At 71.9% G+C, this 56308-nt stretch carries 54 protein-coding genes and 1 tRNA gene (2 of these 55 only partly in view); 24 read left to right on the top strand and 31 right to left on the bottom strand.

Annotated elements, in window-relative coordinates:
* Positions 1 to 292 carry the 3' portion of a threonine aldolase family protein gene (locus PV364_RS29990; protein ID WP_319663561.1) on the top strand. It extends 839 nt beyond the left edge of the window, so the window shows 292 of its 1131 coding nt (coding positions 840–1131); its start codon lies beyond the left edge, outside the window; it ends in the stop codon at positions 290 to 292.
* A gap of 480 nt (positions 293 to 772) precedes the next feature.
* Here the strand turns inward: PV364_RS29990 and PV364_RS29985 are convergent, their stop codons facing one another.
* The 3 genes from PV364_RS29985 to cdgB form a co-directional block, all read right to left on the bottom strand.
* Positions 773 to 1477, bottom strand: coding sequence for a response regulator transcription factor (locus PV364_RS29985; RefSeq protein ID WP_319663560.1), 705 nt, complete (start codon positions 1475 to 1477; stop codon positions 773 to 775).
* Positions 1478 to 1569: 92 nt separating this feature from the next.
* On the bottom strand, positions 1570 to 2763 hold the full coding sequence (locus PV364_RS29980; RefSeq protein ID WP_319663619.1) for a sensor histidine kinase: 1194 nt from the start codon (positions 2761 to 2763) through the stop codon (positions 1570 to 1572).
* 123 nt (positions 2764 to 2886) lie between these two features.
* Entirely contained in the window at positions 2887 to 4533 is a 1647-nt protein-coding gene (gene cdgB / locus PV364_RS29975) for a diguanylate cyclase CdgB (RefSeq protein WP_319663559.1), read from the bottom strand.
* 374 nt (positions 4534 to 4907) lie between these two features.
* Between cdgB and PV364_RS29970 the strand changes: the two genes are divergently transcribed.
* Entirely contained in the window at positions 4908 to 5441 is a 534-nt protein-coding gene (locus PV364_RS29970; protein WP_401977875.1) for a flavin reductase family protein, read from the top strand.
* Positions 5442 to 5485: 44 nt separating this feature from the next.
* On the opposite strand, the gene arfB is transcribed toward PV364_RS29970, so the two are convergent.
* Entirely contained in the window at positions 5486 to 5929 is a 444-nt protein-coding gene (gene arfB / locus PV364_RS29965) for an alternative ribosome rescue aminoacyl-tRNA hydrolase ArfB (protein WP_319663558.1), read from the bottom strand.
* 134 nt (positions 5930 to 6063) lie between these two features.
* Here arfB and PV364_RS29960 point away from each other — a divergent pair, with 134 nt between their 5' ends.
* The 9 genes from PV364_RS29960 to PV364_RS29920 all read left to right on the top strand — a co-directional run bounded on the left by PV364_RS29960 (position 6064) and on the right by PV364_RS29920 (position 16536).
* Complete coding sequence (locus PV364_RS29960) at positions 6064 to 6639, top strand: TerD family protein (RefSeq protein WP_319663557.1); 576 nt, start codon at positions 6064 to 6066, stop codon at positions 6637 to 6639.
* An 83-nt stretch (positions 6640 to 6722) separates the two neighbouring features.
* Positions 6723 to 7037: a hypothetical protein gene (locus tag PV364_RS29955; RefSeq protein WP_319663556.1), complete on the top strand. Its 315-nt coding sequence runs from the start codon at positions 6723 to 6725 to the stop codon at positions 7035 to 7037.
* On the top strand, positions 7037 to 7288 hold the full coding sequence (locus PV364_RS29950) for a GNAT family N-acetyltransferase (protein ID WP_319663554.1): 252 nt from the start codon (positions 7037 to 7039) through the stop codon (positions 7286 to 7288). The genes PV364_RS29955 and PV364_RS29950 overlap by 1 nt, the downstream gene beginning before the upstream one ends.
* Positions 7285 to 7779, top strand: coding sequence for a hypothetical protein (locus tag PV364_RS29945; RefSeq protein ID WP_319663553.1), 495 nt, complete (start codon positions 7285 to 7287; stop codon positions 7777 to 7779). Before PV364_RS29950 ends, PV364_RS29945 begins: the two co-directional genes overlap by 4 nt.
* A gap of 73 nt (positions 7780 to 7852) precedes the next feature.
* Positions 7853 to 8278, top strand: a complete 426-nt coding sequence (locus PV364_RS29940; RefSeq protein ID WP_319663552.1) for an SHOCT domain-containing protein — start codon at positions 7853 to 7855, stop codon at positions 8276 to 8278.
* Positions 8279 to 8378: 100 nt separating this feature from the next.
* Entirely contained in the window at positions 8379 to 9365 is a 987-nt protein-coding gene (locus tag PV364_RS29935; RefSeq protein WP_319663551.1) for a zinc-binding dehydrogenase, read from the top strand.
* A gap of 96 nt (positions 9366 to 9461) precedes the next feature.
* Positions 9462 to 10634 (top strand): GDSL-type esterase/lipase family protein, encoded by a 1173-nt coding sequence (locus PV364_RS29930; RefSeq protein WP_319663617.1) that lies wholly within the window; start codon positions 9462 to 9464, stop codon positions 10632 to 10634.
* Between the two features lie 204 nt (positions 10635 to 10838).
* On the top strand, positions 10839 to 12878 hold the full coding sequence (locus PV364_RS29925; RefSeq protein WP_319663550.1) for a glycosyl hydrolase family 28-related protein: 2040 nt from the start codon (positions 10839 to 10841) through the stop codon (positions 12876 to 12878).
* 220 nt (positions 12879 to 13098) lie between these two features.
* Positions 13099 to 16536, top strand: a complete 3438-nt coding sequence (locus tag PV364_RS29920) for a phosphodiester glycosidase family protein (RefSeq protein WP_319663549.1) — start codon at positions 13099 to 13101, stop codon at positions 16534 to 16536.
* A 183-nt stretch (positions 16537 to 16719) separates the two neighbouring features.
* Here PV364_RS29920 and PV364_RS29915 read toward each other — a convergent pair whose 3' ends face one another.
* The 3 genes from PV364_RS29915 to PV364_RS29905 all read right to left on the bottom strand — a co-directional run bounded on the left by PV364_RS29915 (position 16720) and on the right by PV364_RS29905 (position 21422).
* A complete protein-coding gene (locus tag PV364_RS29915; protein ID WP_319663547.1) occupies positions 16720 to 18384 on the bottom strand; it encodes a hypothetical protein in 1665 nt (554 codons plus the stop codon).
* A gap of 332 nt (positions 18385 to 18716) precedes the next feature.
* Positions 18717 to 20537: a hypothetical protein gene (locus PV364_RS29910; RefSeq protein WP_319663546.1), complete on the bottom strand. Its 1821-nt coding sequence runs from the start codon at positions 20535 to 20537 to the stop codon at positions 18717 to 18719.
* A gap of 809 nt (positions 20538 to 21346) precedes the next feature.
* A tRNA-Thr gene (locus tag PV364_RS29905) sits at positions 21347 to 21422 on the bottom strand.
* A gap of 220 nt (positions 21423 to 21642) precedes the next feature.
* Between PV364_RS29905 and PV364_RS29900 the strand changes: the two genes are divergently transcribed.
* The 3 genes from PV364_RS29900 to PV364_RS29890 all read left to right on the top strand — a co-directional run bounded on the left by PV364_RS29900 (position 21643) and on the right by PV364_RS29890 (position 24191).
* Complete coding sequence (locus PV364_RS29900) at positions 21643 to 22761, top strand: sn-glycerol-3-phosphate ABC transporter ATP-binding protein UgpC (protein WP_319663545.1); 1119 nt, start codon at positions 21643 to 21645, stop codon at positions 22759 to 22761.
* A gap of 245 nt (positions 22762 to 23006) precedes the next feature.
* Positions 23007 to 23423: a hypothetical protein gene (locus tag PV364_RS29895; RefSeq protein ID WP_319663544.1), complete on the top strand. Its 417-nt coding sequence runs from the start codon at positions 23007 to 23009 to the stop codon at positions 23421 to 23423.
* A 30-nt stretch (positions 23424 to 23453) separates the two neighbouring features.
* Positions 23454 to 24191 (top strand): nucleotidyltransferase family protein, encoded by a 738-nt coding sequence (locus PV364_RS29890; protein ID WP_319663543.1) that lies wholly within the window; start codon positions 23454 to 23456, stop codon positions 24189 to 24191.
* A 75-nt stretch (positions 24192 to 24266) separates the two neighbouring features.
* Here PV364_RS29890 and PV364_RS29885 read toward each other — a convergent pair whose 3' ends face one another.
* The 6 genes from PV364_RS29885 to PV364_RS29860 form a co-directional block, all read right to left on the bottom strand.
* Positions 24267 to 25940 carry a DoxX family protein gene (locus PV364_RS29885; protein WP_319663542.1) on the bottom strand — a complete coding sequence of 558 codons (1674 nt, stop codon included), beginning with the start codon at positions 25938 to 25940 and terminating at the stop codon, positions 24267 to 24269.
* 91 nt (positions 25941 to 26031) lie between these two features.
* Positions 26032 to 26988, bottom strand: coding sequence for a 23S rRNA (guanosine(2251)-2'-O)-methyltransferase RlmB (gene rlmB / locus PV364_RS29880; RefSeq protein WP_319663541.1), 957 nt, complete (start codon positions 26986 to 26988; stop codon positions 26032 to 26034).
* Positions 26989 to 27077: 89 nt separating this feature from the next.
* The gene (cysS, locus tag PV364_RS29875) at positions 27078 to 28472 is read right to left on the bottom strand and encodes a cysteine--tRNA ligase (protein ID WP_319663540.1); all 1395 of its coding nucleotides are present in this window, start codon (positions 28470 to 28472) and stop codon (positions 27078 to 27080) included.
* Between the two features lie 100 nt (positions 28473 to 28572).
* Positions 28573 to 29070 carry a 2-C-methyl-D-erythritol 2,4-cyclodiphosphate synthase gene (gene ispF / locus PV364_RS29870; RefSeq protein ID WP_319663539.1) on the bottom strand — a complete coding sequence of 166 codons (498 nt, stop codon included), beginning with the start codon at positions 29068 to 29070 and terminating at the stop codon, positions 28573 to 28575.
* Positions 29060 to 29791 carry a 2-C-methyl-D-erythritol 4-phosphate cytidylyltransferase gene (gene ispD / locus PV364_RS29865; protein ID WP_319663615.1) on the bottom strand — a complete coding sequence of 244 codons (732 nt, stop codon included), beginning with the start codon at positions 29789 to 29791 and terminating at the stop codon, positions 29060 to 29062. Before ispD ends, ispF begins: the two co-directional genes overlap by 11 nt.
* 343 nt (positions 29792 to 30134) lie before the next feature.
* On the bottom strand, positions 30135 to 30617 hold the full coding sequence (locus tag PV364_RS29860; RefSeq protein ID WP_018559600.1) for a CarD family transcriptional regulator: 483 nt from the start codon (positions 30615 to 30617) through the stop codon (positions 30135 to 30137).
* Between the two features lie 612 nt (positions 30618 to 31229).
* On the opposite strand from PV364_RS29860, the gene PV364_RS29855 reads away from it, so the two are divergent.
* On the top strand, positions 31230 to 31850 hold the full coding sequence (locus PV364_RS29855) for a DUF461 domain-containing protein (protein ID WP_319663537.1): 621 nt from the start codon (positions 31230 to 31232) through the stop codon (positions 31848 to 31850).
* 122 nt (positions 31851 to 31972) lie between these two features.
* On the opposite strand, the gene PV364_RS29850 is transcribed toward PV364_RS29855, so the two are convergent.
* Together PV364_RS29850 and PV364_RS29845 are read right to left on the bottom strand one after the other, a co-directional pair.
* A complete protein-coding gene (locus PV364_RS29850; protein WP_319663536.1) occupies positions 31973 to 32653 on the bottom strand; it encodes a response regulator transcription factor in 681 nt (226 codons plus the stop codon).
* A complete protein-coding gene (locus PV364_RS29845) occupies positions 32650 to 33921 on the bottom strand; it encodes a sensor histidine kinase (protein WP_319663535.1) in 1272 nt (423 codons plus the stop codon). Before PV364_RS29845 ends, PV364_RS29850 begins: the two co-directional genes overlap by 4 nt.
* A gap of 198 nt (positions 33922 to 34119) precedes the next feature.
* Here PV364_RS29845 and phoU point away from each other — a divergent pair, with 198 nt between their 5' ends.
* On the top strand, positions 34120 to 34800 hold the full coding sequence (gene phoU, locus PV364_RS29840; protein ID WP_319663534.1) for a phosphate signaling complex protein PhoU: 681 nt from the start codon (positions 34120 to 34122) through the stop codon (positions 34798 to 34800).
* A 411-nt stretch (positions 34801 to 35211) separates the two neighbouring features.
* Here phoU and PV364_RS29835 read toward each other — a convergent pair whose 3' ends face one another.
* The 3 genes from PV364_RS29835 to PV364_RS29825 all read right to left on the bottom strand — a co-directional run bounded on the left by PV364_RS29835 (position 35212) and on the right by PV364_RS29825 (position 36604).
* A complete protein-coding gene (locus PV364_RS29835; RefSeq protein WP_319663533.1) occupies positions 35212 to 35691 on the bottom strand; it encodes a VOC family protein in 480 nt (159 codons plus the stop codon).
* A gap of 95 nt (positions 35692 to 35786) precedes the next feature.
* A complete protein-coding gene (locus tag PV364_RS29830) occupies positions 35787 to 36227 on the bottom strand; it encodes a GNAT family N-acetyltransferase (protein ID WP_319663532.1) in 441 nt (146 codons plus the stop codon).
* Positions 36228 to 36259: 32 nt separating this feature from the next.
* Positions 36260 to 36604, bottom strand: a complete 345-nt coding sequence (locus PV364_RS29825; RefSeq protein ID WP_319663531.1) for a hypothetical protein — start codon at positions 36602 to 36604, stop codon at positions 36260 to 36262.
* Between the two features lie 364 nt (positions 36605 to 36968).
* Between PV364_RS29825 and PV364_RS29820 the strand changes: the two genes are divergently transcribed.
* Positions 36969 to 38261, top strand: coding sequence for a hypothetical protein (locus tag PV364_RS29820; RefSeq protein ID WP_319663530.1), 1293 nt, complete (start codon positions 36969 to 36971; stop codon positions 38259 to 38261).
* Positions 38262 to 38453: 192 nt separating this feature from the next.
* On the opposite strand, the gene PV364_RS29815 is transcribed toward PV364_RS29820, so the two are convergent.
* Positions 38454 to 38963, bottom strand: coding sequence for a GNAT family N-acetyltransferase (locus tag PV364_RS29815; protein ID WP_319663614.1), 510 nt, complete (start codon positions 38961 to 38963; stop codon positions 38454 to 38456).
* A gap of 192 nt (positions 38964 to 39155) precedes the next feature.
* Positions 39156 to 39917, bottom strand: a complete 762-nt coding sequence (locus PV364_RS29810) for a phosphoglyceromutase (RefSeq protein WP_319663529.1) — start codon at positions 39915 to 39917, stop codon at positions 39156 to 39158.
* 105 nt (positions 39918 to 40022) lie between these two features.
* On the opposite strand from PV364_RS29810, the gene PV364_RS29805 reads away from it, so the two are divergent.
* The 3 genes from PV364_RS29805 to PV364_RS29795 all read left to right on the top strand — a co-directional run bounded on the left by PV364_RS29805 (position 40023) and on the right by PV364_RS29795 (position 42674).
* Complete coding sequence (locus PV364_RS29805; RefSeq protein ID WP_319663528.1) at positions 40023 to 41291, top strand: MFS transporter; 1269 nt, start codon at positions 40023 to 40025, stop codon at positions 41289 to 41291.
* A 103-nt stretch (positions 41292 to 41394) separates the two neighbouring features.
* A complete protein-coding gene (locus PV364_RS29800; RefSeq protein ID WP_319663527.1) occupies positions 41395 to 41742 on the top strand; it encodes a PadR family transcriptional regulator in 348 nt (115 codons plus the stop codon).
* The gene (locus PV364_RS29795) at positions 41739 to 42674 is read left to right on the top strand and encodes a hypothetical protein (protein WP_319663525.1); all 936 of its coding nucleotides are present in this window, start codon (positions 41739 to 41741) and stop codon (positions 42672 to 42674) included. The genes PV364_RS29800 and PV364_RS29795 overlap by 4 nt, the downstream gene beginning before the upstream one ends.
* A gap of 82 nt (positions 42675 to 42756) precedes the next feature.
* Here PV364_RS29795 and PV364_RS29790 read toward each other — a convergent pair whose 3' ends face one another.
* A complete protein-coding gene (locus PV364_RS29790; RefSeq protein ID WP_319663524.1) occupies positions 42757 to 43263 on the bottom strand; it encodes a YbjN domain-containing protein in 507 nt (168 codons plus the stop codon).
* Positions 43256 to 44617, bottom strand: a complete 1362-nt coding sequence (gene mshA / locus PV364_RS29785) for a D-inositol-3-phosphate glycosyltransferase (protein ID WP_319663523.1) — start codon at positions 44615 to 44617, stop codon at positions 43256 to 43258. Before mshA ends, PV364_RS29790 begins: the two co-directional genes overlap by 8 nt.
* Positions 44618 to 44872: 255 nt before the next feature.
* On the opposite strand from mshA, the gene PV364_RS29780 reads away from it, so the two are divergent.
* The gene (locus PV364_RS29780) at positions 44873 to 45673 is read left to right on the top strand and encodes a class I SAM-dependent methyltransferase (RefSeq protein WP_319663522.1); all 801 of its coding nucleotides are present in this window, start codon (positions 44873 to 44875) and stop codon (positions 45671 to 45673) included.
* Positions 45674 to 46169: 496 nt separating this feature from the next.
* Positions 46170 to 47420, top strand: coding sequence for a PP2C family protein-serine/threonine phosphatase (locus PV364_RS29775; RefSeq protein ID WP_415924622.1), 1251 nt, complete (start codon positions 46170 to 46172; stop codon positions 47418 to 47420).
* A 42-nt stretch (positions 47421 to 47462) separates the two neighbouring features.
* Here the strand turns inward: PV364_RS29775 and PV364_RS29770 are convergent, their stop codons facing one another.
* From PV364_RS29770 to PV364_RS29760, 3 genes are all read right to left on the bottom strand, one after another.
* A complete protein-coding gene (locus PV364_RS29770) occupies positions 47463 to 47801 on the bottom strand; it encodes a DUF2516 family protein (protein WP_319663520.1) in 339 nt (112 codons plus the stop codon).
* A 174-nt stretch (positions 47802 to 47975) separates the two neighbouring features.
* On the bottom strand, positions 47976 to 48608 hold the full coding sequence (locus PV364_RS29765) for a hypothetical protein (RefSeq protein WP_319663519.1): 633 nt from the start codon (positions 48606 to 48608) through the stop codon (positions 47976 to 47978).
* Positions 48609 to 48661: 53 nt separating this feature from the next.
* Entirely contained in the window at positions 48662 to 49156 is a 495-nt protein-coding gene (locus PV364_RS29760) for a helix-turn-helix domain-containing protein (RefSeq protein WP_319663518.1), read from the bottom strand.
* Positions 49157 to 49350: 194 nt separating this feature from the next.
* Here PV364_RS29760 and PV364_RS29755 point away from each other — a divergent pair, with 194 nt between their 5' ends.
* Together PV364_RS29755 and PV364_RS29750 are read left to right on the top strand one after the other, a co-directional pair.
* Complete coding sequence (locus tag PV364_RS29755; RefSeq protein ID WP_319663517.1) at positions 49351 to 49800, top strand: nuclear transport factor 2 family protein; 450 nt, start codon at positions 49351 to 49353, stop codon at positions 49798 to 49800.
* Between the two features lie 343 nt (positions 49801 to 50143).
* The gene (locus tag PV364_RS29750) at positions 50144 to 50692 is read left to right on the top strand and encodes a DinB family protein (protein WP_319663516.1); all 549 of its coding nucleotides are present in this window, start codon (positions 50144 to 50146) and stop codon (positions 50690 to 50692) included.
* Between the two features lie 12 nt (positions 50693 to 50704).
* Here PV364_RS29750 and PV364_RS29745 read toward each other — a convergent pair whose 3' ends face one another.
* From PV364_RS29745 to PV364_RS29720, 6 genes are all read right to left on the bottom strand, one after another.
* A complete protein-coding gene (locus tag PV364_RS29745) occupies positions 50705 to 51532 on the bottom strand; it encodes a MerR family transcriptional regulator (protein ID WP_319663515.1) in 828 nt (275 codons plus the stop codon).
* Between the two features lie 116 nt (positions 51533 to 51648).
* On the bottom strand, positions 51649 to 52677 hold the full coding sequence (locus tag PV364_RS29740) for an aspartate-semialdehyde dehydrogenase (protein WP_319663514.1): 1029 nt from the start codon (positions 52675 to 52677) through the stop codon (positions 51649 to 51651).
* The gene (locus PV364_RS29735) at positions 52674 to 53546 is read right to left on the bottom strand and encodes a dihydrodipicolinate synthase family protein (RefSeq protein ID WP_319663512.1); all 873 of its coding nucleotides are present in this window, start codon (positions 53544 to 53546) and stop codon (positions 52674 to 52676) included. The genes PV364_RS29740 and PV364_RS29735 overlap by 4 nt, the downstream gene beginning before the upstream one ends.
* 86 nt (positions 53547 to 53632) lie before the next feature.
* Positions 53633 to 54316 carry an HAD family hydrolase gene (locus PV364_RS29730; protein ID WP_319663511.1) on the bottom strand — a complete coding sequence of 228 codons (684 nt, stop codon included), beginning with the start codon at positions 54314 to 54316 and terminating at the stop codon, positions 53633 to 53635.
* A 49-nt stretch (positions 54317 to 54365) separates the two neighbouring features.
* The gene (locus tag PV364_RS29725; protein ID WP_319663510.1) at positions 54366 to 55535 is read right to left on the bottom strand and encodes an aminoglycoside phosphotransferase family protein; all 1170 of its coding nucleotides are present in this window, start codon (positions 55533 to 55535) and stop codon (positions 54366 to 54368) included.
* Positions 55536 to 55848: 313 nt separating this feature from the next.
* Positions 55849 to 56308: the 3' portion of an HAD-IA family hydrolase gene (locus PV364_RS29720; RefSeq protein WP_319663509.1), read on the bottom strand. The gene runs 290 nt beyond the window's last position; 460 of the gene's 750 nt are visible here — the last part of the coding sequence; its start codon lies off the right edge, out of view; the stop codon is at positions 55849 to 55851.

Raw genomic sequence — 56308 nt, 5'->3', positions numbered from 1 at the left:
CCGGAGCCTGACGCAGGCCGGGTGGGCCCGGGTGCACCCGGACGTGCCGCACACCCACCAGTTCCAGGTGTGGCTGCTCGAGGCGCCCGAGGTGCTCAACGAGGCGGGCGTGCGGCAGGCGGAGGAGACCCGCAACGCGCTCTTCGGACGCTGGTCCGCGGGCGAGGCGCCGGGGACGTCGATGACCGAGGTGACGGTCGCCGCCTCCGCCCTGGAGTGGGACGCGGACGACGTCGCCGGGGCCGTGGACGACTTCCTCGGCTACGTGCGCGAGGTCCGCAAGGAGTCGTAGCCCGCTCCTGGACGCCCCGGCAGCCCAGGGTGCGGGCGCTCTGCGGGAGAGGCCGAGGGCACGGTCGGTGGCCGCCGGGCGGCAGATTGGCGGGGATGTGCGGAGCGACCGGGCGGGCCACCCGCCCGCCCGGGAACCCGGCGACGGCCGCCGCGGCGTGCTCGCCGTCGAGCCCGGCGACCCGCGACTCCGCGTCGCCGGGACGACGCTCGACGTCCGCCAAGGCCCCCGGAACGGTCTGGGGTGTCCCCCGGTGACCGCGCGGTCGGCCGGCAGTGCCACGAGCCCGCCCACGGACTCCCGCGCGGCCGCGGGGCCCCAGCCGTTCGTACGCGCGAGGGCGCGGTCGGTGCGCGCCGGTGCCGCGTCTCATCACCCCGCGTCTTTGCCCAACGATGTGGCCGCTCGTCGAACCGCCGTGCCGCCCGGCACGGTCCTCTGGAACCGGCCACCGTCCTCGACGGCGACGTACAGGCCCGGCTAGGCCGCGCCGCCGCCGGCCCGGACGAGGCCGGTCTCGTAGGCCAGCACCACGGCCTGGACGCGGTCGCGCAGGCCGAGCTTGGTGAGGATGCGGCCGACGTGGGTCTTCACGGTCGCCTCGCTCAGCACCAGTTTCGCGGCGATCTCCCCGTTGGACAGGCCCTGGGCGACCAGCAGCAGCACCTCCCGCTCGCGGTCGGTCAGCCGGTCCAGCTCCTTGTGGCTGGGCTGGGACACGCTCGGCAGCAGGGGCGTGAAGCGGTCCAGCAGCCGGCGGGTGGTGCTGGGCGCCACGACCGCGTCGCCGCTGTGGACGGCGCGGATGGCGGCCAGCAGCTCGTCCGGCGGGACGTCCTTGAGCATGAAGCCGCTGGCGCCCGCCTTGAGCGCGGAGAAGGCGTACTCGTCGAGGTCGAAGGTGGTCAGGATCAGCACCCGGGGGCCGTCGCCGGGCTCCCGGCCGCGGGCCCCGGTGCCGTCCGGGGCCGCGCAGATCAGCCGGGTCGCCTCCACCCCGTCGAGCTTCGGCATGCGGACGTCCATCAGCACGACGTCCACCGCGGCGGTGCGCAGCGTCTCCACCGCCTCCGCGCCGTCGCCCGCCTCGGCGACGACCTCCATGTCCGGCTGCGCCTGCAGCACCATGCGGAAGCCGGTGCGCAGCAGCACCTGGTCGTCGACGAGCATCACGCGGATCGCCATGGGTACCGGTGCCTCTTTCCCTGTGTCTGGTCGTGCGCTGTCCGGTCCGTGCCGGCCGTTCCCGGCACGGCGTCACGTCGGTCACATCGCCGCTACCGCGCGGCCTTCACGGGCAGCACGGCGCTGATCCGGAAGCCGCCGCCGGGCCGCGGGCCGGCGTCGAGGGTGCCGGCGACCATGCCGACCCGCTCACGCATGCCGATCAGGCCCTGGCCCTGCCCGTCCTCGCCGCCCGACTCGTACAGGTCCTGCTGGGCGCCGCGCCCGTCGTCCTCGATCAGCAGGGCCAGTTCGCTGTCGCGGAAGGTGAGCCGCACATTGGCCCGCACGTCGGGGCCGCCGTGCTTGCGGGTGTTGGTCAGGGCCTCCTGGACGATCCGGTACGCGGTGAGCTCCACGCCGCTGGCCAGCGGGCGGGAGTCGCCCTCCACCTCGAAGACCACCGGCAGCCCCGCGCCGCGCACCTGCTCGATGAGGTCGCCGAGCTGGTCGACGCCGGGCTGCGGCACGTACTCCCCGCCGACGGCGTCCCCGGCGCGCAGCAGGCCCAGCAGCCGGCGCATCTCGGTGAGCGCCTGGCGGCCGGTGCTGGAGATGGTCTCCAGGGCCTGCTTGGCCTGCTCGGGCGAGGCGTCCAGCACATAGGCGGCGCCGTCGGCCTGGACCACCATGACCGACACGTTGTGCGCGACGACATCGTGCAGCTCGCGGGCGATCCGGGCGCGCTCGGCCGCCACCGCGGCCTTCGACTGGGCCTCGCGTTCGCGCTGGAGGCGGGCCGCCCGCTCCTCCAGCTCCGCGTAGTAGGCGCGGCGGGTGCGCAGGCTGTCGCCGATGACCCAGGCCAGGGCGAAGGGGATGGCCAGGAAGAACGCCCCGACGACCTGGCTCCAGCCGCTCTGCTGCGCGCTGGGCCAGCGCACCGACGCTATGGGGGAGGCCAGCAGGCCGCCGACGAGCGCCAGCCGGGAGGCCCACAGGGCGCCGTTCGCGGCGACGGTGTAGATGATCACGAGCAGGGCGAAGTCGCCGGGATTGATCCGGACGTCGGCGACCAGCTGCAGGACGCCGACCGCGATCGCCACCAGCAGCATCCGCTCCGGCGCCCTGCGGCGCAGCGCCACCACCAGGGACAGCGCCACGCACAGCGCGGCGGCCGTCGCCCGCGAGTCCGTGCCGAGGTCCCCCGTCGCCATCCACAGGCACGACAGCCCGAGCAGGGCGACGGCCCAGAAGGTGTCGACCCAGGTCGGGTGCCGGCGGAGGAAGTCGTAGAGGCGCTGCACGTAACCCAGCGTAGGCACGGTGGATGCGTGCGGGAGTCAACCGGCAGAGCGATCCCGGGTACTCCGCAGGTTGGACGTGGGCCCTGTTCCGGAGGACGAGCCGGGGGCGGTGGACGCGGCCGTTCAGCCCGCGCGGCGGTGGCTGCGCGTGCCGTTGCGGGAGCGCTTCTCGATGTACATGCGCTGGTCGGCGGAGTGCAGCACCTCGTCGGCGGTCATGCCGCAGCCCGCCCAGCCGATGCCGAAGCTCGCCCCGACCCGGACCGCGCGCCCCTCGAAGCGGATCGGGGGGATGATCGCGTTCCGCAGCCGCACGGCGAGGTCCTCGGCGTCCTCGCGGCCCAGGCCGTCGGCGAGGACGACGAACTCGTCGCCGCCGAGTCTGGCAACGGTGTCACCGTCCCGCACGGCGCTGGTGAGCCGGCGGGCGACCTCGATGAGGACCGCGTCGCCGGTGTGGTGGCCGAACCGGTCGTTGATCGACTTGAAGCCGTCCAGGTCGCAGAAGAGCACCGCGAGGCCCTTGCCGCCCTCGGGGTCGTCGGCGGGCGGGAGGGTGTGCGTGTGGTGGTCGTAGCCGGCCAGCGGGGGCACGCCGCCCTCGATCGGGTCGAAGCCGTAGCTGTACGCGAACTCGTCGCCGCCCGCGTCCGCCGCGGTGTGGCCGTCGGCGTCCGGGGCCTGCGGCCGGGAGCAGATGCGTCCGGACAGCCGGGCGCGCAGTTCGGCGCTGTTGGGCAGGCCGGTGAGCGAGTCGTGGCTGGCGCGGTGGGCGAGGGCCAGTTCGCGGCCCTTGCGCTCCTCGATGTCCTCGACGTGGGTGAGCAGGAAGCGGGGTCCGTCGGCGGTGTCGGCGACGACGGAGTTGCGCAGGCTCACCCACAGGTAGGAGCCGTCGCGGCGCTGCAGCCGCAGTTCGGCGCGGCCGCCCTCGGCGCTGGTGCGCAGCAGGACGCCGACGTCCTCGGGGTGGACCAGGTCGGAGAAGGAGTGGCGGCGCAGCAGGGCCGCGGGACGCCCGAGCAGCCGGCACAGCGCGTCGTTGGTCCGCACCAGCTTGCCGTGCTGGTCCCCGCCCATCTCGGCGATGGCCATGCCGCTGGGGGCGTACTCGAAGGCCTGCCGGAAGCTCTCCTCGCTGGCCCGCAGCGCCTGCTGCTCGCGTTCCAGACGGACCAGCGCGCGCTGCATATTTGCCCGTAGACGCGCGTTGCTGATCGCGATGGCGGCCTGGAAGGCGTACATCTGCAGCGCCTCGCGGCCCCAGGGGCCGGGACGGCGGCCGCCGACCGGGCGGTCCACGGAGATCACGCCGATCAGTTCGCCGGCCCCGGAGGGGTTGGCGTACATCGGGGCGATCAGCCGGTCCTCGGGATGCCACTCGTCGGGGAAGCGGGGCAGCGGTCCGTCGCCCGGCCAGCCGGGGACGTCGTCACCGTCCAGCACCCAGCCCTCGTGGTGGGGTATGAAGCGCAGGTTGCCCCAGCGCTCGCCCATGGTCAGCCGGCGCTCCCAGGAGGCGCGCGAGCCCACGCGTCCGGCCATCAGGGCCTCGGCGGCGGCGCTTCCCGCGACGGCGGCGACCACCAGGTCGCCGTCCGGGCGGACCAGGTTGACCACGGCCAGCTCGAAGCCCAGGCCCTTGACCACCCCGTCGGCGACCGCCTGCAGGGTGTCGGCGAGGCTGCGCCCGGTGTTGAGGTCCGCCACCACCTGGTGCACCTGGCGCAGGGTCGCGAGACGGACATACGGCTCCGACTCGGTGTCCATGCGCTCTCCCGGGCCCTCGACGACAACTCCTGAGACTGCTTGTGGTCCGTTGTGGTCCGATTCCCACCGCAACTGAATCACAGCGAGCACCACGACCGGTACACAGGGTCAACAATTCATGCCACCTGTGACTCAAGTCACAGGTGATTGTCGTGTTCCGATCACGCAGCGTAGGGCTCGCCAGGGGATTGCCTTCACCCATTGAACACAAGCGGCCAGGTGAGCGGGGGTAGGACAGCGGAACCGGGGTGCGGGGGGAGGTCCTAGGACCAGGCTCGATCCGAAGTCCGATGCGGGTGCGGCGCCGGTACGGCTAGCGTCGTGGCGTGCCACAGTCAACCACCTCCCCGCCCCGCATCCCGCATCCTGGGACCGTGCCCGACGGTCCTGAGCCAGAGCTCCCGGTCGTGGACGGCGAAGCCTTCCGCGCCGCCCTGAGCCGACTCGCCGCGGGTGTCGTCCTCGTGACCGCCCACGACCCCGAGGACGGCCCGAACGGCGAGGACGTCGGCATGACCGCGACCGCCTTCATCTCGGTCTCCCTGGACCCGCCCATGGTGCTGGTGAGCCTGCGCGAGGACTCCCGGATGGACGACGTGCTGGAGCGCTGCCCGCGGTGGGCCGTCTCCCTGCTCAGCGAGAGCCAGCGGCACATCGCCGGGCGCTTCGCGATGCGCGGCCGCATCAGCGACCGCCTGCTGTTCGAGGACGTGGCCTACTACCGCGGCGAGGCGTCCGGCGCCCCCGTCCTCGGCGGCGGCCTGGCGGTCCTGGAGTGCGAGACCGAGCAGCGCGTGACGGCGGGCGACCACACCCTGGTCGTCGGACGGGTGCTGACCGCCCGCACGCCCAGCGCCGACGGGGCGCCCCTGGTGTACTTCCGCGGCCGCTACCGGCACCTGAGCTGACGCCGGCGCCCCGCACGGGCCCGGTGCCACCCGGCCCGCACGGCTCAGTTCCAGCCCCGCGGGTCGCGCCCGCGCTTGGTCTCGCCGCGCTGCTTCTTCTCCCGCAGTCGCCGCTCGTTGATCCCGCGCGGGATCTTCGTCGGCCGGCGCACCCTCGGCGGCGGCGCGGTGGCCTCCGCGAGCAGCGCCGCGAGACGCGTCAGCGCCGTCTCCCGGTTCCGCCACTGCGAGCGGTGCTCCGAGGCCCGTACCACCACCACACCGCCCACCAGGCGGGACGCGAGGCGCTCCAGGGCTCGTTCCTTCCACACCGGCGGCAGGCACTCCGTGGCGGCCAGGTCGAAGCGCAGCTCCACCTGGCTGTCGGAGGTGTTCACATGCTGGCCGCCCGGCCCGGACGACCTGGAGAAACGCCACTGGAGCTCGGCCTCCGGGACGGAGACCGAGCCGCGGACGACGAGCGGCAGCGATCCGGACATGCCCCCCATGATCCCGGCCGGGGGCGCCCACGTCACAGGGTTTTCGCGCCGTCAAGGAACCGTGCGCGCCCCTGACCGCGTTCACCCCTGTGAAGGTAGCGTCATCGTCGGCACGTACGACCGACATCACGGAGGGGACTCCCATGGCTGTAAGCCTGTCCAAGGGCGGCAACGTCTCGCTCACCAAGGAAGCTCCGGGCCTGACGGCCGTCACGGTCGGCCTGGGCTGGGACGTCCGCACGACCACCGGAACCGACTTCGACCTCGACGCGAGCGCGATCGCCCTCAACCCGAGCGGCAAGGTCTACTCCGAGGGCCACTTCGTCTTCTTCAACAACAAGCAGACGCCCGACCAGACCATCGTCCACACCGGCGACAACCGCACCGGCGAGGGCGTGGGCGACGACGAGGCGATCAACGTCAACCTGGCCGGGCTGCCGGCCGACGTCGACCGCATCGTCTTCCCCGTCTCCATCTACGACGCCGAGACGCGCACCCAGAACTTCGGCCAGGTCCGCAACGCCTACATCCGCATCGTCAACCAGGCGGGCGGCACCGAGATCGCCCGCTACGACCTGAGCGAGGACGCGGCCACCGAGACCGCCATGGTCTTCGGCGAGCTCTACCGCAGCGGTGCCGAGTGGAAGTTCCGCGCCGTCGGCCAGGGCTACGCCTCGGGCCTGGCCGGTATCGCCACCGACTTCGGCGTCGGTCTCTGAGCGGCAGGCTCCCGAGCCGCGGGCTCCCGAGCCGCCCGTCAATTCGGGCGCCCCGTGCCCCGCACGCGACGAGCGTGCGGGGCATGCCCCTGTTCGAGTCCCTCGGCCCCCTCGAAGTCCTGGTCCCGCGGGACGGCGCCCTGCCGCCCGGTCTGCTGGGCGAGCTGACGGCGCTGTACGCCTCCAACGCCGCCTTCCACCGGGTGACCGGGGACTTCCCTGACCCCGACCGCGTCACCCCGGAGCAGGTCGCCTCGGCCCTCAACGCCGAACTGACGCACCCCGCCGTGGAGGTGCTGCTCACCCGCGACAGCGCCGACGGCAGCCTGGCCGGCATCGCCGTCACCCTGGCCGAGCACCCGGACCCCTCGATCCGTACCCCTGGATCGGCCTGCTGATGGTGCACGGCGGGCGGCAGCGGGCGGGGCTGGGCCGGGAGCTCGCCGGACGCGTCGAGGCGCGGCTGCGGGCCGCCGGGCGGGACGGCGTGCGCCTGGCGGTGCTCGACGGCAACCCCGGAGCGCTCGCGTTCTGGACCGCGCTCGGCTACCGGGTCGTGGACCACCGCGAGGACCGCCAGATGGGCCGCCCCTGCGCCGTCCTGCACAAGGATCTGCCGCCGGGGACGCCACGTACCATCGGCGGGTGATCGACCTCGGCTACTCGCTCTCCCGCCGCTTCCCCGACCCCCCGCAGACCGACTACCGCACCGCGGACGTGCGGGCGCTGCGCCACGACCTGTTCTGCGGGGACGTCTACCTGGCGGACGTCAAGGCCGACCGCGAACTGTCCACAGCCTGGGGATGGGTACCGGTCCTGGACTTCGCGTGGGCGCTGTGCGCCATCGTCGAGCACCTGGACCGCGACCCGCTCGGCGGCCGCGCGGCCCGCCCCCAGCGCGCGGAGCTGGACTTCACCGAGTCCACCGACCGCCTGCGCTTCGAGCGCCGTTTCGGCTGGGTGGACGTCACCGCCGACTGGGCGCCGGACGAGCCGCCGCTGGCCTTCGCCCACACGGAGCTGCGCCGCGAGGCCCGCGACTTCCTGCACGACCTGATCGCCGACCTCACCGACCTGCACGACGGCCTGGACGCCAACCCGGCGATCTGGGACCTGCAGGCCCGCTTCCCCCGCGTGTGACCCGGACGGCGGTATCGCCCGGACGGCCCCGTCCGGCGTGCGGGGCCCATTTGGCCGCCGTCCACTTGGGGGCATGGACGACTACCCGTTGCTGAACCTGTTCTGGACCATGCTCCTGATCTTCTGCTGGGTGCTGTGGTTCTTCCTGCTCTTCCGGATCATCGGCGACCTCTTCCGTGACCACTCGCTGAACGGGTGGGCCAAGGCCGGCTGGATCATCGTCCTCATCTTCCTGCCCTTCCTCGGCGTGCTGGTCTACGTGATCGCCCGCGGCAAGAGCATGGCCGAAAGGGACCAGAAGCAGGTCAAGGAGGCGGACGCCGCCTTCAAGCAGTACGTCCGCGACGCCGCCGGGAGCGGTTCCGGGGCGGCGGCCGCGGGTGCGCACGGCGCGGCCGGGAGCCCGGTCGACCAGCTCGCCAAGCTCGCCGACCTCAAGAGCAACGGCCACATCAGCGAGGAGGAGTACCAGAAGGCCAAGGCGAAGATCCTGGCGTGACGCGGTTGACCTCAACCCCGGTTGAGGACGAACAGTGGGCGGTGCGGACCCGGTCCGGCCGCCCGCTCACGTTTCCGCGCATCTCCGTAGGGGGCACCTCGTGCACGCCATCGTTCTCCACGCGTTCGGCCCGGCCGCCAACCTGAGGTACGAGACGACCGAGGACCCCGAGCCCGGCCCCGGTCAGGTGCGGATCGCGGTCGCCGCCGCCGGGGTTCACATGATCGACACCGCGCTGCGCTCGGGCGACTTCGACGGCCCGTACCCGCTGCCCGCCCTGCCGACGGTCCCCGGCCGCGAGGTCGCCGGCACCGTCGACGGCGTCGGGGAGGGCGTCGGCCGCGAGTGGCTCGGCCGGCGTGTCGTCGCCCACCTGGGCATGGTGCCCGGCGGCTACGCCGAACGCGCCGTGACCTCCGTCGGCACGCCCCACGTGCTGCCGGACGGGCTGGGCTTCGCCGAGGCCGTCGCCATGGTCGGCACCGGCCGTACGGCGATGGGCATCCTGCGCCAGGCCCCGGTCGGCCCCGCCGACGTCGCCGTGGTGACCGCGGCGGCCGGCGGCATCGGCACCCTGCTCGTCCAGGCCGCCCGGAACGCCGGGGCCACCGTGCTCGGCCTCGCCGGCGGTCCGGCGAAGGCCGCACGGGTACGGGAGCTCGGCGCCGACGCGGCCGTCGACTACACGGCCGACGGCTGGACGGCCGCCGCCCGGGCCGCCCTGGACGGGCGGGCCGCCACCGTCGTCTTCGACGCGGTCTCCGGGGACCTCGGGCGCGGGGCGGTGGACCTGCTCGGCCGGGGCGGGCGGCACGTGGTCTACGGGTGGGCCTCCGGCGGGGCACTGGACCTGTCAGACGAGGAACGGGCCGTACGCGGCATCACCTCCGCGGTCGTCCTCGGCCCGGCCATGGCACGGGCCGGCGGCCCCGGCGGCCTGCGCGCCCTGGAGGAGGCGGCCCTGGCCGAGGCGGCGGCCGGACGCCTGCGGCCGGCGGTCCACCGCTTCCCGCTCGCGGACGCGGCGGCGGCCCACACCGCGCTGGAGAGCCGGGGCACCGCGGGCAAGGTCGTCCTGATCCCCTGACCAACCAACCCGGTACACGGGTGCCCGGCGACCCGCCGTCCGCCGGGCCCCCGTGTACCGGGTACAGGTCGCGGGCAGGGAGAAAACGTGACAACCGTGCTGCGCGCCCTCCGGGAGATCCCGCTCGACGGCGGGCCCGTGGAGTTCCGGGGCGCCCTCGACCTGGAGCGCACGGAGGCCGGCCTGCTGCCGCGCCGCCTGCCCGCCTGGACTCGCCCGCAGTACCCGGACGCCTTCATGGACGAGGTCACCGCGCTGCCGTCCGGGGTGCGGCTGGCGTTCCGCACCGCGGCCCGTGCCGTCGAACTGGAGCTACTGACCTCGGTGGTGCAGCTCGACGGGAGTCCGGAGCCGCTGCCCGCGGGGGCGGTCGACCTGACCGTGGACGGCGTGTACGCGGCGACGCGGCCCGCCCCGTGCGGTCACGTCCTGCACAAGCCGGACCTCTTCGCGCCGCCCGCGCGCCGGCAGCGGGGGGTGCCCGGCCGGGTGCGCTTCGAGGGGCTGCCGGAGGGCGAGAAGGACCTCGAACTGTGGCTGCCCCAGCAGACCCGTACCGAAGTGGTCGGGCTCCGGGCCGACGCCGAGGTGCTGCCGCCCCGGCCGACCGGGCGCCCGCGCTGGGTCCACCACGGCAGCTCCATCAGCCACTGCGCCACCGCCGACTCCCCCACCGGCACCTGGCCGGCCCTGGCCGCCAGCCTCGCCGGCGCCGAGGTGGTGAACCTGGGCCTCGGCGGCAACGCCATGCTCGACCCGTACGTCGCCCGCACGATCCGGGACCTGCCGGCCGACCTGATCAGCCTCAAGCTGGGCATCAACATCGTCAACCAGGCCGCCTTCCGGCTGCGTTCGTTCGGGCCCGCGGTGCACGGCTTCCTGGACACCGTCCGCGAGGGCCACCCCGGCACCCCTCTGCTGGTGGTCTCCCCCATCAGCTGCCCCGCGGTGGAGACCACCCCGGGGCCGACCGCGCCCGGCGTCTCCGCCGCCGTCCCGTCCGTCGTCGCGCTCGGCGATCCCGGCGACGTGCCCGGGGGCGCGCTGACCCTGACCGTCATCCGGGCGGAGCTGGCCCGCATCGTCGCCGAACGGGCCGCCGCGGGCGACCGCCGGCTCCACTACCTGGACGGCCGTGAGCTGTTCGGCCCGGACGACGTGGCCGACCTGCCGGACGCCCTGCACCCCAACGCGGCCGGCTACCGGCGCATGGGACACCGCTTCGCCGCCCTCGCCTTCGGCGCCGGTGGGCCCTTCTGCGGCCGCTGAGCCGGCCCCTGCCCGTGCGCAACGATTCACGTAAGCCGCGCAAGAAATGAACAGGGGTCCGCACTTCACCATCAGTGGGCCGAAAACATCGCGCAGGAGCCTTGTGGAGCCGTCCGCCGGGTCCTTACTGTCGCCTCACCTCACGACGTCCGCTCCGCCTCGCACGTCCAGGGCGGTCGCGCCTACGAGAGAAACGAGCTGGGGATGGCAGGGAGCAGCAGGAGCAGGAACACCTGGCGAAGAACGGTCGCAGTGGTCGCGGCGGCGGCCGGGATCGGGCTCGGCCTCGGCGGGACCGCGCAGGCGGGCACCGCCGCGGCGAAGGCCGCCGGCCCGGTGGTGACGCGGGCGGCACTGGATCCGGCGCTGGTCGCCGGACGCGGCGCCGACCCGGGGTTCGCCGAGCAGGAGGCGGAGAACGCCGCGACGAACGGCACGGTCATCGGCCCCGGCCGCAGCGCGTACTCCCTCCCCGCGGAGGCGTCCGGGCGGAAGGCGGTGACCCTGCAGCGCGGCCAGTACGTGGAGTTCACGCTGCCCAGCGCCGCCAACGCGATCACCGTGCGGTACAGCATCCCGGACGCGCCGGGCGGCGGCGGCATCACCGCGCCGCTCGACGTGACGGCCGGCGGGCAGGGCCGCCGGACCATGACGCTCACCTCGCAGTACGCCTGGCTCTACAACCAGTACCCGTTCTCCAACGACCCCCGGGCCGGCCTCCTGCACGACGACTGGTGGATCACCGAGTGCGGCTGCGTACCGAACGCCACCACCCCGGCGCCGGTGATCGACAAGCCGTTCCGGCCGAACCACTTCTACGACGAGCAGCGGCTGCCGCTGGGCCGGACGTACAAGGCGGGCGAGAAGATCAGGCTCACCGTCCCCGCCAGGGCCGGCGCCGTGACGACCACGATCGACCTGCTGGACACGGAACTGGTGGCCGCCCCACGGGTCGCCCTCGTCGCCGCGAACGTGCTCGCCTTCGGCGCCGACCCGACCGGGCGCCGGGACTCCGCGGGCGCCATCGACAAGGCCATCGCCTTCGCGCGGCGTGCACACCTGAAGGTGTACATCCCGCCGGGCACGTACCAGGTCAACCGTCACATCGTCGTGGACGACGTGACGATCGAGGGCGCCGGCAACTGGTGGACCGTCATCAAGGGCAAGGAGGTGGCCCTCGGCACCCCGGCGCCGGACGGTTCGGTGCACACCGGGGTCGGCTTCTACGGCAAGGACGCCTCCGCCGGCGGCAGCCACGACGTCCACCTGTCGGGCTTCGCGATCGAGGGCGACGTCCGTGAGCGCATCGACACCGACCAGGTGAACGGCATCGGCGGGGCGCTGTCCGACTCCACGATCAAGGACCTGTACATCCACCACACCAAGGTGGGCATGTGGTTCGACGGCCCGATGTCGAACCTGCGGATCACCGGCAACGTGATCACCGACCAGATCGCCGACGGCCTCAACTTCCACACCGGCGTGACCGATTCGGTGGTCAGCGACAACTTCGTCCGCAACTCCGGCGACGACGGGCTGGCCATGTGGTCGGAGAAGACCGCGAACGCCCGCAACACCTTCGACCACAACACGGTGCAGACCCCCGTGCTCGCCAACGGCATCGCCGTCTACGGCGGCACGGACAACACGGTCTCCGGCAACCTGATCGCCGACCCGATCCGCGAGGGCAGCGCCCTGCAGGTGGGTTCCCGCTTCGGCGCCCAGCCGTTCGCCGGGCATCTGTGGATCACCGACAACACCACGGTGCGGGCGGGCACTTACGAGCTGAACTGGAACATCGGGCTCGGGGCGATCTGGTTCTACGCGCTGGAGAAGACCATCGACGCCGACATCCGCGTGACCGGCGACCACTTCCTCGACAACACCTACAACGCGATCATGCTGGTCTCCGACTTCCCGGTGAAGGACGCCTATTCCATCAGCAACGTGCACTTCAAGGACATCCGGGTCGACGGCACCGGCACCTCTGTGGTGAGCGCGCGGGCCGCGGGCTCCGCGTCCTTCGAGAACGTCGACGCCCGCAACGTGGGCGCGGTCGGGGTGAACAACTGCGGTTCGTTCAACTTCCCGGCCACCGGTTCGGAGTTCTCGCTCGGCGACCTCGGCGGCAACGACGGCGGCGGAACGACCGGGCCCTGGCTCGCCTCCTGGGAGCTGCCCAACACCATCACCTGCGACGACCGCCCGCCGGTGGTCGTCCCGCCGGCGCCCTCCACCTGGTAGACCCGGCCCCCCGTCACGGACCGGCGCCCTCGTACCGCACCGTGTGGTACGGGGGCGCCCGCACGCTTCGATCCGGCCGATATTTGACCGAATCCATAGACATGCCACTTCTGTGGGTCACCTGAAAACCCGCAAGCGGCCATCTCTCCTTCGCCATCCGGGTGTCGTGTGTACTCCGAGCCGGTGTTCGACCGGCAGGATCTTCATAAGGACACACGCAATGACACTTCGCGGGAAGAGATCCGTGGGAGCCGGCGCACGCCGCACCGCGGTGGTGACCGCGCTGACGCTGGCACTGGCCGGTTCGGTCACCGGCGCCGCCACCGCCTCCGGAACGTCCGGGGACGGGGCCGCGCCGGACCGGGCCGCCGGCCAGGACTGGCTGCCGCAGACGCCGGAGAACTGGCCGCTCGTGGTGGACTACAGCCGCACCCCGAGCGAGACGGTGACCCAGGGTCTGGAGCACTACAGCGAGACCTACGACACCGTGGGCGGGCGCCAGCAGGTCCAGGTGCTGAGCGCCGACCTCGGCGACCCGAACCTCCGGGTCGGCGTCGTCGAGGCGGGTGACACCGTCACCGACCCGGCGGACGAGACGGTCTCGTCGATGGCGAACCGCACCCACGCGGTGGCCGGCGTCAACGGCGACTACTTCGAGATCCACGCGAGCGGCCGTCCGCTCGGCGGCGTGGTGGCCGACGGCCGGATGCTGAAGAGCCCCAAGCCGGGCTTCGCCTCCCAGCTGGGCATCCGCCCCGACGGCTCGATGGTGATGGGCCCGGAGACCTTCTCCGGGACGATCACCGACGGTGCCGCCACCCGCGCGCTCACCTCGGTCAACACCGTGGGCGACCTCACGACCGGCGGCATCACCGAGGTCACCCCCGACCTCGGCGCCGCCACCGGCCTGACCGGCGGCACCCTGGTGCTCGGCCACGCGACCGCCGGTGGCTTCACCGTCGACAGCGTCAGCAGCGCCGTCACCTCCCTGCCACAGCTCGGCAAGGACCAGCTGGGCCTGCTCGGCGGCGGCACCTGGCTGTCGGCGAACCTGCACACCGGTGACACGGTCGGCATCACCACGCGACTGTCCCCGGACAACGATGTCACGCAGCTGGTCAGCGGCGTGACCACGCTGGTGAAGGACGGCAAGGTCTACAAGGACCCGACCGGCACCCCGCCGAGCGGCGCCAACCCGGAGACCGCCGTCGGCATCACCGAGGACGGCAGGCACGCCATCGTCGTCGCGGTCGACGGCCAGGGCGGCGCCACCCGCGCCTTCGGCGTGACCCCGGAGCAGGCGGCTGGCTACATGGTCGCCCACGGGGCGGACACCGCGATGCTCTTCGACGGCGGCGGCTCGACCACCATGGCCGTCCGCGCCCCCGGCGCCGAGCAGGCCACCGTCGTCAACACCCCGTCCGACCAGCCCGGCAACACCGAGCGCCCGGTCGCCAACGGCATCTTCTTCTACTCGACCGAGAAGGAGCCCGCCGAGGCCCACAAGGTCGTCGTGAACGGCGGCGACCGCATCACCACCGTCCCCGGCAGCACCATCCCGCTGTCGGTGTACGCCACGGACAAGGTCGGGAACCCGGCCGACGGCACCGTGGACCTCCGCGTCGAGCCCGCCTCCCTCGCCTCGTACGAGAACGGCAGGCTCACCGCGCACAGCAGCGGTGAGGGCGAGGTCATCGCCACCAGCGACGGCCGCAGCACCTCCGAGAAGCTGGAGGTCGCCGCCGAGCTCAAGGACCTGTCCCTCTCGCCGGACACCGTCGACATGGGCAACGGCGGCACCCAGCAGCTGACCCTGACGGGCACCGTCAAGAGCGGCCGCACCACGGACATCTCCGCCGACGCGGCCGAGTGGACGGTCACCCCGTCCTCGCTCGGCACCGTCGACGCGCACGGTGTGTTCACCGCGGACGCCGGCAACGGCGGACTCGCCGAGGTGACCGCCGAGGTCGGCGGCCGGACCGCCACCGCCTCGATCGCCGTCGGCAGCGTCAGCAAGGTCATCGACCCGATGACCAGCACGGGCGTCTGGCGGCTCAGCAACAACACCACCGGCAAGCCGGCCACTCTGTCGGCCGACCCGGGCGTCGTCCCGCCGGGCTCCACCGAGACCGGCTCGCTGCGCCTGGACTACTCGATGCCGGCCGGTTCCGGCGTCAAGCAGCTGGTGCTGTCGCCCAACGTCACCCTGAAGACCGACACCAACGGCGGTCAGGTCCCCACCGGCATCGGCGTATGGATCAAGGGTGACGGCAACGGCATCGAGCTCGCAGAGAAGTACATCAACGTCAACGGCACGTCGACGACGCTGTACCCGACCTTCGTCACCTGGAAGGACTGGCACCTGGCGGTCGCGCAGCTGCCCGCCGGCATGCAGTTCCCGCTGACGATCAGCTTCATCGACTTCCTGGCGATCAGCCCGAGCACCTCCTACAGCGGCGCGCTCAACGTCTCCGGGCTGCAGGCCCTGTACTCGCCGCGTCCGGTCACGGTGCCCGACTACAAGGCGATCCCGGACAACCCGTCCTGGCTGAAGTTCGAGGAGAACGCGGACGACTTCGCCAAGAGCGGCACCACCCTGCTCACCGGTGACGACGCGCACATGCTCGCCTCCGACCCCGGTTCGGTCAGCAGCAACGTGATGGACTCCATCGCCGGGCGACTGCCCACCCTGAGCCCGCAGGCCCACCCGGACGCCGCCCAGTTCCTGGGCGACATGCCCGATGACGGCAAGCTCGCCGACCTGCAGTACGCGAAGTCCAAGATGGACGCCCTCGGTGTCCCCGAGCGCGACATCGTCGGCAACCACGAGATCACCCAGGGCGCCGACTCCGAGAACGGCAACTACAGCGACACCTTCGGTGACACGCACTACGCCTACACCCAGGGCGAGGCGCGGCTGATCGTCACCGACAACTCGCACGGCAGTCTGCAGAGCTCGGACCCGTTCCAGGACCCGACCGGCGCCCAGTACCCGTGGCTCGTCCAGCAGTTGACGGACGCCACGGCCAAGGACGTGCTGGTCGTCACCCACATGCCCGCCTACGACCCCCACCCGGCCGCGAACAGCCAGTTCACGGACCGCTGGGAGGCGCGCATGTACATGCGGCTGGTCCAGAGGTTCCAGCAGTCGCACCCGAACCAGCACGTGATCATGATGTACGGCCACGCCCGCGGCTTCTCCGAGCAGATCCTCGACCCCGAGGGCCGGAGCGCGACCACCGCTCAGGGCGGCATCCCCCAGTTCGCCTTCGCGGACCTGGGCATGCCCGCGTACGCCCCGGCGGACCAGGGTGGCTTCTACCACTTCGGCCTGATCCGCGTCGGCTCCGACGGCAACCTGCAGTACTCCGTCGAGCCCGCTCTGGCGTCCATCGCCATCACGGCGCCGACCGCGCCGATGGAGCGCAACGACGAGGCGGCCCTGACCGCGACCGGTGCCCTGATCGGCGGCGACAACATCGCCCCGCTCAGCATGCCCATCGCGGACCCGGCGTCCCACGTCTGGTCCTCCAGCAACACCAAGGTCGCCGAGGTGGACCCCACCACCGGCCACCTGCGTGCCCACCGCGCCGGCACGGCCACCATCACGGTGACCAGCGGCGGCGTCACGGGCACGGCCCAGGTCACGGTCAAGTGATCCACTGACCGCGCACGGTCCCGCCTCCCCAGCCCACCAGGCCCAGGAGGCCACGTGGGGCCCGGGCCCGGAACGCCCCGGACCGATGTACGGTCCGGGGCGTTCCGTCGTCAGCGGGGGTGCTCGGGGACTCCGCGGGCACCCCGTCGGCGTTCGCGGCTCCTCGGGGCCGCCGCCGGGTCGTTACCGGACGTCGACGTAGTCCGAGACGGTGTTGCTGACGAGGTAGGTCTGCGCGGTCGTCCCGTCGACGACCGCCGCCCACGTGCCATCCTGAGTCGCCCGTTCCCAGATGGCGAAGCGGCCCTTGTCGTCGACCCCCATCTGGTACAGGTACCGGTAGCTCTTGGCGCCGCGGGGCTTGAAGTACAGGGACACCCCCCAGTCCCGACGGGGCTTCCAGCCGGTGCCGCTACGGACCTGCACGGTGCCGTTCAGCCATATGTGGTCGCCCTTGCGCACGGGTTCGGGCGTGGCGTTGAAACCGACGATCCGGGTCGCCAGCCGGTGCCGGTGAACGGCCGTGGTGAGCGCGGAGGTGAGATCGGCGTTGCCCACGAAGCGGACCCGCCAGTACCCGTCGGAGGGGGCCGTGCGGGTCTGGCCGAAGGTCTCCGCGACACCGGCCTTGTTGTGGCGGACGGTCACCGGGAGGGTGGCCACACCCTTCCAGCCGGTCTTGCCGTTCTTGGAGTACTCCAGGACGACGGCCGGCTTGGCGGGCCAGTGCGCGCGGCCGTCCTTGAGGTTGAGCGAACCCGTGACGTGGAGCCGGGACCGGTCGTCGAGGCTGATATTGGCGTTGAGCACGGTCTTGAACGCGACGTGGACGGTCAGCGGCTGGGACGACATCGCCGCGAACGGCTGGTCGTCACCGGCCAGCACCACCCGGCCGGCGAGGGCGGCACCGGTCGAGGGAACCTTCAGGGTGTACCGGCCGCGGCTGTCGGTGTAGGCGCCCGCGAGTTCGGTCCCGCTCAAGCCGTTCGTGTAGGCGAGCAGTGTGCCGGGCAGGGGCCGCCAGCCCTCGGGCGTCTGGATCTCGGCGAGGCCGGTGACCGTTCCCGTCGCGCCCTGGGCGAGGTTCAGCGTGTGCGTGTTGACGGAGACCCTGGTGGGCGACTGCACCGTGGTGACGTCCGCCCACGACGACGCCACATTGACGGCGTCGGGATAGACGGTGGAGACCAAGTGCCGGGCGTACACCTCGGCGTCGTGGGCGGTGGGGACGAAGTCGGCAGTGAACCGCCCGTCCGGGCCGGTGGTCGCGGAGATCGTCGCGTGGCCGGTTTCGATCGCCACCTCCTCTCCGGCAGCGGGAACGGACGCGTCCGGCTTGCCCGGGGGCTCGGCGAGGAGCGTGCCGGAGACCGTGACCCGCTGGTGCGAGTAGTCCGGGGCGGTCGGCGTGACGGTGAGATCGGGAATCCTCATCGCCGTCTGGTAGTGGAGCACCAGAACGGGACGGCTCAGACCGGTGAACGTGGCACCGGAGGCGTCCGTGAGGTCGAAGGTCATCCGGTACTCACCGTGCTCCGGCAAGTGCACCGCGGTCTGCCAGTCGGCGGTCTTCCCGCCCGAATTCCGAATGACGCTGAAGTCGTCGGTGGAACCGGACTCCTGCGTTCCCTCCGGGCTGCGCAGGGGGAAGAAGTGGACGGTGATGCCGGTGACCGGGGTGGCCGAGTAGGTGCGGACGTTCAGGATGCCGGGGTGCTGGTAATCCCCGGAAGCGGCGATCCCGGGCGGCTGGGGGGTGGTGGCCCCCTGAGCCGGCGTGCCGGCCGCGAGGGCCGACACACCGAGCGCCGTCGAGATCGCGGCGGAGAACATGATGGAACGTCGCAAGGCGTTTCCCCCCAGAGATGGCATGCGATGCGGCACCCGGCGGCAACACTGGCGCGGCTGGCCGGACTTGGCGTCACGGCAGTCGCGTCCAAGTCGGGCCCGAGCACATTAGCGCACGCGTTCGCAAGCCAGCCACGCGGTGTGCACCGCAGGCCGGCATGGCTCCCCGCGCACCCCGGGGCACTGGCTCGGCAGCCTCACGACCGTCGGCTCAGGCACCGTCTCGAACGCCAACGACAGCCGCGGCGATGTCGCCCGTGAATGCCGAACGCCCCGGACCGATCACGGTCCGGGGCTTCTACGCTGCTCGGCAACGTGAGCGGAAAGGCTGCTCAGCGCACGTCCACGTAGTCGCGGTAGCTCTCGGCGTCCACGTAGGAGCCGGACGCGAGGTAGACCCCGACCCAGGTGCCGTCCTGCTTCGCGGTGAAACGGGCGGTGAAGTGGCCGTGGGTGTCGGTCTTGACGGAGCCCAGCTGTGTCCAGGACTTCTTGCCCTTGGCCTGGAAGAGGATGTAGACGCGCTGCTTGCCGAACGCCGCCCACTTCGTGCCGCTCAGCTTCTGCACGGTGCCGGTGGTGGTCACGGTGCGGCCCTTCCGCACCGGCTCGGGACCGGCGTTGAAGCCGGTGATCCTGGTGGCGGTGCGATTGAAGTGCACGGAATTGGAGTTACCGGGCTGGTAGTCCGACGACCCCGCCGAATACAGCCGCCAGTAGCCCTTCGGCACCGACACATAGGCGTCGAGATTGAAAGTGCCGTTGGACTTCACAGTGAACCAGCCGAGCGACTTCCAGCCGGACTTGCCGTCGGCCGACTGCTGGAGGTACAGCTTCCGGTTCGGCGGCACCTTGCCGTCGCTGCCGTTCATGCTCCCCTGGATGTGCAGGTCGGAGTACGCGTCGAGCCAGCTCGTACAGAAACAGATGCTGGTCCGATTGATGACGTCGACCTTGAACTGCGCGTGGGAGGCGGTCAGGTACGGGTCGTCGAGGTAGCTGTCGAGGCTGGTCCCCACCGTGAACGAGGTGTCGCCGGACAGCAGGTACGGGTAGGTGAGCGTGAAGCGCCCGGCGGCACTACTGGTTGCCTTGGCGTAGTAGCCCATGTCGACGGCGACACCCTTGGCCGGGCGCCAGGTCCCGCCGTACAGGTATTCCACAACGCCGGATGAGGACGCCTTGACGCCGTACTTGATCCGCACGCTGGAGTGGTCCAGCCGAATCCGGCTCGGGCTGATCACGACCGGCAAAGTCTTGCTGTCGACGAGCACATAGGTGTTCGTGCCGTCGGGGTTGGCGATCCAGAAGGACAGCGAGACCGCCACTGACGTGGCGTTCTCGCCGTTCAGCCGTGGCGCGACGTCGATCGCGTAGCTGCCGTCGGCGGCGGTGACGGCGCTGTAGCCGTACTGTGCGCTCACGCCCAGCTCCTTGCCGCCCAGCGGCGAGGTCTCGCCGGAGATCGGGTCGAAGAGGGAGATACGGCCGCTGAGCTTGACGTGCGTGTGCTCCACGTCCAGCACGGCGGGGCTGATGCTGCGGTCGGCGAAGACCGGCTTGGGCTCGACGTCCACGGTGGTGACGCCCGAGGCCGAGGTGTCGTCACCGTCGCTGTCCCGTGCGCTGACCGTCACGTCGTAGCTGCCGAACGAGGGCAGTTGCGACATGCGCGGCGAGCGCCAGACGCCGTCCAGCGGCGTGCCGGAGACGAGCGTGAAGCCACTGACCGCGACGGTCGCCGGTTCCGCGCCGTGCCGCTGCGTCAGCTTGGCGGACACCTCGGTGATCGCCGAGTCGGAGGAGACGGCGACCGTCAGGAAACCGGCGTCGGAAGGGTCGGAGCCCACGTTGCCGAAGACCGGGGCGCCGGTGCCCTCGGCAGGCGCGCTGCTGCTCGGGTCGGGCGACGGGTCGCCTGCGGGCGATTCCGACGGCGTCGCAGTGGCCGAGGGTGCGTCGGAGGGCACGCCGGACGGGACGCCGGTGGGCGTGTCCGCCGTGGGGGTCGAACCTGCCGTCACGTTCGTGGTCTCGGTGGCGGCCGGGTTCTGGCCGGGCGGGACGCCGTCGGCCGCGTACGCGGGCGCGGCAAGGAGTGCGGCGCCCAGCGCGGCGGACACAGCCGCCGACGTCAAAGAGCGTGTTCTCACTGCTGAATTCCCCCCACAGGAATGGCGCGGCCTCCCTGCCCCGGATCTGCTGAGGCCGGCCGCGCTCCTTGTACGGTTGCCGTGAACATCACGCAACACGTCGAACTCTAGTGCCTGACACGGGAGCACGGTCGGACGAAGCCGGTGGCACTCGCTCGCGGAGGAGCCCGGTCCGGAAGCCTGAGGCCACGGATCCACCTTCGCCTGCCCGGACGCCGGACGGAGAAATACCGATCCGCCTCCGCCGGTCCCTGTGGCCACAGGGGCCGCAGTGAGTCGATCGCATTTCGCCGGCTCCGACGGCGGAGATTCGATCCTGTGACCGGCACGGCGATCGGACCCCCGAGGTCAGGCTTTCGTGAGAACGAAGAACAGGAACAGGAAGCACAGGAACTTGCCCGACTGCTTTCGCGCGAAGACCTCGGGGAACCGTTCGCGGGCGCCGGGCGCCGGGCGCCGGGCGCGGGGGCCGGTTCGCTGAGCACTGGATGCGGCCGACGGTTGCGGGACGGCGCGCACAGGACGCCCGGTCGAGCCCGGCCTCCGGCGGCTCCGACTGCGCGACGTCGCTGGCGGCGGCCGGCGAGGCTCCCGCAAGGTGATCGAGATCCCTGGGTTCACAGCCGGATCGGCATCGTGATGACGTCCGCACACACGTGACATCGGACACACAACACAGCGCCATTGGGCACACCGCCCGCCTGCTCCGGCGCCGCCCCGGCCGCGAGCCACCCCCGGGCCGAGGTCGCCCGCGCACGCGAAACGCCCCGGACCGACCGTGGTCCGGGGCGTTTGCGCTGCTCAACGACTGGAGCCGCCTGTCGGGTTCGAACCGACGACCTTCGCTTTACAAGAGCGGTGCTCTACCAGCTGAGCTAAGGCGGCAGGCGTCCCGCGCCCGCCGGGGTGACCGGTGGGTGGGGTCAGGGAGAAGTGTACCCAGGCGGGGAGGGGGGAGGGTCGGGGAATTGGGCGGCAGGGGGGTGCTGACAAAGTGAGGCGCGGGGGGTAGCGTCACGGAAAGTCCACTCCCCCGTGGACTAGACCTCATCTCCTTTACTCGGATCGTCCGGCACGTTCCTGCCGGTGAAGGGACCAGTGCACCATGGCCACTGTCACTTTTGACAAGGCGACCCGGATCTACCCCGGGTCCGAGCGCCCCGCTGTCGACGCGCTGCAGATCGACATCGCGGACGGCGAATTCCTCGTCCTCGTCGGCCCCTCGGGCTGCGGCAAGTCGACCTCGCTGCGCATGCTGGCCGGCCTGGAGGACGTCAACGACGGCGCCATCCGGATCGGCGACCGGGACGTCACCCACCTGCCGCCCAAGGACCGGGACATCGCCATGGTGTTCCAGAACTACGCGCTCTACCCGCACATGACCGTCGCGGACAACATGGGCTTCGCCCTGAAGATCGCGGGCGTCAACAAGGCCGACATCCGCAAGCGGGTGGAGGAGGCGGCCAAGATCCTGGACCTCACCGAGTACCTGGGCCGCAAGCCCAAGGCGCTCTCGGGCGGTCAGCGCCAGCGTGTGGCGATGGGCCGCGCGATCGTGCGTGAGCCGCAGGTCTTCCTCATGGACGAGCCGCTGTCCAACCTGGACGCCAAGCTGCGTGTCCAGACCCGTACGCAGATCGCCTCCCTGCAGCGCCGCCTCGGCACCACCACGGTCTACGTCACCCACGACCAGACCGAGGCCATGACCATGGGCGACCGCGTCGCCGTCCTCAAGGACGGTCTGCTGCAGCAGGTCGACACCCCGCGCCACATGTACGACCGGCCGGCCAACCTCTTCGTCGCGGGCTTCATCGGCTCCCCGGCGATGAACCTGGTCGAGGTGCCGATCACCGACGGCGGCGTGAAGTTCGGCAACTCGGTGGTGCCGGTCGAGCGCGACGCGCTGCAGGCCGCGGCCGACAAGGGCGACCGCACGGTCACCGTCGGCGTCCGCCCGGAGCACTTCGACATCGTCGACGGCGACAGCTCGTCGCTCTCGAAGGACGAGCCGGCCGGCCTGGCCGTCACCGTGAACGTCGTCGAGGAGCTGGGCGCGGACGGTTTCGTCTACGGCTCGGCCCAGGTCGGCGACGAGCACAAGGACCTGGTCATCCGCGTCGGCGGCCGCCAGGTGCCCGAGAAGGGCTCCGTGCTCCGCGTCGTGCCGCGCGCCGGCGAGACGCACGTCTTCTCCACCTCCACCGGTGAGCGCCTCAGCGACTGACGCGCAGACGGTACGCACCGTGGCCCGGCCCCCGCGCAAGGGGGGCCGGGCCACGGTCGTTCCCCCTGCCGGAGCGACCCCGCGAGACCACCCCCGAGGCCGCCCGCGAGACCGCCCCATTTGCGGGCACACAGCCGCGTTTCGAGCGTGTTCGTCAATGCCCCCGTAGTCGATCAAGAGGCATTCATCACTCGTCAGAGTGGCTAAATGTCGCCAAATCATTACTCCTCGCTACCATCACTGCCGTGAACCAGGTAGCCCGCCGTATCGGCAAGTCACTCGCCCTCGTCCTCCCGGTCGTCCTCGTACTGTCCGGCACCCTCGCGGTCACCCGCGTCCCGTGGGCCACTTCGGCCTCCGAGTCGCAGGTCCTCACCGCCTCGCACGACAAGGAGGCCACCTCGGCCGGCCGGTCGGCGCCGCAGGAGGTACTGCGCCGCAAGCTCCTCACCGAGCTGCAGGCGAAGAACCCGGGCGTCGCCCTCACCTCGCTGCAGCGCGAGATGGCCGCCCGCCCGTCGCTGGCCCAGTACTGCGGTTCCCTCGCCAAGTCGCTGGGGCGTGCCGCGGTGGCCAAGTACGGCTCCGTGCAGCGCGCGCAGTCCTGGTCGCGGCCGGTCTGCGACACCGCCTTCGCCACGGGCGTCGCCTCCGTCGGATGACCCGACACCCCGGTCCCGTAGGGTGCGTCCATGACCGGCGCGCCCACGACCTCCCAGGTGGTGACCCAGGCCGTCCTCCTCGCCGGAGGACAGGGCTCCCGCCTGCGCCCGTACACCGACACCCGCCCGAAGCCGATGATCGAGATCCCGGGAACCGGGACACCGATCATCGGCCATCAACTCGCCTGGCTGGCCGCCGAGGGCGTCACCGACGCCGTGATCTCGTGCGGCCACCTCGCTGAGGTCCTCCGGGACTGGCTCGCCGGCGCGGCGGCGGATCTGCCGCTGCGCATCACGACCGTGGTCGAGCGCGAGCCCCTCGGACGCGGTGGCGCCCTGAAGTTCGCCGCCGCCTCCCTCCCCCGGCCCGAGCAGGCCTGGTACGCCACGAACGGCGACATCTGGACGCGGTTCTCCCTCCGCGAGATGGCCGACTTCCACGTCGAGCGCGCCGCGGTCGCCACCCTCGCGCTGGCCCGCCCCCGCATCCCGTGGGGCGCCGTGGAGACCGACGAGTTCGGCCACGTCCTGGACTTCGTCGAGTCGCCGCCCTCGCCCTTCCTCATCAACGCGGGCGTCTACGTCTTCGCCCCCGGCTTCACGGAGCTGCTGCCGGACCGCGGCGACCACGAGCGCACGACCTTCCCCCAACTCGCCCGGGAACGGCGGCTGGCGGGCTTCTCGCTGCCCCAGGGCGCCTACTGGCGGGCCATCGACACCGAGAAGGACCTCACCGAGGCCGCCAAGGAGCTCGCCTCCCGGGCCTGAGAGCGCCCGGCACAACGACGAGGCGGCCGGAGGAGCACCCGCGCTCCTCCGGCCGCCTCGTGGGCGTACAGGGCGTTATGCGACCTTTCCGGACCCCGGACGGTGCGCCGGGGCGCCCAGCAGCCATCCGGAGGTCTCACCGCTGCCGAGCAGGCCGCCGAGGGCACCACCGCTGTCGGAGGAACCGCCGCCGCTGCCACCGCCGGTCGAGCCGCCACTGCCGGTGGAGGTCGGCGGGTTGCTCGGCTGGGTCGGCCGCGGCTGGGTGGACGGCACGGTGTGCGTCGGGCTGCTGCCGGTGCCGCCGCCCGCCGAGCCCGTGCCGTTCGCGCCGGACGCTGAGCGGCTGACGGTCGGCGCCGAGGACGGAGCGCTCGGCGTGGACGGCGAACTGGACGGCGAGGGCGACGCCTTGCCGGACCGGGAGGCCGAGGGCGCCGCGGACGGCTTGGCCGAGCCCTCCCCGGGCACCTCGGGCAGCGGGGAGCCGTCGAGGTTGTTGGTCGGCAGGTCGGTCGGGCCGGGCAGTTGGGAGTGCGGCGAGGTCGACCGCACCGCGGTGCCCAGCGTGGCACCGACCACCAGCGCGACGCCGGCCAGCACGGTGGCGAGCACCGCGCCGCGCCGCAGCACGCGGCGCCGCAGCTCCCACAGCGGGGCGCGCGGGCCGAGCCGGCGCCAGGCCTCGGAGGCCAGCCGTCCGTCGGCGGAGTAGACCGGCGCGCCCGCGATGATCAGCGGGCTCCATGCGGCCAGGTAGACGATGTCGGGCGCGTCGTACGCCGGGACGGTCCGCCAGCTCACGGTGACCAGCAGCGCGGCCGACAGCAGGGCGCCGATCGACGCCGCGAACCGCTGCCAGAGCCCGAAGACCGTCAGCACACCGGCGATCACCTGGAGGAAGGCCACCGTCAGCCCGGCCCCGATGGGGTGCGCGAGCGCGAGCTCGCGCAGCGGTTCGGCCGCCGCCCACGGGTCCAGCGAGTTGAGCCAGGTGACCATGGAGCCGCGCTTGCCGCCGTCGAAGTAGACGGGGTCGCAGAGCTTGCCCATGCCGGCGTAGATGGAGATGAAGCCCAGGAAGATCCGGAGCGGCAGCAGCACGATGCCGAGGTTCATCCGGCGCCCGGGGTACCAGGCGTGCCGGATCGGCTCGCCCCGGTCGGCCCGGCGCGAGCGGCCGTGCCCGAAGTCCTGTTCGTCGTCGTCCGGGCCGAACTGCGCCTCGTCGTCCACGTCGTAGTGCGCCGCGTAGGCGAACTCGCCGGTGTCCTCGGCGTCGTCGTGGTCGTCGAAGGCGCCGCGCGCGGGCCGCAGGCCACCGAGCATCTCGTCGGGCGCCGGGGGACGGCGGGGCGCGCCGACGAGGGGCTGCGGGTGCTCCTCGATCCGCGGCAGCACCTGGGTCGTGGCGCCGGCGTCGAGGCTGTCGGAGTTGCTCTGCCTCACGGCGGAGAGCAGTTGTGTGGCGGCCGCGTCGCCGGGGCGGCTGCGCCCGGACCAGACCAGCGGCGCGCCGCGGCGCTGCGCGGCGGCGGAGGGACGCACGGACGTGGGAATGACCGGGACGTGCGCGGTCCTCGCCATCGCACGCGCGGACGACGCGCCGAGCTGCACGCGGAAGCTCGCGTGATTGACGATGACCTGGGCCGGGTCGGACGCGATCTTGTGCATGGTGAGCACGGGCTCGTCGGGTGCCGCGGCCCGTCCCCCCGGAGGAGTGCGGGGTGTTCTGGTGTCCACACTCATCTAACCGAGTGACACCCGATAAGGACACTGTGTGACGGGCCTCTTCTGTCCGAGGCCCGTCAACCAGCGGTTTTGTCCCGAATCGAAACGGTCACGCCCGGCGGCGCGCCGCCTCGTAGAGCACGATGCCCGCCGCGACACCCGCGTTCAGCGACTCCGCGCCGCCCGGCATCGGGATGCGCACCCGCACGTCGCAGGTCTCGCCCACGAGCCGGGACAGCCCCTTGCCCTCGGAACCGGCGACGATGACGACCGGGCCGCCGAGCAGCTCCAGCTCGTGCAGCTCGACCTCCCCGTCGGCGGCGAGGCCCACGACCGTGAGCCCGGCCTTCTGGTACGCCTCCAGGGTGCGGGTCAGATTGGTCGCACGGGCGACGGCGACCCGGGCGGCGGTGCCGGCCGAGGTCTTCCAGGCGCCCGCGGTCATGCCGGCCGCGCGGCGCTCGGGAACGACGACCCCGTGCCCGCCGAAGGCGGCCACCGAACGCACGACCGCGCCCAGGTTGCGCGGGTCGGTGACCCCGTCCAGCGCCACGATCAGCGGGTCCTCGCCCGCGTCGAAGGCCGCCGCGGCCAGGTCCTCGGGGTGGGCGTACTCGTAGGGCGGGATCTGCAGCACCAGGCCCTGGTGGTTCAGGCCGTTGGTGATGCGGTCCAGCTCCGGGCGGGGCGCCTCCATCAGCGGGACGCCGCGCTCGGTGGCGAGCTTGACGGCCTCGCGCACCCGCTCGTCGTTGTCGATGAACTGCTGGACGTAGACCGCCGTGGCCGGGATGTCGGCGCGCAGCGCCTCGACCACCGGGTTGCGCCCCGCGACCAGTTCTGACGTGGACTTCGCGCCGCGTCCCGAGGGGCGGCGGGACTGCGCGGAGGCCGCGCGCTTCACCTTCGCGTTGGCGGCACGCTGTTTGGCGTGCCCCTTGCGCGCCTCGGCGGGCGGGGTGGGGCCCTTGCCCTCCAGGCCCCTGCGCCGCTGCCCGCCGCTGCCGACCGTCGCGCCCTTCTTGTTGGCGGTACGGCGGTTCCTGCGCTGGCTGTTGCCGGCCATGGGTCACCTGTTTCCTGCTACACAGCCGCGTACGGCTGCTCCTGCGTGAACGTACGTATCAATGATGGCCCGGAGGCCGGGCGCGGCGCCTACCGCGAGCCGAGCGACCAGCGCGGGCCGGAGGGCGTGTCCTCGATCTCCAGGCCGGACTGCTGGAGCTGGTCGCGGATGGCGTCGGCGGTCGCGTAGTCCTTGCGGGCCCGCGCCCCCTGCCGCTGCTCCAGCACCAGGCGGACCAGGGAGTCCACGACCCCGTGCAGGTCCTCGCCGCGCTCGCCGCCGGACCAGTGCTCGTGGAGCGGGTCCAGACCGAGGACGCCCAGCATCGCACGGACCTCGGCGAGGCGGGCGACCGCGGTCTCCTTGTCGTCCGCGGTCAGCGCCGAGTTGCCCTGGCGGACGGTGGTGTGGACGATCGCCAGCGCCTGCGGCACGCCCAGGTCGTCGTCCATCGCCTCGGCGAACGCGGGCGGCACCTCGGCGGCCGGCTCCACCGGACCGGCCATCTCCACGACGCGCTGGACGAAGCCCTCGATCCGGGCGAACGCCGACTCCGCCTCCCGCAGCGCTTCCTCGCTGTACTCGATCATCGAGCGGTAGTGCGGGGTGCCGAGGTAGTAGCGCAGCACGATGGGCCGCCAGCGCTTGGTCATCTCGCTGACGAGCACCGAGTTGCCGAGCGACTTGCTCATCTTCTCGCCGCTCATGGTGACCCAGGCGTTGTGCACCCAGTAGGCGGCGAAGTCGTCGCCGTAGGCCTTGGACTGGGCGATCTCGTTCTCGTGGTGCGGGAAGATCAGGTCGATACCGCCGCCGTGGATGTCGAAGGCGGGGCCCAGGTACTTGTGGGCCATCGCCGAGCACTCCAGGTGCCAGCCGGGACGGCCGCGCCCCCACGGGGTCTCCCAGGACGGCTCGCCGGGCTTGACGGCCTTCCACATCGCGAAGTCGCGCGGGTCCCGCTTGCCGGTCTCGCCGTCGCTCTCGGGCTGGCGCAGGTTGTCCAGTTCCTGGTTGGACAGCCCGAGGTAGCCGGGGAAGGAGCGCACGTCGAAGTAGACGTTGCCCTCGGACGCGTAGGCGTGCCCGCGCTCGATCAGGCCGCGCATCATCTCGATCATCTCGGGGACGTGCCCGGTGGCGCGCGGCTCGTACGTGGGCGGCAGGCAGCCGAGCGCGTCGTAACCGGCGTTGAACGCCCGCTCGTTGTCGTAACCGATCGACCACCAGGGGCGGTTCTCGGTGACCGACTTGGCGATGATCTTGTCGTCGATGTCCGTGACGTTGCGGACGAACGTCACGTCGTAGCCGCGGTGGGCGAACCACCGCCGCATGATGTCGAAGTTGAGCCCCGACCGGATGTGGCCGATGTGCGGGGCCGCCTGCACGGTCGCGCCGCACAGGTAGATCGAGACGCAGCCCGGCGTGAGCGGGGTGAAGTCACGGACCTGGCGCGCGTTGGTGTCGTACAGGCGAATAGTCACGCATCAAGGGTAGTGGCCCGGGACCCCTGCGGCGGACGGCCTCGCACCGGCTTCACGGGGTTGTGACACCGGGCGTCACCCGTACGTGTGCCGGAGCGCCCTAGACCCGGTAGACCAGCGCCGTGGCCACGGCGGCCAGCCCCTCGCCGCGGCCGGTGAAGCCGAGGCCGTCGGTGGTGGCACCCGACACCGACACCGGGGCGCCGACCGCGCCGGTCAGCACGGCCTCGGCCTCGGCGCGGCGCTTGCCCACCTTGGGCCGGGGACCGATCACCTGGACGGCGACGTTGCCGATGCCGAAGCCGGCCTCGCGGACGATCCGGGCGGTCTCCGTGAGCAAGGTCACACCGGAGGCCCCCGACCACTGCGGGCGCCCGGTGCCGAAGTGCGCGCCGAGGTCGCCCAGGCCTGCCGCGGAGAAGAGCGCGTTGCACGCGGCGTGCGCGACGACGTCGGCGTCGGAGTGACCCGCCAGTCCGTCGCCCTCGCCCTCCCACAGCAGTCCGGCGACCCACAGCTCGCGGCCCGCCTCGAAGGCGTGGATGTCCGTGCCGATGCCGACCTGGGGGATCAGGCCGGGCGTCCGGTCAGTACTCATCGGCGGCCCTCCGTCGTGCCAGCACGGCCTCGGCGAGCACCAGGTCCAGCGGGCGCGTGACCTTGAAGGCCTCTTCGTGGCCCGGGACGACCAGCACCGGGACGCCCAGCCGCTCGACCATGGAGGCGTCGTCCGTGACCTCGCCGGTGACCGTGGCGTGCGCCTTGGCCAGCGTGACGCGGTCGAAGCCCTGCGGGGTCTGCACGGCGCGCAGCAGGGCGCGCTCGGGGGTGCCGACGACGGCGCCGGTGGCGGGATCGATCTGCTTGACGGTGTCGGCGAGCGGCAGGCCCGGCACCACGGCCGCGGCGCCGTCGCGGACGGCGGCGGCCACGGCCTCGACCATGTCGACCGGCACCAGCGGGCGGGCCGCGTCGTGCACCAGCACGACATCGACCTCGTCCGGGAGGACGGCCAGCCCCAGCCGCACCGATTCCTGGCGGGTGTCACCGCCGGGAACGATCCTTATGTCCTTGGCCTCGGGCAGCCCGTGGCTGTCCAGCAGCGCCCTGACCTCGGCGACGCCGTCCTCGGGCGCCACGACGACGACCAGCGACACCGCGCGGGCACGGGTCATGGCACGCACGGCGTGCACGAGGATGGGGACGCCACCCAGGGTGCGCAGCGCCTTGGGCGCACCGGGGCCGAGCCGGACTCCGCGTCCGGCGGCGGGAATGACTGCGGCGGTAGTCAGGTTTGTGTCCTTGGCCGAATTGGGTATCGCCTCAACGTGCCGGGCACGAAGCACCTGTCGGACCCTTCCGTGACACCGACAGGGCCAACTGCCCGGGCCCGGCACTCAGTATGCAGGGGGAGTCGACGCACGAGCGAACGCTGAGCACCACGAAACGAGCGCCGGTGCGCTGAACGATGCCCGGATCGGGCCACGCACGGCACGGGGGAACCGTCCCGCACCCCGCTCCACAGGTCACCCGGTCATGCCGACGCGCCGCCCACCGGACGGCCGGCCGTGAGGGGCGGCGGACCTCCCGGGCCCGTGAAGGCCCGCGGGTACGCCGCAGTGCCCGGCGTACGGGACGCACCGGGCACCGCGGGAATCCGCGTCAGGACGCGAGAACCTCGTCGAGAAGGGTCTCGGCCTTGTCCTCATTCGTGTTCTCCGCGAGCGCGAGCTCACTCACCAGGATCTGACGGGCCTTGGCGAGCATGCGCTTCTCGCCGGCCGACAGGCCCCGCTCCCGCTCGCGCCGCCACAGGTCGCGCACGACTTCCGCGACCTTGATGACGTCGCCGGAGGCGAGCTTCTCCAGATTTGCCTTGTAGCGGCGGGACCAGTTGGTCGGTTCCTCGGTGTACGGTGCCCGCAGCACCTCGAAGACCCGGTCCAGCCCTTCCTGACCGACCACGTCGCGCACGCCGACGAACTCCGCATTGTCCGCGGGCACGCGTACCGTCAAGTCGCCCTGGGCGACCTTGAGCACCAAGTAGGTCTTGTCCACGCCTTTGATCTGGCGAGTTTCGATGGCCTCGATCAGCGCGGCCCCGTGATGGGGATAGACCACGGTGTCGCCAACCTTGAACGTCATGTGACAGGTACCCCTTCCGTGGCTATCCAGGGTAACACGGAAACGGCCGGTTCTGAATGGCGTTTTCGCAGGTCAGGGCATATCTCGGGGCTTGACAAGGGCGCCCGGGACGTGCTGCGCGGGGCGGGCGGAAGGCGGTATTCGCAGGTCGGAGCGGGTATCAGGGGAGGCTGAAACACGCCTGTCACACCACACACAGACCCTGATCATGGGGCACAACATCCGGGTTTGTCCCTCCCTTGCGGGGGGTCTGCCGCTACTCCGTTCGGCCGCCACGGACCGCGGTGATCCATTTTTGCGCACCGCCGGATTTCCGTCCGGGGGATCAACGGTAAATCGATCATGCCGGGATGTCGGGAATCGTTCGGCGTAATGCCGGAATGGATTCCCGCGGAGTACCCGCGGGGCCGGAACGGGACGCCCGGAGGGGTCCCGCGGAGGTCGCAGGGGCCCCGGGGGACACCCGGGAGGGTGAGGCCGCCCCGCCGAAGGGTGGCCGGGTGCGGGCCCGGGAGGCGGGCTCGGTAACCTAAGCCCGCACTTGGTAAGTCGTAAGTCTCGTACGTCCGTACACCTGTACCTCCGTACCCTGCCCAAGGAGATGCCGCCGCCGTGAGCCTCCCCCAACCTCCGGCCGGGGGCGCCCCCTGGCTTCGACGTGGCGCCCTCGCCACCGTCCTCGCGCTGTCGCTGGTCCCGCTCGCCGCGTGCGCGGCCGGGAACCACGCCGACACGCTGCAGGTCCGGCCCGACCACGCGGCCACCAGCGTGGGCGACATCGAGGTCCAGAACGCCGTGGTCCTGACCCAGGCCACCGGGTCGAGCGGCTCGTCCGCGATCTCCGCCAAGGTGTTCAACAACGGCGCCGACGAGCAGACGCTCGAGTCCGTGACCGTCGGCGGGCAGCAGGCCGAGCTGTCCGGCCCGATCAAGGTCCCCGGCCACGGCTCCGTGCTGATCGGCGGGGACGGCAACCCCGCCGCCACCTTCGCGGGCGGCACCGAGAGCAAGAACAACGGCGACTTCCAGCAGGTCGTCTTCGACTTCAGCAAGACCGGCGAGGTCAAGCTGCAGACCCTGGCGCTGCCGGCGACGGGCTACTACGCCTCGTTCGGCCCCAGCGAGGCCGCCGCGAGCCCGAGTGCGTCCACCAGCCCCAGCGGGACGGCCAAGCCCTCCGGCAGCCCGTCCTCCACTGCCGGCGAGTCCGCCACCGGGTCGCCGACCCCGTGACCCGCTGGCACGGCTGACACCGCGGAAGGGGCCCCGGGAGCGATGTGCTCCCGGGGCCCCTTCCGGCGTTGCGGACGCCCCGCGGTTCCGGTGGTCTCCCCGGTTCCGGTGGTACGCGCGGCTTACGGCTCGAACTTGTAGCCCAGGCCGCGCACCGTCACCAGGTAGCGCGGCGCGCCCGGGTCCGGCTCGATCTTGGCGCGCAGGCGCTTGACGTGCACGTCCAGGGTCTTGGTGTCACCGACGTAGTCGGCGCCCCAGACACGGTCGATCAGCTGCATGCGGGTCAGGACGCGGCCGGCGTTGCGCAGCAGCATCTCCAGGAGGTCGAACTCCTTCAGTGGCAGGTCGACCTTGCCGCCGCCGACGGTGACGACGTGGCGGTCGACGTCCATGCGGACCGGGCCGGCCTCCAGCGCGGACGGGGAGATCTCCTCCGGCTCGCCGCGCCGGCGCAGGACGGCGCGGATGCGGGCCACCAGCTCGCGGGAGGAGAAGGGCTTGGTGACGTAGTCGTCGGCTCCTATTTCGAGACCGACAACCTTGTCGATCTCACTGTCCTTGGCGGTCACCATGATCACCGGGACGTTGGACTTCAGCCGCAGCTGGCGGCAGACCTCGGTACCGGGCAGGCCCGGCAGCATCAGGTCGAGCAGGACGAGGTCGGCGCCGTTGCGCTCGAACTCGTCCAGGGCGTCGGGGCCGGTCGCCGAGATGGCGACCTCGAAGCCCTCCTTGCGGAGCATGTAGGACAGGGCATCACTGAAGGACTCTTCGTCCTCGACGACGAGTACTCGGGTCACGGGAGGACCTCCGGAGCGGGGATGTGATCAGGGAACGACTCGTAGAGAGCGGAGGAGGTTTCGGAGTCCTCCGACGGCACGGCGGCGGCGGAGCGGTCCCGGGAATCCCGGGATGTCGCGGCCTCCGGCAGCCGTAGGGTGAAAGTGGAGCCCTGGCCTTCAGCACTCCACACCGTGACCTCCCCGCCGTGCGAGGCGGCCACGTGCTTGACGATGGACAGACCGAGCCCGGTGCCACCGGTCGCGCGCGAACGCGCCGGGTCCACCCGGTAGAACCGCTCGAAGACGCGGTCCCGGTCCTTTTCTGAGAGGCCGATTCCCTGGTCGGTCACGGAGATCTCGATCAGGTCCCCGCCCGGCGCGGAGATCCGGCGGCCCGCGATGCCCACGCGGGTGCGGGCCGGGCTGTAGTTGACCGCGTTCTCGACGAGGTTGCCGAGCGCGGCCGCCAACTGGCTGCGGTTGCCCCAGATGAACAGCTCGGGGGCGCCGCCGGTGGCCATGGTGATCTGCTTGGCGTTGGCGGGGTGCCGGCAGCGGTCCACCGCCTCGGCGACGAGGTCGTCGACGGCGACGGACTCCGCGTCGTCGAGGGGGTTGTCGTCCTGCACCCGGGAGAGGTCGATGATCTCCTGGACCAGGCTGGTCAGCCGGGCGGCCTCGATCTGCATGCGGCCCGCGAAGCGCATCACCGCCTCCGGGTCGTCGCTGGCGTCCATCACCGCTTCGGAGAGCAGGGACAGCGCGCCGACCGGCGTCTTCAGCTCATGGCTGACGTTCGCGACGAAGTCGCGCCGCACCGCCTCGATCCGCCGGGCCTCCGTGAGGTCCTCGACGAGCAGCAGCACCAGGCGCGAGCCCAGCGGTGCCACCCGCGCGGACACCGCGAGGCCTTCGCCCCGTCCGGCACCGCGGCGTGGCAGGTCCAGTTCCACCTGCCGTATTTCGCCATCCCGCCGGGTCTCTCGGGCCATCTGCAGCATCTGGTCGACGGCGAGCCTGCCGCCCCGCACCAGTCCCAGGGCGTACGCCGCGGAGCTGGCCTTGACCACCGTGTCGCCCTCGTCGAGGACGACGGCCGACGAGCGCAGCACGGAGAGAACCGTGTCCACACCCGGCGGAAGTACGGCTGCGGCGTCCTGCCGCAGGGATGTGCGCGTGGGGCGGGCCTGTTCCCGCTCGCTCCAGCGGAACGCGAGCACAGCGATCACACCGGTGCAGAGACCGGCGATCGCACTGGCTGCGGCAACTGCCGCGTTCACGTCCATACACCCAGGTTAGGCGGACGGAATGAGTGACCCACAGCCGTCGGAGCTTCTTATCGAACGTGCGTTGCCAAGAGTTCACCGTGGTGTCAGGGTCGATTCATTCCCGGGGCTCGGGCGATACGCGTGCGGGGGCGAGCGTATGAGTGTGCCGGCGTGGAGGACAATCCTCTTTGTTTGATCGGGAACGGAAGGAACGCGATGCGCGACGCATACCACGAGGAACTCGACTCGATCGGTGACGGCCTGGTCGAGATGGCCCGGCTGGCCGGCTCCGCGATCGGCCGGGCGACCACGGCGTTGCTCGATGCCGACCTCAAACTGGCGGAGAGCGTGATCGCCGCCGACGAGAAAATCGACGACCTCCAGCGCGAGCTGGAGAACCGGGCGATCACCCTGCTCGCCCGCCAGCAGCCGGTCGCCACCGACCTGCGGATCGTCGTCACGTCGCTGCGCATGAGCGCCGACCTGGAGCGCTCCGGGGACCTGGCGCGCCATGTGGCGAAACTCGCACGACTGCGCTTCCCGCAGAGCGCGGTGCCGAGCGACCTGCACAGCACCATCCTGGAGATGGGCCAGCTGGCACAGCGCCTGATGGCCAAGGCCGCCGAGGTCATCGTCACCAAGGACGTCGACGAGGCGCTCCAGCTGGAGCAGGACGACGACCGCATGGACGAGCTGCACCGGACGCTCTTCCAGCACCTGCTGGACGACCGCTGGTCGCACGGCATAGAGACCGCGGTCGACGTGACCCTGGTCGGCCGCTACTACGAGCGCTTCGCCGACCACGCGGTCTCGGTGGCCAAGCGCGTGGTCTACCTCGTCACGGGCGAGCACCCCGACGAGCTGACCCCGCCGCCCGTCCCGATGCCGGCGGACTAGTCGCGGAAGCGGGAGGCCCGCGCCGCGGGGCGGTGACACGGCCGCGGGACGGTGACATAACGGACGCGCGGAACGCTTCCGCGCGCCGTTGATGCGCCCGTGGGGAAGGCCCTTCACTGGTGGAAGGCATGCACGCAGCCGTTCACCGGACCAGGAGGGTACTGATGCCCGAATCCCCCACATCGTCCACCGCCCGCGACCAGTCGTCCGCGGAGGGAACCCCGCACTCCCCCGGTGTCCGCGAGCTGCCGCTCCTCGGAGCGTGCGGCTGCGGAGCGGGCTGCGGGTGCGGCTGCCAGTCCGGAGCGCCCTGCCGCTGCGGCGGGTGCAACTGCTGACCCCGTCCGTGCGCACTCCCCGTGGCCGAGGCCCCGTCCGGTCGTTCCGGACGGGGCCTCGGCCCGGCCTCGCTCACTCCCCGGCGTACGCCCGCCGCAGCGCGGCGAGGTCCATCTTCTTCATGGAGAGCATCGCCTCGGTGGCCCTGCGGGCCTTCTCCGGGTCCGGGTCGGCGATCATGTCCAGCAGCACCTGCGGGAAGACCTGCCACGAGACCCCGTACCGGTCCTTCAGCCACCCGCAGGGGCCCTCCTCACCGCCCTCGGTGAGCTTGTCCCAGTAGTAGTCCACCTCCGCCTGGTCGGCGCAGCGGATCTGGAACGAGATCGCCTCGTCGAAGGTGAACTGCGGCCCGCCGTTCAGCGCGACGAACTTCTGGCCGTTGGCCGTGAACTCCACCGCCAGCACGGAGCCCGCGGGGCCGGGTCCCGCCTCGTTGTAGCGGCCGATCGTGCCGATCGCCGAGTTCTTGAAGACCGAGACGTAGTAGTTCGCCGCCTCCTCGGCCTGCCCGTCGAACCACAGGCACGTGGTGAAACCCTCGGTGGTCATCGGTACCTCCCTTGCGCGCAGCGCGCGTGAGCACTGTCACACGTACCGACTGCCCGAGCGCGGTGAACTCATCGGCTCAGTGGCCGCGGGGAGCGTCAGGGCAGTCGCAGCGTCACGAACGGGACGGTGTCCCCCGGCAGCACGTACCGCTCGACCTCCACGAAACCGTGCCGCTCCGCGAAGCGCAGCCCGCCCTCGTTCGAGGCAAGCACTACCGTCTCCACCGCCCCGGCGCCCATCTCCCGCGCCTTTCCCAGGCCCCGCGCGTACAGCTCCGCCCCGAACCCGCGCCCCCGGTACCCCGGCAGCACCCGCGCGATCACCGTGGCCACGGCCTCCTCCCCCTCGGGCGGCCGTACCGTCGTGCACCCCACGGCCACGTCCCCGAGGTACGCCACCTGCAGGTGATTGCGGCCGGCCCGCTCCCGCACGGCGTCCAGGGACAGCACGGCTGTCGGGATGATCTCGTTGTGCACGCGCCGCCAGTCCTCAAGCGCGGCGTCGTCCTGCGGCCGCTCGATCCGAAGCTGAGACATCCCCGCAGCAAACCGGCGCCCCGGACCCGGCGTCAACCGCTTTCCGGCCCGCCGCTGAGCACCCGCGGGATCGCTGTGGCCGGGGGCCGGCGCGACGGCACGTGCCGGCCGGCCGCGATGAAGAGGACGACGGCGATGGCAGGGCCGATGCCGCTGAAGAGCTCGACCTCCCAGGCGGCGCCGGGCAGGACGTGGGAGGCGACGAGACCCTGCACCACGGGGTACGCACCCGCCGCCACGGCACCCAGGCCGTAGAGGCGAGGGCTGGTGACACGATGCCGGACCCGGGGAAGGATCCACGCCGTCCACAGCGCCAGAGTGCCGAGCATGATCAGCAGTACCCCGACGAGGATGCCCGCTCCTGCCTCCCACACCATGAGGCCGCCCCCCTTCCGATCTCGCAAGGGCCGCCGCGCACGCAGCGCCGGGCCCGTGAATGCCCCCATGATCACCGGAACCCTCAGGCCCTGGCAATGGCGTTCCCCGGCGACATGTGGGGGTTCAGGGCGCACCCGGGATGACAACGCCCCCGAGCCGCGCATGTGCGCAGGTTCAACCGCCTCGACAGGGGCATCCAGGTGGCTCATCAGGTGTTCTTCCTTGATCGGGAGCCACACCGAAGACCGTGCGGAGCAACGCCCGGCAGTGATTGCCACGTTGTACGCCCGCACACCTGAACGACGCGTGAAACTGTTGTGAGGAAGGGGCAGTTGCCCCGCAGTGATCGCTGGGAGGGCCGCGATGGCACGGTGGGAGAGCAAGGCCGACCAGCAATTCTGGAAGGGCCTGGCGGCGCAGCAGTCGGGGCGGATCACAGAGGCGCTTGCCGCGCACCGGCGGGCCGTGGGGATACTGCGAGGCCGGCTCCGACGGCATCCGGGTGCTGTCGCGGTGCACGAGAAGCTCGCCGCCGTGCTGTATTCCCTGGGCTCCTCTCTCGTGGCCAGTGGAGAGCCGGACGAGGCGGCCAAGGTGCTGGAGGACAGCGAGCACCACTACGTCATGTCCGCGGCCCCAGATGTGGACCTGCTCGTTGCTGACGTCCAGGCGCGCAGGGCCGGTGCCCACGGCCTCGCCGCGCACCCTGTGTCGGCGCTGACGGACATCGACCGGGCCCTGACCGCGTACGCCCGGCGAGGTGTCCATGCGGAGGGGCCGCCGCGCTCCCTCGACCTGGCGCGGGTCCTGAGCCAGGCCGCGGTCGTCCACCGGGTCCACGGCGACACCGACCAGGCGCTGGCCTGCGCCGGACAGGCCCTGGCCCGATACAACGAGGGCTTCGCCGCCGTGAACACCGACCCGTCCGCCCACCTCGGATACATGATCGGCATGGCCGCGGACACCGCCTCCGCATTGGAAGCGGCCAAGGGGAACTGGCCCTCGGCACTGGCCGTCGACGACATGGTGCTGCACGTCGTCGAGCAGGGCTGGGGCGACCTCGCGAAGGCGCTGGCCCGCAAGGGCGTGCATCTGCGCGCGGCCGGACGCGCCGCACAGGCCCAGCCCTTCCTGGCCCGCGCCGCCGAGATGTCCACGACGGCCGTGGAGCGGGAGCAGCGCACCCTCACACAGCCGCACCCCCGTTCCCTCGACGAGGTGCTCCGCACAGCGGGCGCGGCGACCGGAGTGGTCGGCGTTGCCGTGCTGCGCCGGGTGCTGACCCGGGCGGAGTCCTACTCCGCCTCCGCCCGCGTGTCCGACCAGGCGAACGCTCCCGCGCACGCCCGCTCTCTCTCCGTTCTCGCCGCGGCTGTCGACCCGGAGACCGACGCCGAAGCCGCCTGGCGACTGTCCCTCGAGAGCCACCTGCTGTACCACGCGCTCCTGCGCAACCGCCCCGCTTCCTCCCGCGACTGGCTCAGCACTCAGGCAGACACCTGGGCGACCGCACTGCGCGTCATGGTCCGGGTCAGCCGCCTGATCGGCGGTGAGGCCATGCAGAACGACGTGCGGGCCGCCGTGGCCCGCTTCACCGAAGAGACCGCCTTCGCGGTGGATGACCCACGTGAAGTTTCCCCAGGGCCGGGTAGTTGACGTTCCCGCAGGTCACGCACGGCAGTTGCAGGTGCGCCCGACGTAGGGCAAGGAGCTCGTCGGACACCGTCCACGGAGTCCGTAGCGCGGGCTGCATTCCAGGTCGGCCACGATGTCGGACGGCCGTGGATAGATACGAAGCACTCCGGAACTGGCATCAACTGACCGCGCCCGCAAGGCGCTCAGCATGACTCAGCCCACAGGACCCGTCGCAGGGCTGACCTCAGGATCAAGGCTGAGGCGCATGCGAACGTAATTCGCGTCACCGGGCCCAGGCCGCTGACACCCGTCCGGTTTCCATCCACGCCGGGCGTAAAAGCTCTGGGCTCGGCTATTGCGCTCCCATGCTTCCAGCACGCCCGCGGTCAGTGCCCCGTCACGAAGGAACTGCACAAAAGCGGCATGAAGGCAACCGCCAATTCCTTGTCCCCAGAGGCCGGGTCGGACGTGAATCTGGTAGAGCTGACCCACAGATGCGGCATCGACGTCTGCATCGTATGGAGGGCCCATCGCTGCGATGCCCACCATTTCGCCAGCCCGTTCCGCGCAGAGCACAGCCCTGTCGTCTGATTGGACAACATGCGTCCATCCCTCCCGACGACTGGTTCGCGCCTCAGGGGACGCGAGTCCGCCGTCCGACAGTCCGCCTGCTTGGTAGTACGCCGTGCGGGCCAGAGTGTGCAGGTCAGTGATCCTGTCCACGTCGTCGAGGTTCGCGTTTCGCAAGAACGGCTGAGAAGTCGTCACGGTCACCTGACGCACTCGCCGCGATCCACGGTTCCCTGCCTCACGCTCCGAGGCCCGGAGGGTACGCAGGGCCCGGCGTGGGCCCACGGCACAAAAACGTCCCCTCACCCGCACCAAACGTGCAGGTGAGGGGCATGATTACGGAAGTTACTTCTTCTTGCCCTGGTTCTTCACGGCCTCGATCGCCGCCGCGGCCGCCTCGGGGTCGAGGTAGCGGCCGCCCGGGGTGACGGGGCGGAAGTCGGCGTCGAGCTCGTAGGCGAGCGGGATGCCGGTGGGGATGTTCAGGCCCGCGATGTCGGCGTCGGAGATGCCGTCGAGGTGCTTGACCAGGGCACGCAGGCTGTTGCCGTGGGCGGCGACGAGGACGGTGCGGCCGGCCAGGAGGTCCGGGACGATGCCGTCGTACCAGTACGGCAGCATGCGGTGGACGACGTCCTTGAGGCATTCCGTGCGCGGGCGCAGCTCCGGCGGGATGGAGGCGTAGCGCGCGTCGTCGGCCTGCGAGAACTCGCTGTCGTCGGCGATCGGCGGCGGCGGGGTGTCGTACGAGCGGCGCCAGAGCATGAACTGCTCCTCGCCGAACTCGGCGAGGGTCTGCGCCTTGTCCTTGCCCTGCAGCGCGCCGTAGTGGCGCTCGTTGAGGCGCCAGCTGCGGTGGACGGGGATCCAGTGCCGGTCGGCGGCCTCGAGGGCCAGCTGCGCGGTGCGGATCGCGCGCTTCTGGAGGGAGGTGTGGACGACGTCGGGGAGCAGACCGGCGTCCGCGAGCAGCTCGCCGCCCCGGACCGCCTCCTTCTCGCCCTTCTCGTTGAGGTTGACGTCAACCCATCCGGTGAAGAGGTTCTTCGCGTTCCATTCGCTCTCGCCGTGGCGGAGGAGGATCAGCTTGTACGGAGCATCAGCCATGCCTGGAGTCTAGGAGAAAACCCCTTGGCCCCCCGCGGAGGGCACATGTAAGCTGCGCAGGCCGCCTTGGCCTATTACGCTTACCCGTCGCGAGGAGTCGCCGCCGTGCCCGCTGTCGTACGAGCCGTACGGGAGACCGTGTCGGGGCTTCCCCGGACCTTCTGGTGGCTGTGGACGAGCACGCTGATCAACCGGCTCGGCGCCTTCGTGGTGACCTTCCTCGCCCTGTACCTGACCCTGGACCGCGGCTACTCCGCGACCTATGCCGGTTTGGTGGCCTCGCTGTACGGCCTGGGCGGCGCGGTCGGCGCGGTCGTCGGCGGTGTGCTCACCGACCGGGTCGGGCGGCGCTCGACGATGCTGCTGGCGCAGCTCGGCGCCGCGGCCGGGACGGCGGCGCTGGCGTACGTGAACGGGCAGGTGGCGATCGCGTCGGTGGCGACCGTGCTCGGCGTGGCGAGCAGCGCCTCGCGGCCCGCGGTGCAGGCGATGATGGCGGACATGGTGCCCGCGAAGGACCGGGTGCGGGCGTTCTCGCTCAACTACTGGGCCATCAACATCGGGTTCGGTGTGTCTTCCGCGGCAGCCGGGCTCATCGCGTCGCAGGGCTACTTCTGGCTGTTCCTCGGCGGCGCCGTGATGACGCTGCTGTGCGCCCTGGTGATCTGGGCGAAGGTCCCGGAGACCATGCCCGAGAGCGGCCCCGCCTCGGCCGCGGCGGGCAGGACGTCGCGGGCCGGGCTCGGCATCGTGCTGCGCGACCGCCGCTTCATGGCGTTCGTCGCGCTGACCTTCCTTCTCGGCACCGTCACCCAGCAGGGCTCGACCACGCTGTCGGTCGACATGGGGCGGCAGGGCTTCAGCGCGAGCCAGTACGGCCTGGTCATCGGCCTCAACGGGCTGCTCATCGTGCTGCTCCAGATCCCGTTGACCCGCATGGTCGAGGGCCGCAGCCGGGCGGCGCTGCTCACCGCGGGCACCGTGCTGATGGGCTGGGGCTTCGGGCTGACCGCCTTCGCCGGGTCGGTGGCCTTCTACGCCTTCACCGTGGCGGTGTGGACGATCGGCGAGATCCTGCACGCGCCCGCGTCGATGTCGCTGGTCGCCGACCTGTCCCCGGCGCACGCCCGCGGCCGCTACCAGGGCATGTACTCCATCGCCTGGCCGGCCGCGTCCTTCGCCGGGCCGCTGCTGGGCGGCGTGGCACTGGACCGCTGGGGCGGCGGCGTGGCCTGGGGGGCGTGCGCGGTGGTCGGCACGGTGGCGGGCGCCGGGTACTGGCTGCTGCTGCGGGAACGCACTCTGCGGGCCGAGCCCGTTGTCGCGGCGCCTCCGGCCCTGGACCGGGTGCCGGGGCCGACGGCCGACCACTGAGCGCAAGGCACCGAGAGCGCCTCCCCCGGCCCGTCAGGGCTGATCGGTGACCGCGGCGACTCTTCCTACCGCCATATACCGTCAGCCGGTATATGCTCGACGTATGTCCTCCCAACCGCTGCGGGAGCCGACGCTCCTGCTCCTCACCGCACTCGCGGATGCCCCCCGTCACGGCTATGCCCTGATGCAGGAGGTCGAGACGATCTCCCGGGGACGGGTCCGCCTCCGGGCCGGCACGCTGTACGGCGCGCTGGATCGCCTGCTGAAGGAGGGGGTGGTCCGTGTCGAGCGCGAGGAGGTCATCGACAGCCGTATGCGCCGCACCTACGCCCTCACCGACGCGGGCCGCGCCCTGCTCGCCACCGAGGCCGAGCGGCTGCGCACCACCGCCGACGAGGCGGCGCGGCGCCTGGGGATCGGCCTCGCCCGACCGGACGGAGCAGGCGCATGACCACGTCCCCGCCGCACTGGACCACCCGCGCGTATCCGCCCGCCTACCGCCGGGCGTACGCCGCCGAGATCAGCGGGCACATCGCCCGGGTCACGTCCGACCGGGGCCGACGTGCGGGGACTCTCGAAGGCGCCGCCATCCTCGGTCACGCCCTGCGCATGCGCACCGGACTGGACTCCGCCCGCCCCGGCGGCCGCCTCCTGGCGGCACTGCCGGCCTTCGTCGTTCCCGTCGCCGCCTCGCTGTGCCTGACGCTGCTCGTCGTCTGGCGGATACCCCCGCTGCCCTGGGACGGCGAGCGCGCCTGCACCCCGCTCGCCTATGTCCCCTGGCCGGCCGTCCTCGGGTGCGCGCTCGCCGGCCGCTGGGCGAGCGCTCGTGTCGCCGCGGGCGCCGCGCTGCTCGGCGCCGTCGCGTCCTGGCCGCTGGTCCGCTGGACCGACGGCGCGGAAGGGCTCGCACAGAACCGGACGACGCTGGCCGGGCTGGCGCTGGCCGCCCTCCTGGTGCTCCTCGCCCCACCCGACCTGCCGCCCGTCACGAGCCGCGCCCGCCGGGCCATGGCGCTGGTCGCCCTCGCGCTGGGGGTACCAATGCTGGTGGGGGCGGTGACGGTCTTCGACACCGTCTCCGGGCCGTACACCACCACGGAGGCGCGGGCCGATCCGCTGCTTCTCTTCGTCTGCTTCACCCCGCTGGTCCTCGCCGTGCCCGCGGCCCTGGCGATGTCCCGCACCCGGTACGGCCTGGCCCTGGCGGCCCTGCTGATCGCCGGGTCCGTGCTCTCGTTCGTCCCGGTCGGATGGCTGGCGGAAGTGCCGTACGCGGCAGGTGGCCTGCTGGCGCAGGAGGTGTTCGGGACAGGAGCACTCGCGCTCGTCGTGCACGCCGTCCGCGACACCCGCGAGCGACGGCGCGCCGTGCGGCGCTGAGCGGCGCGCTCCTCCCGTCGCGCCACCCGTGCGGCCACCTCCGGGTGGCCGCACGACCGGGCGGACCCGCGGTCCGGGACGCCTACTGGTCGGCCTCGCCGGTCAGATGGGCGAACGCCTCCAGGTTGCGCGTCGACTCCCCGCGCGCCGTCCGCCAGGCGTGCTCCTTGCGGATCGCGGTCGCAAAGCCCAGTTCCAGAAGGGTGTTGAAGCTGCCGTCCGCGTGCTCCAGCACCGCGCCGAGCAGCCGGTCGACCTCCTCGGGGACGACCGCCACCAGCGGCAGACGGCCCGCGAGATAGACGTCACCAAGCCCGTCGATGGCGTAACTCACCCCGTACATACGGGTGTTGCGCTCCAGCAGCCAGCGGTAGAACGCCTCGTGGTTCTCGTCGGGACGGCGTACGACGAAGGCGTTGACGGAGAGGGTGTGCCGGCCCACGGCCAGCGCCACGGTGGTGGACAGCTTGCGCGTGCCGGGCAGCTTGACGACGTACTCACCGGACACGCCGGTCTCCCAGTCGAGCTCGGCCTCCCTCAGCGCCTGCTCGACCGCCGACCGTGCCGCCGCCTGCTCCCGCTCACCCATGCGGCGATCGTAGGCGACGCCGCCGCTCGGCCATCGCACCCGCGTAGACCTCGGCGGTCCTGGCCGCCGCCGTGCCCCACCCGAAGCACTCCGCGTGGCGGGCCGCTGCCTCGCCCATCGTGTCGACCAGGTGGGGGTGCTCGACGAAGCGGCGCAGCGCGCGGGCGTAGTCGCCCGGGTCGTGGCCGGGCACGAGGAAGCCGGTCTCCCCGTCCTTCACGGCCACCGGCAGACCGCCGACCCGGGCCGCCACCACCGGCGTGCCGCAGGCCTGTGCCTCGATGGCCACCAGGCCGAAGGACTCGCTGTACGAGGGCATGACCAGCACCGACGCGGCCCGGTACCAGTCGGCGAGCCGGTCCTGGCCGACCGGCGGCTGGAACCGCACGAGATCGGAGATGCCCAGCCGGGCCGCCAGCTTGTGCAGCCGCTCCGGCTTCGCCAGGCCGCTGCCGCTCGGCCCGCCGACGACCGGGACCACCAGCCGGTCGCGCAGCGACGGATCCTCGGCGAGCAGGATCGCCACCGCCCGCAGCAGGACGTCCGGCGCCTTGAGCGGCTGTATCCGCCCGGCGAACAGCGGGATCACCGCGTCCTGCGGCAGCCCCAGCCGGGCCCGCGCGGCGGCGCGGCCGCCGGAGCCGCCCGTCGGGTCGGGGCGGAAGCGGTCCAGGTTGACGCCGGGGTGGACGACGGCGACCTTGAGCGGGTCGGCTTCGTAGTGCCGGATCAGTTCGTCCGACTCCTCGGCCGTGTTGGCGATCAGCCGGTCGGCCGCCGTGACGATCTGCGTCTCGCCGATCACACGGGCGGCGGGCTCGGGCATGTCGCCCTCGGCCAGGCAGGCGTTCTTGACCTTCGCCATCGTGTGCATCGCGTGCACCAGCGGAACGCCCCAGCGCTCGGCGGCGAGCCAGCCGACGTGTCCGGACAGCCAGTAGTGGGAGTGCACGAGGTCGTAGTGGCCCTGGCGGTGGCGGGCCTCGGCGAGCATCACGCCGTGCGTGAACGCGCAGAACTGGGCGGGCAGGTCCTCCTTGGCCAGCCCCTCGTAGGGGCCGGCGTCCACATGCCGCACCAGGACGCCCGGCGCGAGCTCCACCGCCGGCGGCAGCGCGGCGGTGGTGGCCCGGGTGAAGATCTCCACTTCGATGCCGGAGCCCTCGGCGAGCCGCTTGGCCAGCTCCACGATGTAGACGTTCATGCCGCCCGCGTCGCCGGTGCCCGGCTGGTGGAGCGGCGACGTGTGCACGCTGAGCATCGCCACGCGCCGCGGCCGGCGCCCGCCGACACCGTGCCGGCGCAGCCGGCGGTGCGCACCACCGGTCAGGACCCTCGCCACGTACTGGCTCACGTCGCCGTGCCTCCTCGCTGCTCTCAGGGCGGGCCGCCGCCTGCGCGCGGACCGGCCCCGAACCTCTACAACCGGTCAGTAGCCGAGATCCATTTCCTCTTTGCCAAAGCGTGACCCGGCCGGCGACCGGGGCGGACCGCAGGCGTCCCGGCACGTGCCGGCGACCCTGGAGGCCACCGGGGATGCTGCCCGGTCGGCGCCGCCGCACGCGTCCACGCCGTCGGCGGCTCCGCGGGGCTCGCATAGGCTCGGCGTATGCGAGCGAGGCGGCCGGTCGGGGAAGTGACGCGGGGGACGACCAATCCGAACCGGCTGCGCCGCATGGACCGGTGGATCGTGGCGGCGCACGGGCCCGCGCTGCGCCGCGCGGCGGACCCGCTCGCCGTGGACCTGGGGTACGGCGCGGCGCCGTGGACGGCGCTGGAACTGCTGCAACGGTTGCGGACGGCGCGCGCGGACGCCGAGGTCGTCGGCATCGAGATCGACCCCGGGCGGGTCGAGGCCGCGGCGCCATACGCCCGCGAGGGCCTGTCCTTCGCGCACGGCGGCTTCGAGGTACCGCTGCCCGGCGACCGCAGGCCCGTGCTGATCAGGGCGGCGAACGTACTGCGGCAGTACGACGAGCAGCGGGTCGCGGAGGTGTGGGACCGGCTGCGTTCCCGGCTCGCCCCGGACGGGCTGCTGGTGGAGGGCACCTGCGACGAGATCGGCCGCCGCCACGTGTGGGTGGCGATAGGCCCCGAAGGCCCGCGCACGGTGACGTTCGCGACCCGGCTGGGATCCCTGGAACACCCCTCCGACCTGGCCGAACGACTGCCGAAAGTGCTGATCCACCGCAATGTGCCGGGCGAGCCGGTGCACGCCTTCCTCACCGACTTCGACCGGGCGTGGGCGGCGGCCGCGCCCTTCGCCTCGCTGGGCGCGCGACAGCGCTGGATCCGGACGGTCGGGAGCCTGGCCGGTCCGGGCGGCTGGCCGGTGACGGACACCGCGGCGCGCTGGCGGCAGGGCGAAGTCACCGTGCGCTGGGAGGCGTTGGCACCTGCCGGCGGCTGATCGCGGGCCCTGCGGGCACCACGCCGCCCGGCCTGCGCCGCACCGCCCCGAGGCACGGTGCCCGGGGTGACAGCACCGACGGGCACCGTCGAAGGAACCGGGCCGCCGGGCGGCCCGGCCGCGGCCGCGGCCGCGGAACAGGGCGCCGTCTCGGCCCCGCCTCGCGGGAGCGGCGGCGGCATGTTGTCCACAGCCCTGTGGACAACATGCCGCCACCGCACGAACGCGGGTGACCTGCGGCGCACGGCCACCGCCGCGTGACGGGCGCCACTGCACATCCGTCCGGACGTGACGTTGCTCATGTCCGAAATGCCCCCCGAACGCCGAAATCCCCAGCTCGCAGGCGCATATGACACGGGCGGTTCACCGGCAGGCCCTCCCCCGCGGACACGCGGTACCGCTATGGTCGCCCTTCAGTGTGCTCGGAGCCGACGGTGGCAACACCGCTCCGGGACGTTGCCCTCGGGGGGAGGGAAGGAATGGTCCGATGTCGCCGATGCCCGCGACCGAACGGCGAACCGACCGGTTCGCCACCGTGCCGGGGCCGCGCCAGGAAGTGCTGCCCGCCGAGGGCCGGACCTCCCCTGCCCTGACGCTGCTCGTCATCGGTGAGGACCCCTCCGGCACCTTCACCGTCCCCGACCTGCTGGACGTCTCGGGGACCCGCGTCCGCATCCGCCGCGCCCGCAACCTGACCGAGGCGGAGCGGCTGCTGCTGCGCGACGACGTCAACTGCATCCTGCTGGAGCTCGGCCCGGACACCGCCGCGGGCCTCGACGGCCTGCGGCAGCTGCTGCGGCTGGCGCCGCGGACCGCCGTACTCGTCCTGACCACAGGCACCGACACCGACGCCGAGCGCGCCGCCGAGGCGGTCCGCGTCGGTGCCCAGGACCAGCTCACCCCGGCCGACCTGGAGCCGTCCCACCTGACCCGGGCCATCCGCTACGCGGTGGAACGCAAGCGGGCCGACGTCGCCCAGCGCCAGCTCACCGAGACCCGGCTGCTCGCGCAGGAGAACTCCCGGCTGGAGCGCGGCCTGTTGCCGACCCCGCTGCTGCAGGGCGCCGACCTGCGCTTCGCGGCCCGCTACCGGCCCGGCCGCAGCCGCGCCCTGCTCGGCGGCGACTTCTACGACACCGTGCGCACCCCCGACGGCACCGTGCACGCCATGATCGGCGACGTCTGCGGCCACGGCCCGGACGAGGCCGCTCTCGGCGTGGAACTGCGCATCGCCTGGCGTGCGCTGACCTTCGCCGGGCTCTGCGGAGACCTCCTGCTCTGCACGCTGCAGCAGGTGCTGGAGCACGAGCGGCCCGACGAGGAGATCTTCGCGACCCTCTGCCAGGTCGACATCGCCGCGGACGGGCGCTCCGCCGACCTCTATCTGGCCGGCCACCCCGCCCCGCTGGTCTCGCTGTCCGGGATGGCGCCGCAGCTGCTGCCCTACGAGCACGGCGGTCCGGCGCTCGGCCTGCTGCCCGGCACGTCGGGCTGGGAGCGGGCGCGTATCGAGCTCGGCGAGTCGTGGAGCCTGATGCTCTACACGGACGGGCTCATCGAGGGCCGGATCGGCCAGGGCCCGCAGCGACTCGGGCAGGAGGGCATGGTCGAACTCATCGGGCGGCAGTTGTCCGCCGGGCTCGCCGGCGAGGAACTGCTGGACGCCGCCGTCACCGAGGTGCGGGAACTCAACGGCGGGGAGCTGACGGACGACGTCGCGCTGCTGCTGCTGGAATCCGGCGCCTGATCCGGCGCCGGTTCACGGGGAGCGTCAACGGCCCCGGCGGGCTCAGCGGTTGAAGGGTCCGTACGGGCCGTCGCTGCTGCTGCCGCCGCGACGCCGGGGGCCGCCCTTGCCCGCGACCTCGCGGAGCTTCGGCCGCACGTCCACCATGTACACGATCACCGCGATCAGACCGATGACCGGCAGGAACGACAGGATCGAGAAGATCTTCATCACCACGGCGGCGATCGCGAGGACGATCAGCCAGAACGCCTTGGTGTTCTTGTCGGCCGCGCGGTAGGCGTCCTGGCGATGGATCGCGGCGTCGATCAGGGCGAAGAGCGCGAGCAGGAAGAGCGCCCAGGACACCAGGCCCAGGACACCCAGGAAACCCGTAACCAGCATTGCCGTCCACCTCCGTCGTCGGCTCCCACCGTACCCGGCCGGGCGAGCCGGGGGCGCCCTCCTGCGCGAAGCGCCGTAGGGCCGCAGGGCCGTGGGCTCACAGGAGCGGGCCGGGCACGCGATGCGTGCCCGGCCCGTAGTGCGCGCGGGAAGGCGCGCGGGTGTGCGCGGGCCTCAGGAGGCCGGCTTGCCCGGCGTGCTCTTCCGGGCGGCGGCGGGGGCCGGCTTCTTCGCCTGGGCCGGCTTCTTGGCCGAGGCGGACCGGTCGTCGGCCGGGGCCGGGGCCGGGGCGGGCACGGAGTTCTGCGCGGGAGCGGGCGCCGGGGCGGGCTGCGCCGCCGGACGCGGCTCCGGCTCGCCCTCGATGGCGACCGCGATGTCCTCGACCTGGTCGGCGGCCTCGCCGCGCCAGGTCGCGACCGCGTCCTTGCCGCGCTCGGCCAGGCCGTCGTAGGTCTCCTTGGCGCGGACCGCGTACTCGGCGGCGCGGCCCACCTGCTGGAGCGCGAAGTCCTGCGCGGAGTCGCGCAGCTTGCGCAGATCGGTGTCAATGCTGCCGAAGAGCTCGTTGACCTTGGCCTGCGCCCTGTTCTGCGCGCCCTTGGCCTGCGCGGTCACCTTCTCCTGCACGGCCTTGGGGTCGGTGCCGCGGATCTTCTCGATCCGGTCCGGGGCCTCGCTGCGGATCTTCTCGATCAGCGGCGGGACCTCCTTCAGCTTCTCGGCCGCGAGGTCGGCGGTGCCTGCCAGTGCGTAGAGCGGGGTCGGGTCCTTGAGGGTCTTGACGAGGTCGTCGGTGATCGCCATGAGGGTTTCTCCCGTATGAGGATGGTGGCGTGTACGTCTGTTGAGTCCGCCGGTCACTCGGCGGCCGCGGCGTCGCCGCCGCCCCCGTCGTCCGGTCCGGCGGTCGCCTTCGGCTTCAGCACGGCGGCAGCCGTTTGCGCCGCCTTCTTCACCGCGCGCTCGCGCGGCGCGGCGTACTGCTCGTCCTGAGCTTCCTCCACCGCGGCGCTCTCCCTGCGGAACGACTCGTAGATCTGGAGCAGGACCTGCTTCTGCTTCTCGTTGATCGCCGTGTCGGCCAGGATGGCGGTACGGACCTCCCGGCCGTCGCCCTGGTCCCGCTCGTCGAGGATCCCCGCCTGCACGTACAGGGTCTCGGCGGAGATGCGCAGCGCCTTCGCCAGTTGCTGCAGGATGTCGGCACTGGGCTTGCGCAGCCCGCGCTCGATCTGGCTGAGGTACGGGTTGGACACCCCCGCGGCGTCGGCGAGCTGGCGCAGCGAGAGCTTCGCGTTGCGGCGCTGCTCCCGCAGATACTCACCGAGGTTGCCGACGTTCAGTGAAGCCATGTCTTAGAGCATGCCCCGCGGTGCTAACTTTTGCAAGCAGAGTGCTTGCAAAAGTCTCGTTAAGGGGATGTGACGCCCGCCGTCACGGGCCGGACGGCCCAGGGTCTGTCCGGCGGCGCCGTGGGCGTGATAGTCATGAAACTGACTGATCAACCCCATGACTGGGGCCGCGGCCCCCGGAAGGCGGCAGGCCCATGTCGACCACCACCACGGACCGTTTCCGCACCGCTGTGGAGACCCGCGACCTCGCCGGGCTCGACGATCTGTTCACCGACGACATCCGGTTCTACAGCCCGGTCACGTTCACGCCCTTCGAGGGCAAGCCCATGGTGCTCGGCCTCTTCGGCGTCCTGCTCCGCACCTTCGAGGACTTCCGCTACGTCGGCCGCTTCGACGGCACCTCCGCCACCAGCGGCGACGGCGGCGACGCGCCCTCGGAGATCCTGCTCTTCCGCGCCACCGTCGACGGCAAGGACATCCACGGCATCGACCTCCTCCACTTCGACGAGGCCGGCCGGATCAAGGAGTTCACGGTCATGGTCCGCCCCCAGTCCGCGGTGCAGACCCTCGGCAAGGCGGTCTTCGCCGGCCTGGTGGCCGCCGGCCTCGCCCCCGCCCCGGTGGACGACCCGATCGCACCGTGACCGCCGGCTCCTGGTGACTCCGGTCCGGGCGCGGGCTCCGTCCGCAGCGGGGACCGGGGGCGGCGCCCGCCGGACCCCCTCCGGCGGGCGCCGCACACGGGATGCCCCGTGCTGCCGCCCCCGAACAGTTCGGCCGTCGTCGCGGCAAAATCGGCGCCCGGCTCGCACGGCACGGGTACGGCACCCCCGACCCCCGGTCGTGCGGCTCAGGACGGCAACCGGCCGGAGGCACCTACGGCATTGCGGACCGGAACTGACCGCAATGCTCCGTACCGTCGAAGACGCAAGGCGACGACGTAAGAGAACGCCGGGACACCGGCGGCCGACGGACAAGAGGTGCACGATGCCCACGGTGGTTCGCAACGAGACGGACGAGCGGGACGCCCTGCTGGCCTACCTGGAGTCGCAGCGCGCCGGCGTGCGCCGGGCGGTGCTGGGACTGGACGACGCGCAGGCCACGTCGCGGCCGAGCGCGAGCGAGCTGACCCTCGCCGGGCTGGTCAAGCACGTCGCCCGCATGGAGGAGGTCTGGGTGCAGGGCCTGCTCCTCGGCCGCGAGGAGAAGGCGGGCAGCCAGGAGGACTACGTCAACGGCTTCCGCCTGCTGGACGGCGAGACGCTCGCCGGCTGGCTGGACCGCTGGGCCGCGATCGCCCGCGAGACCGAGGCGGCCGTGCTCGCCCTCCCCGACCTGGAGGGGACGGTCGCGCTGCCGGACGCACCGTGGAACCCGCCGGGCATGAAGGTCAGCACCCGCTGGATCCTGCTCCACCTCATCGAGGAGACCGCCCGGCACGCCGGGCACGCGGACATCGTCCGCGAGTCCCTGGACGGCCGGACGGCCTTCGAGCTGGTCGACCTCGCGGCACGCGAGGGCCGGCCGATGGGCTGACCGCCCGGCCGATCAGTCCCCGGGGGCCAGCGGCTGCTGGAGTTCCGTCACCCAGGTGTCGGGGTGGCCGCCGGCCTCCAGGTAGAACTCGCGCGGGTAGCCGGTGGAGCGGTGGTCGTGGGCGTCGATCCAGCGGGCGAGCGTCTGCTCGCTGCGCAGGACGTCGTCCATGGACCCGCGGTGCACGATCGTCGCCGCGCTCTCGATCGCGGGCAGGTCCACGACCGCGAAGTCGTACCCCGCGTCGGGGTCCACGTCCACCGGGAGCCCGGCGTGCACCACGACCGCGCCGTTGCCCTCGGGCGCGTCCTCGTAATGGGCCACGCTCGGCCCCACCGGCCGCACCCCCGCCGCCTCCAGGCGGCGGCACAACTCGCCGTACAGCGGCTGGATCACCGGGCTGATCTGCGCCGGCTCGAACCCGGCCGCCGTCGCGGTGAGTTCGGCCAGCCGTACGCCGGGCACCCGCTTGACGACCACGTCGTCGGAAGCCATCCGTCCCTCGCTTTCGATGGTCCGCAGCCTCGCCTCGACACCCGCCAGACGTGCCGCGTCCGCGGCGATGGCCGCCGCGAGTTCGGCGCGTCGCAGCCGCAGCATGCCGCGCAACTCGTCGGCGCCGACCTTCTCGTCGAGGATCGACCGCACCTGTTCGAGGGTGAAGCCGAGGTCCTTGAGCGCGATGATCCGGTTGAGCCGGGCGAGCTGCCCCGCGGCGTAGGAGCGGTATCCGCTGGCGGGGTCGACACGGTCGGGGCGCAGCAGCCCGATGGCGTCGTAGTGACGCAGCATGCGGACCGATACACGGCCGTGCCTGGCGAAGTCTCCGATGCTGAACATGACGCCCTCCAGTGCAGGGCCTCACACGGTGTGAGGGTCAAGCGCGTCCGAGCCGGGAACGCCCGATGCCCCGGCACACGCGGCCGGGGCATCGGGCGACAACGGGGTCGCGGGCGTCAGCCGCGCAGCTCCGCCGCGACCAGCTCGGCGAGCTGGACGGCGTTGAGCGCGGCACCCTTGCGGAGGTTGTCGTTGGACAGGAAGAGCGCGAGGCCGTGCTCGACGGTCTCGTCCGCGCGGATCCGCCCCACGTAGGAGGGGTCCTTGCCGGCGGCCTGCTGCGGGGTGGGGATCTCCGACAGCTCCACGCCGGGCGCCTGGGCCAGCAGCTCGTAGGCGCGCTCCACACTGATCGGACGCGCGAAGCGGGCGTTGACCTGCAGCGAGTGCCCGGAGAAGACCGGGACGCGCACACAGGTTCCGGACACCTTCAGCTCCGGGATCTCCAGGATCTTGCGGGACTCGTTGCGGAGCTTCTGCTCCTCGTCGGTCTCGAAGCGTCCGTCGTCGACGATCTTCCCGGCCAGCGGGACGACGTTGAAGGCGATGGGCCGCTGGTAGACCGCGGGCTCGGGGAACTCCACGGCCGCGCCGTCGAAGGTCAGCCCCGTCGCCTGGTCGGCGACCTTGCGGATCTGCCCGTCGAGCTCGGCGACACCCGCCAGTCCGGAACCGGAGACCGCCTGGTACGTGGTGGCGACCAGCGCGGTCAGCCCCGCCTCGTCGTGCAGCGGGCGCAGCACCGGCATCGCGGCCATCGTGGTGCAGTTCGGGTTGGCGATGATGCCCTTGGGGCGGTCGGCGATCGCGTGCGGGTTGACCTCGGACACCACGAGCGGGACCTCGGGGTCCATGCGCCAGGCCGAGGAGTTGTCGATCACGACCGCGCCCGCGGCGGCGACCTTGGGGGCGAGCGCCTTGGACGTGGCGCCGCCCGCGGAGAACAGGACGATGTCGAGACCCGCGTAGTCGGCGGTCGCCGCGTCCTCGATGGTGATCTCGCCGTCCTTCCACGGCAGCGTCCGCCCCGCCGAGCGGGCCGACGCGAACAGCCGCAGCCGCTCCACCGGGAAGTCACGCTCGGCCAGCACCTTGAGCATGACGCCGCCGACCTGGCCGGTGGCTCCGACGATTCCGATCCTCATCCGGTCTCTCCGATCAGTGCGTACGTACGGTCCCGAGTATCCCCCGATGCGGCGAGTGCCCGGAGGGCCGTCTCGACTGCCGGCCGCCCGGCAGGCAGCAGCGGCAGCCGGACCGCGGGGGTGGGAATGCGTCCCTGGGCGTGCAGTACCGCCTTGGTCACCGTGGGGTTCGGCTCCGCGAAGCAGGCGGCGGCGAGCCTCGCCAGCGCATGCCCGCGTGCCGGATCGTGGGAACGGGCCAGCTCCACCCACTGCGCGGTGGCCAGGTGCGCGGAGGCCAGGATCGCCCCGGCCGCGCCCAGGGCCAGCAGGGCGGGGGCGAAGACGTCGTCCCCCGCGTACAGCGGCACCTCCCGCACCAGGAGGACGGTGTCCTGGTCGATGCCGCCCACGGCGTGCTTGAAGCCGATGACACCGGGGATTGCCGCGATCCGGCGCACGGTGTCGGCGCTCAGGGTGCGCCCGGTGCGGTACGGGATGTTGTAGACGACCAGCGGCGCTGCGGACGCCTCGGCCAGCGCCTCGAAGTGCGCGACCACGCCGTCCTCCGAGGGCCGCACGAACGCCGGTACGGTCACGAGCGCGGCGTCCGCGTCGAGTGCCCGCAGCTCCTCGGCCGCCCGTCGCGTATCGGCTCCCCCGGCCCCGACCGTGAACCGCGCACCTCTCTCCCGGCAGACCCGCCCCACGATCTCCCGGACGAGCTCCTTCTCCGCCTCGTCCAGGGTCGCCACCTCGGCCGTCGTCCCGAGCGCGACCAGGCCCTCGGCCCCGTCGTCCAGCACGTCGTGCGCGAGCCGCTCCAGCGCGGCGGCGTCCACGCGCCCGTCGGCGTCGAAGGGCGTGATCAGCGGTACGTGAATCCCCATGGGACCGAGCCTGGGCCACCGGACCATCAAGGTCCAGTTAAATGTCCTTCACCCCACGAGTTAGCGGCACTGCATGATGGCGTCCGTCACCCCGAGCCGGCGCACTGGACGGAGTGGGAGTCCTGATGCCGCACCATGTCCACCAGGACCTCCAGGGACCCCACGACATGGATCGCACCCGCATTCCTCAAAGCCACCGTCTTGTGCGGAGCACGCGCGTAGCCGACGAAGCTCACGCCCGCTTTGTCCGCGGCCTCGAGATCGCTCACCGAGTCACCGATCATCAGGCACTCGGCCGGCTCCGTGCCGGTCGATGTCATCGCGCGGGTCAAGCAGTCCGGATCGGGCTTCAACAGCGTGGGGTCGGGTGCCCGCCCATGGATGTGCGGGCCGAAGAACCGTGAGAGGCCGCGCTCCTTCAGGAAGACGGTTGCCGCCCTGGCCGAATTATTGGTGGTGACCGCCACCTCTCGGCCACTCGCGGCCAGTGATCGCACCAACCCGTCCGCGTGCGGAGTCAGGCGGGCCGACCGCGCGGCCTTCGTCTCCTCCTCGGCAAGGAGCTCCTGCAGTTCACGGATGACGTTGACAGCACCGTGCCAGGCGGCCTTCCTCAGCACCAGCAAGGGATCGCGTACTCCCCGGACCACCCCGGCGGGCACCCCCAGTTTCTGCGCCCGTCGCCCGAGCGTCTCGGCCACCCGGACGGCCGGACGGTGGGCGAACAGGTCCGCGAGAGGGCCGTCGAAGTCGAACAGAACGCAGGTCACCCGGCTCAGCGAAGCCTGCAGTTCCCGGTCGGTCCCACGGCCCGTCGTGTCAGCGGGCACCGGCCCGGTTACGGGCCGCCCAAACCGTGAAGATCCACCTCCGGCGGCGCTCCGGGTACCGCAGCGTGTGCCAGTCGACCAGCGCGCTCTCGATCTCGTCCTCTGTGGGCACGGCGTCCAGCCCGATCGGCTCCCTCGCCCGTTCCAGCGCGCGGCGGACCATGCGGGCGGAGTGCCCGAGGTCCGGGCTGCCCGGCTCTGTGCCGAGGCGCACCGCCGCCCTGACGACATCGGCGAAGACCGACTGCGCGTACTCGAAATCCAGATAGGCCTGCAGGTCGGTGTCCATCCCCGCGGTCATCGCCGAACAGCCGCGCCGGACGAGCGTCTCCTCCCAGATGCCCTTCATGAGTTCGCGCTCGTCGTCGGTGTACTGCATCCGCACCAGGTGCGTGGCCAGGTCGTGCAGGGGGTCGCCGTAGGTGGCGAGCTCCCAGTCCAGGATGAAAAGGCCGTCGTCCTCCAGCACCACGATGTTGTCCCGATGGAGGTCGGTGTGCAGCAGGGCGTACGGTCTGCGCTGCAACTCCCGTGTACGCAGGCTCACTCTCGTGCGAAAACGGGCCAGCGCATCGTCCGGAACACCGAGTGCGTCGAAAAGGCCCCCGAACTCGGGGCGGTGACGCCGGTACACCTCGTGCTCGGCGTGGTGGACGAGGTGGTCAAGGAAGGCGTCGCTGCTCTTGTGGTCCGCCGGCCAGTCGGCCGGCAGCGCCGGCAGTTGATCCCGCCCGACGAGGGCCGTGCGTGCGAAGACCTCCGCCAGCTTGCGGAGCATGTCCTCGCCCAGGGGTTCGCCCGGCCCCGAGACCTGCGACAGAGCGGTTCCCGGTTCGAACCTGTGCAGCGAGGCGCCCTCGAAGGCGACCAGGCAGTGCGGGGTGGCGAAAGGGGGCTCCGGGCTCAACCGCTTGAGCGCGGCGAGCACCTCGGCCTCGTCCTGCCACGTGCGCATCACCACCATGGGCGTGTTGAGCGGGACCCTCAGCTTGACGTGCGCCGTCCGCTCCGGCGGGGTGGACATGAACCAGTCGAGTCCCCGGCCGGCCGGCATGACGTGGTTCGCGTTGTGATGCCCCGCCAGGACGACCGAGTCGGAACGGCGCTTCTTCCGCTCGTAGTGCCACTTGACCAAGGACTTCTGCAGGCGCTCGTACATGAGGGGACGCGCCAGACTGTCGGCCGTCACCGGAGCCGCGGCCGCCCGGCCCACGAGGCGGCCGCATGGTTCGGGGAGATCGTCGTCAGGCGTGTCAGCGGCATCAGGCCGTGGGCCGTCCTTGGGCATACGCGTGCCGGCGCCACCCTGGGGATCCGTGGCCACAACCGTATCCGTCAACTTGCACCGACCGTTTGAGCGCTCGCCAATAGCCCACCACGAAGTGATGGCGCATGATGTGGCGCGAGCCTACGCGCTTTTCCCCGTTGCCGCACATCGAAACCCATAGCGTGTCAATCGTATTTCGGTACGCCTACTCACCGACGGGAGCACCCCGCCGGCCGAGCCCCGCGGCGGAGAAAGCTTCCACCAACTCCCGCATGTCCCTGACCAGCAAATCCACTCCTTCCCCCAGAAGGGCGTCGACCCGCTGTTGATAACGGTCACCGATCCCGGCATATGCCAGAAATTTCACGTGCGCGGCACGTGCGGCCCACAGGTCCCGCACGGAATCACCGATCATGAGGCAATTGCCCGGGGTGGAAACCCACCCCAGCTCCTCCATCGCCGCGCGTAGATATGCCGGGTGGGGTTTCATTCTGTCCGGCGCGTCACCCCGGCCGAAGATTCTTCCGCCAAACTCCTGCTCCAGCCCATATTTCTTCAAGTAGACCTGGACCGAGGCCGGAGAATTGTTCGTGGTGATCGCCATGGGCCGCTCCTGCGCGGCCAGCCCCTGTATGAGCTCGGCGACCCCGTCGACGGGATGCGCC

The sequence above is a fragment of the Streptomyces sp. MI02-7b genome, from assembly GCF_033793585.1.
Classification (GTDB): Bacteria; Actinomycetota; Actinomycetes; order Streptomycetales; family Streptomycetaceae; genus Actinacidiphila.
The sequence above is the reverse complement of the archived record's forward strand: the minus strand, read 5'-3'. Positions and strand labels throughout refer to the sequence as shown.

What these genes read in the sequence shown, in the direction of transcription:
- PV364_RS29860 (WP_018559600.1), bottom strand. Translation starts at nt 30,617, where the DNA reads ATGACGTTCAAGGTTGGCGACACCGTGGTCTATCCCCATCACGGGGCC.
- PV364_RS29750 (WP_319663516.1), top strand. Translation starts at nt 50,144, where the DNA reads ATGCCCACGGTGGTTCGCAACGAGACGGACGAGCGGGACGCCCTGCTG.
- PV364_RS29790 (WP_319663524.1), bottom strand. Translation starts at nt 43,263, where the DNA reads ATGGGTGAGCGGGAGCAGGCGGCGGCACGGTCGGCGGTCGAGCAGGCG.
- PV364_RS29810 (WP_319663529.1), bottom strand. Translation starts at nt 39,917, where the DNA reads ATGGCTGATGCTCCGTACAAGCTGATCCTCCTCCGCCACGGCGAGAGC.
- rlmB (WP_319663541.1), bottom strand. Translation starts at nt 26,988, where the DNA reads ATGGCCGGCAACAGCCAGCGCAGGAACCGCCGTACCGCCAACAAGAAG.
- ispF (WP_319663539.1), bottom strand. Translation starts at nt 29,070, where the DNA reads ATGAGTACTGACCGGACGCCCGGCCTGATCCCCCAGGTCGGCATCGGC.
- PV364_RS29780 (WP_319663522.1), top strand. Translation starts at nt 44,873, where the DNA reads ATGCGAGCGAGGCGGCCGGTCGGGGAAGTGACGCGGGGGACGACCAAT.
- PV364_RS29770 (WP_319663520.1), bottom strand. Translation starts at nt 47,801, where the DNA reads ATGCTGGTTACGGGTTTCCTGGGTGTCCTGGGCCTGGTGTCCTGGGCG.
- PV364_RS29900 (WP_319663545.1), top strand. Translation starts at nt 21,643, where the DNA reads ATGGCCACTGTCACTTTTGACAAGGCGACCCGGATCTACCCCGGGTCC.
- PV364_RS29885 (WP_319663542.1), bottom strand. Translation starts at nt 25,940, where the DNA reads ATGAGTGTGGACACCAGAACACCCCGCACTCCTCCGGGGGGACGGGCC.
- PV364_RS29795 (WP_319663525.1), top strand. Translation starts at nt 41,739, where the DNA reads ATGACCACGTCCCCGCCGCACTGGACCACCCGCGCGTATCCGCCCGCC.
- PV364_RS29835 (WP_319663533.1), bottom strand. Translation starts at nt 35,691, where the DNA reads ATGACCACCGAGGGTTTCACCACGTGCCTGTGGTTCGACGGGCAGGCC.
- PV364_RS29775 (WP_415924622.1), top strand. Translation starts at nt 46,170, where the DNA reads ATGCCCGCGACCGAACGGCGAACCGACCGGTTCGCCACCGTGCCGGGG.
- PV364_RS29725 (WP_319663510.1), bottom strand. Translation starts at nt 55,535, where the DNA reads ATGTACGAGCGCCTGCAGAAGTCCTTGGTCAAGTGGCACTACGAGCGG.
- PV364_RS29940 (WP_319663552.1), top strand. Translation starts at nt 7,853, where the DNA reads ATGGACGACTACCCGTTGCTGAACCTGTTCTGGACCATGCTCCTGATC.
- PV364_RS29765 (WP_319663519.1), bottom strand. Translation starts at nt 48,608, where the DNA reads ATGGCGATCACCGACGACCTCGTCAAGACCCTCAAGGACCCGACCCCG.
- PV364_RS29755 (WP_319663517.1), top strand. Translation starts at nt 49,351, where the DNA reads ATGTCGACCACCACCACGGACCGTTTCCGCACCGCTGTGGAGACCCGC.
- cdgB (WP_319663559.1), bottom strand. Translation starts at nt 4,533, where the DNA reads ATGGACACCGAGTCGGAGCCGTATGTCCGTCTCGCGACCCTGCGCCAG.
- PV364_RS29740 (WP_319663514.1), bottom strand. Translation starts at nt 52,677, where the DNA reads ATGAGGATCGGAATCGTCGGAGCCACCGGCCAGGTCGGCGGCGTCATG.
- PV364_RS29830 (WP_319663532.1), bottom strand. Translation starts at nt 36,227, where the DNA reads ATGTCTCAGCTTCGGATCGAGCGGCCGCAGGACGACGCCGCGCTTGAG.
- PV364_RS29960 (WP_319663557.1), top strand. Translation starts at nt 6,064, where the DNA reads ATGGCTGTAAGCCTGTCCAAGGGCGGCAACGTCTCGCTCACCAAGGAA.
- PV364_RS29955 (WP_319663556.1), top strand. Translation starts at nt 6,723, where the DNA reads ATGCCCCTGTTCGAGTCCCTCGGCCCCCTCGAAGTCCTGGTCCCGCGG.
- PV364_RS29920 (WP_319663549.1), top strand. Translation starts at nt 13,099, where the DNA reads ATGACACTTCGCGGGAAGAGATCCGTGGGAGCCGGCGCACGCCGCACC.
- PV364_RS29890 (WP_319663543.1), top strand. Translation starts at nt 23,454, where the DNA reads ATGACCGGCGCGCCCACGACCTCCCAGGTGGTGACCCAGGCCGTCCTC.
- PV364_RS29760 (WP_319663518.1), bottom strand. Translation starts at nt 49,156, where the DNA reads ATGGCTTCACTGAACGTCGGCAACCTCGGTGAGTATCTGCGGGAGCAG.
- PV364_RS29950 (WP_319663554.1), top strand. Translation starts at nt 7,037, where the DNA reads ATGGTGCACGGCGGGCGGCAGCGGGCGGGGCTGGGCCGGGAGCTCGCC.
- PV364_RS29825 (WP_319663531.1), bottom strand. Translation starts at nt 36,604, where the DNA reads ATGGTGTGGGAGGCAGGAGCGGGCATCCTCGTCGGGGTACTGCTGATC.
- PV364_RS29735 (WP_319663512.1), bottom strand. Translation starts at nt 53,546, where the DNA reads ATGGGGATTCACGTACCGCTGATCACGCCCTTCGACGCCGACGGGCGC.
- PV364_RS29745 (WP_319663515.1), bottom strand. Translation starts at nt 51,532, where the DNA reads ATGTTCAGCATCGGAGACTTCGCCAGGCACGGCCGTGTATCGGTCCGC.
- PV364_RS29985 (WP_319663560.1), bottom strand. Translation starts at nt 1,477, where the DNA reads ATGGCGATCCGCGTGATGCTCGTCGACGACCAGGTGCTGCTGCGCACC.
- PV364_RS29800 (WP_319663527.1), top strand. Translation starts at nt 41,395, where the DNA reads ATGTCCTCCCAACCGCTGCGGGAGCCGACGCTCCTGCTCCTCACCGCA.
- arfB (WP_319663558.1), bottom strand. Translation starts at nt 5,929, where the DNA reads ATGGGGGGCATGTCCGGATCGCTGCCGCTCGTCGTCCGCGGCTCGGTC.
- PV364_RS29925 (WP_319663550.1), top strand. Translation starts at nt 10,839, where the DNA reads ATGGCAGGGAGCAGCAGGAGCAGGAACACCTGGCGAAGAACGGTCGCA.
- PV364_RS29820 (WP_319663530.1), top strand. Translation starts at nt 36,969, where the DNA reads ATGGCACGGTGGGAGAGCAAGGCCGACCAGCAATTCTGGAAGGGCCTG.
- PV364_RS29845 (WP_319663535.1), bottom strand. Translation starts at nt 33,921, where the DNA reads ATGGACGTGAACGCGGCAGTTGCCGCAGCCAGTGCGATCGCCGGTCTC.
- phoU (WP_319663534.1), top strand. Translation starts at nt 34,120, where the DNA reads ATGCGCGACGCATACCACGAGGAACTCGACTCGATCGGTGACGGCCTG.